Origin of the sequence: Ciceribacter sichuanensis (assembly GCF_024055605.1) — a bacterium.
Classification (GTDB): domain Bacteria; phylum Pseudomonadota; class Alphaproteobacteria; order Rhizobiales; family Rhizobiaceae; genus Allorhizobium; species Allorhizobium sichuanense.
Map to the genome: position 1 here is coordinate 1 of NZ_JAMXLX010000016.1, position 42,780 is coordinate 42,780.

The window sequence follows — 42,780 nt, forward strand, 5'->3', positions numbered from 1 at the left end:
CGCTGATCATCGCCAACTCCGCGCCCACGCCAACACCAACTGGCGTGAGATCGCCTTGTCGATCAAAGCGTGAAATTCACGCCGAAGCAATGATCGCGTGCTGTGCTCGATTAAGGCGACGCCACCGCTCAGCGCATCAGCATCCTGCAATCAGCTGCGCATCAGGTCCACGCTTGCCTTCAGGCCAAGCCGTTCGATGCGGACATAGAGCGTGCTCTTGGCGATACCCAGATCGCGGGCGGCAGAGGTCAGGTTGCCGTGGTGATGGCGGATGGCGGCGAGAATGGCATCGCTTTCGGCCCGCTCCAGCGTTCCACTAGCGGCTACAGGCAACGGAAAAGCCATATTCGACCGGCATTCGGGCCCAAGTTCGCTCGGCAAATGGGAAAGGCCAAGACTCGCGCCGCCACTTTCGAGCAGCATGCTTTCCAGCACGTTGCGCAGTTCGCGGATATTGCCTGGCCAATCATGACGATGAAAGGCTTCCAGAACCTCCGGTTTCATGTCCGGCACCGGGATTTCGTATCGGCGAGCGATCTCGCCAAGGAGATGCTCCGCCAGCGCAGGGAGGTCACCCGCCCGGTCACGCAGGGAGGGTAGCCTCAAACTCGTCACGGCAATTCGGTAGAAAAGATCGGCGCGAAAACGGCCTGCCTCCACCTCCGCCTTCAAATCGCGATTGGTAGCCGCAATCAGCCGCAGCTTGACCTTGCGCGGGTGATTTTCACCGATGCGGTATACCTCTCCGGCTTCCAGCACACGCAGGAGATGCGGCTGGAGATCAAGAGGCATTTCACCAACCTCGTCGAGGAAAAGCGTTCCGCCATCGGCAGCCTCGATCTTGCCCGTCATGCCGCCGCGCCGTGCGCCGGTGAATGCGCCCTCGGCATAGCCGAACAGTTCGCTGGTCAGAAGCTCGCGAGAGAAGCCTCCGCAATTGATGGCGACGAAGGGGCCGGAACCCTGCACGCCACCGGCATGGAGAGCTTGTGCGAAGGCATCCTTGCCGACACCGGTTTCGCCGAGCAGAAGAACCGGCACCGGGCTCTTCGCCAGCAGGCGGGCACGCCGCACCGCCTCCTGATAGGCTGGCGAGCGGCCGGTCAGGCGGCCGAAGGGATCGGCGGAAGCCGGCGCGCTGCGCGGCAAGGCCCGCAGGCCGGCGCGACGCACCACGGCGCTGCGATCTGGCAGGACCAACACCGCCCCCAACCGCTCGCCTTCAAGCAGAACCGGCTCGATCCAGTCGTGGTCGATCCAGTCAGGCATGTTTTCCGGCGCGACGCGCCCCTCTCGCCAGGGCAGCGTCAGATTGCGGATCGCGCTGGCGGGATTGCCCCGCCCCTTGGCCAGTTCCGCCATCAGCGTGGCGGCCCGGTCATTGGTCTTGATCGCCCGACCGGAGCGGTCGAAAACGATCAGACCGTCGCCGCCCGGCGCGCGGAGCCGCTCAAGACAATGGTCGAGAAGCCGATAGCGCAACTTCATTTCCCGCTGTCCCAAACGGTTCTCGATCCGCCCGGCGGCGGCCACGGCCAGCGCAAGGCTGTGACGGCTGTAGCTCTCACTCAGGCCGGAAATATCGATCGCCCCGAGCGTTGCGCCGCTCACCGGATCACGGATGACGCTTGCCGAGCAGGACCAACGCTTGATCCCGGAACAATAATGCTCCGCCGAGTGAATCTGTATCGGCTGGCCGATCTGGAGTGCCGTGCCAATGGCGTTGGTGCCGCAGACGGCCTCGCTCCAGTTCGCGCCCGGCATGAGGCGGATGCGCTCCGTCGGATCGCGCAGCGTGCGATCGCCCTCGACGCTCAGAACCACCCCTTCCGCATCCGTCAGCACCATGACGGTACCGGTTTCGAACAGAAAATCGCGCGCCGACGCCATGACCGGGGTGCTGGCTCTGACAAGGTCTCGATTGTCGCCGAGTATGACGTGCAGCGTCTCTTCGACCACGGGGTCCGGTGCATGCGAGCGCCCCGGATCGACAATGCCATGGCAGCGCCGCCAGGAATCGTCGATCAGCCTTCTGAGCGCATCCGAAGCCGGATCCTGCCCGCCCATGAAGCGCTCCCAGGAAGACATGATCTTGTCGTCGTTTTCCGGACGTGAAAATGTTCGGTGCAAGCCTTTGCCGGTCACAATCGCTCCTCCTCCCTTTTGCGGCAGCCCAAGAAGCACACAAGGACCGGCGTTCCCTCCCCGGAACGGTCTCCAGCCGCCTGCTCTCCCAAACCATGCGCCACCGATGAGAGAGGTTTAACACCAAAAAAGCGCCTATTGCATTCATTTTTCGCGACCTGCACCACCCCGCAAGGCGTCGCCGCACCCGCTATCGGCCGCTCTCCGAACGCCAACCGTCCGGTTTCCGGACGGTCCCGAACGCGGTGCGTCCGCCCTGATTTCGCTAAGCCCTTGTTCCTGCCTCAACCTTTCGGTTGCACAGAACGTGGCAGGAATCCTGCTTCTCTTCCCATTCGGGAGGACCGACAATGACGGACAAAAAAAGCGATTTCTCCGGCGTAAATGCCTGCGGCCGGGTACCGGTGACGATTCTGACGGGCTTTCTCGGGTCCGGCAAGACAACCTTGCTCAATGCCCTCACCGCCCGTCCGGACATGGCGGGCGTTGCCGTATTCATCAACGAGTTCGGCGATGTCGGCATCGACCACCATCTCGTCGAGCGCGTGGATGACACATTGGTCGTTCTCGAATCCGGCTGTCTCTGCTGCACCGTTCAGGGCAATTTGATCGAGGCCTTGATGCGGCTGCATGAACGCATGTCGCGACGGGAGATCGCACCGGTGAGCCGGGTGCTGATCGAGACGTCCGGCCTTGCCGATCCCGCACCCGTGGTGCGGGCCCTTATGGAGGACCGGCTGGTCTCCGCCCGCTTTCGTTGCGACGGCGTGCTGACCGTGGTCGATACGGAGCGCGCCCGCGCTCAGATCGCCCGCCACCGGGAGGCACGGGTGCAGGTGAGCCTCGCCGACCGCCTGCTGCTTTCCAAGTGCGACCTCGCCAGCCGCGCCGAGCGAACCACGTTGGAGCGGGAACTCGAAGCGCTGAACCCGTCGGCGGCGCGTATCGCGCTTCGCCAGGGCGAGGCCGATCCGCAGATTCTCTTCGGCGGCGGGCTTTATGTGTCCGGCCCGACCTCCGTGACCGCGACGGACTGGCTTTCCGGCCAGCGCAATACTGGCCAGCACCATATCGGAAAGAGCCTCTTCCATTGCGCACCGCATTCGGGGCGGGCTTCGAGCTTCGTCGTCACGCTGGACGAAGCGACCGGGTGGCGTGGCTTTGCGGTGACGATGGGTGAAATCCTCTCACGCTGGGCCGGACGACTGCTCAGGGTCAAGGGCCTCGTCTCCATCGCCGGTATCGACCAACCCGTTGCGATACAATGCGTGGACGAGGCCGCCTACGCGCCGGTACGGCTTGCCGCCTGGCCCAGGTCCGGCCCCCTAACGGATCGGCAGGGTCGGCTCGTCTTCATCGGCGAGGATCTCGACATTCACGTCGAGGCGGATATCCGCGCCCGACTGGCGGCTATGCCTGGCGACCGAGAGGCGCTTCGCCGGGCGGCCGTTACGGGATTGCCGACGCGCACCTGGCTTGGCGAACGCATGCCGCTTACGCCCCGGCCCGGCCTCGTCTCGGATGCCTTCATAATCCAGCCGCGCGTTCTCGGCGAAATGCCTGCGCGGATCTGAGGGATGCGCGGCACGAACGCAATGACGCTGGGGCAGACCGCTTCGCTGCGCATGACGCAGGTCATGCAGCGCGCCATGGCGCTGCTGCAGATGGACAATGCGGAACTGGCCGGCGCTCTCGTCCGGGAGGCGGTGGCCAATCCCTGCCTGCAGATCGAACTGCCCTTCCCCGTGCCGAAAACCGGCGGCGGCCCGCCGCGCTGGCGTCCCTCCTCATTCAGCGCGGCGGAAGGGGAAAGCGAACGGGTGGCTGCGCCGGCCGCCAGTCTTTATGGCCACGTCACCACCCAGATCGGGCTTCTGTTCCGCACCCCGCGGGAGCGCGCCATCGCCCTGGTTTTCGCCGAGGCGCTGGAGCCTAGCGGCTGGCTCGGCATGGAGGTGGATACCGTTGCCGCGCGCGCCGGCTGCTCCACCGCCGAGGCGGCGCAGGTGCTGGTTCGCCTTCAGGAGATGGAACCGGCCGGGCTCTTCGCCCGCTCTCTCAGCGAATGCCTCCGTCTGCAAATCGCCGACCAGGGTGCGCTGACGGAACCGATGGGCGTGCTTCTCGACCACCTTCCCCTGCTGGCGCAGAACGAAATGGCAGCGCTTGCCCGCCAATGCGGGGTGAGCGCCGAACAACTCGGCGCGATGGTCGCCCGACTGCGCCGCCTCGACCCCAAGCCCGGCGCGCGCTTCGAGGCGTCACTCGATTTTCGCCGCCCGCCGGATCTCCTAGCCGAGCGCGACAAATGCGGCAGGTGGCAAGTCACGCTCAACCGCGAGAGCCTACCGACGATCACGGTCGACCCCACGGCCGGGCAGCGCGGGCCACGCGCACTTGCGGAAGCGCGCTGGCTGGAGCGCACGGTGGAACGCCGCAACCGCATGATCCTGAAGGTCGCGGCCTTCGCCATCGGCGTTCAGCAAGACTTCCTCGAACACGGCCCGGCTCGGCTTCAGCCACTGACCAACAGCGAGGTGGCCGTAGCCATAGGCTGCCACGAAACGACCGTCAGTCGCATCCGCAGCGGCCTGACGGTCGAAACACCGGCGCGAGTTCTGCCGCTTTCGGCCTTCTTCGCCCGTGGCGGCACGGCCCGCTCCGATGGCGCAGGGGTGCCCGGTCCGGCGATCGCGACATTGATCGCGGAGTTCATCGCGGCGGAACCAAAGGACAACGCGCTGACCGACGCCGACATAGCCAGGGCTCTCGACGCCCGAGGCATTCGCATTTCACGCCGAACCGTTGCCAATCGCCGCCGCGAGGCGGGGCTTCCGGGCGCGGCGGATCGTATGAAGGAGAGGAGAAGGACATGACACGACCCGCAAGCGGGAAGAAAATCCACGGCTCGGCGAGACAGGCGCTCGACGGGCTCCTGTTCGACGGCATGACCATTGCGGCGGGCGGCTTCGGCCTCTGCGGCATTCCGGAATGCCTGATCGACGCACTGGTGGAAAGCAACGTCAAGGATTTGACTATCGCCGCCAACAATTGCGGCGTCGATCATTTCGGTCTCGGCAAGCTGCTCGACACCCGGCAGATCCGCAAGATGATCGCCTCTTATGTGGGTGAGAACGCCGAATTCATGCGGCAATACCTGGCCGGCGAACTGGAGATTGAGTTCAACCCGCAAGGGACGCTTGCCGAACGCATGCGCGCCGGCGGCGCCGGCATTCCCGGCTTCTACACGAAGACGGGCGTCGGCACGGTGATCGCCGAGGGCAAGGAGCACAAACAGTTCGACGGCGAGACTTATATTCTCGAACGCGGTCTTGTCGCCGATCTCGCCATCGTCAAGGCGTGGAAAGCCGACGAGACCGGGAATGCCATCTTCCGCAAGACAGCGCGCAACTTCAACGCGCCGGCGGCGATGTGCGGCAAGGTCTGCGTGATGGAGGTGGAGGAGATCGTGCCGACCGGCAGCCTCGATCCGGATCACATCCACCTGCCCGGCATCTATGTGCACCGGCTCATTCAGGGCCCGCACGAAAAACGCATCGAAAAACGTACGGTTCGTCAAAGGGAGGACGCTTGATGGCCTGGGACCGCAACCAGATGGCGGCGCGCGCCGCGCTCGAACTCGTGGACAGAACCTATGTCAATCTCGGCATCGGTATTCCGACCCTGGTGCCGAACTTCATTCCCGAGGGTGTGTCCGTCACGCTGCAATCGGAAAACGGAATGCTGGGCATCGGGCCGTTCCCCTATGAGGGCGAGGAGGATGCCGACCTCATCAATGCCGGCAAGCAGACGGTTTCGGAAATGCCCGATACGGCCTATTTCGATTCCGCCACGTCCTTCGCCATGATCCGCGGCGGCAAGATCGCCATGGCGATCCTCGGCGCGATGGAGGTGAGCGAAACCGGCGATCTCGCCAACTGGATGATCCCCGGCAAGCTTGCCAAGGGCATGGGTGGGGCGATGGATCTCGTCGCCGGTGTCGGCCGCGTCGTCGTGCTGATGGAACACGCCAACAAGGAAGGCGAATCCAAGGTACTGAAGGCGTGCACTCTGCCGCTCACCGGCACACGGGTCGTGGACCGGATCATCACCAATCTCGGTGTGCTCGACGTGGTCGAGGGCGGCGTGAAGATCGTGGAACTGGCAGACGGCACCAGCGACGCCGAGCTTCGCGCCGCCACCGAGGCGACCATCGTCGACTGACAGCCTGATCGCCGACACAGCAAAGCCGGGACCGAAAGGCCCCGGCTTTGCTGTGCGCGCGACGGAGGAGGAGGAACAACCGTCAGGCGCGCATCCGCACCAGCGCATCGAGCACGGCTTCCGGCGGATGATCGGGCGGAATGCAGGCGTAGCGGAATTGCGTGGTGCCGCTTTCGGGCAGCTCGCTGCCCGCAAACAGCGGAATGCTGACATCCTGGCCCTGCACCCCATCGCCGCCGCCGATCACCGCGTCGAACAGGGTCTCCTGCCCCGGCCGGACGCCGCGCCCGACCACGGCCCAGCGATAATGGCGGGCGGCGTTGAGCACCGGTGCATAGCGGTCCGCCGGACCGGGTGCGGCTTCCGCCTCCTCGATCAGGAGGCCGCCGACCGGACGCGCGGCGACGCAGCGGACGAAATCGGCGATATACATCGCCGCATCCTCCACCGCGTCATCGTCGCGCTCTTCGGGGTCGCGCCCGACCATGCGTTGCGCTTCATCGAGCCAGACGGCTGGCGACGGCATGGCCAGAACCATGGGAACCTGGCCCTGTAGATTAGCCGCGACCGCCTCGGCCACCTCGTCCAGAAGCTTGCGCGGCCCCTCCTCCTCCAGCATCCGGCGCAGCGGAAAGGTCGCGCGTTTCTTGGCCGCCATGTCCACCGCCAGTCCCGGATGGCGCGCGATCCAGGACCGGTAGAGATCGCCGACGGGCACGACGGCAACGTCGGCCTTCAGAAGACCGCGCGCCTGCGAGAAGAAGGAGAGATATTTCGCCGCTCCTTCGCCCCAGGGATCGCCCTCGGGACCGAGAAGGAGCCGCCGGGCATAGCCCGACGACTCCAGCCAGACCCTCAGACGGTTTGCGCCCGGCCCGCCGGGCAGCATCTCCGCGAGGCTTGCGCTCATTGCTTCTCGCCTCCCATCGCGCCCAGGGCCACCAGGCGTTGCTCGAGTTCGGCAATCCGCACATCCTTCGGATGCGTCATGTAGTTCGGCTTCGGCTCATCGCCGCGCCGGGTCTTGTCCGGCGATCCCATGTAGAGCGTGTCCACATCATCGCCCCAGCACCCGAAATATTGCAGGTGGGCCGGCGGCTTGGGCTTGTTCCAGTCCTTGACGAACTCAGAATAGGGCACGGAACGTTCAATACGTGCCTTGCGCTCGTCGGCACGGGCTTTTTCCGTGGCGTCGAAGTCGATGGCGAGCGTCACCGGATCGAAGACCACCTTGTAGAGCCGCGCTGCCACCTCTGGCGACATGAGCCCCTCCTCGATGTCTCGGACAACACCCGCCGGATCGCGCTCCAGAACGTCGCCATAGCCGGCACCCGCCCCTTGCGAAATCATGAATAGCTCGCCGCGTTTCGAAATCTCGAAGCCCATGCCCATGTGGTGGGTGGTGTAGCGCGCGCCCTCGAAGGGCTGCTCGTTCATGATCTCCTCGATGGAGTGGCGGAACTTTTCCGGCTGGTTGAGCAGGATGTCATAGACATCGACGCCCTGCACCTTGGACAGCGGGTAGCAACCGCAGGCATAACCGCCGAACAGGCCCTGGATCGGTGGGACCTTGGCGCCCTGCGCGGTGGTCATGAAGCCCCACTGTTCCGAATCCTTGGTGGCAACCATCATCGTGTAGCCCTGGCCGCCGCGATACTTGCCGGGGGCGATGGCGTCGCGCGTCATCTTCTTGGACACGAGCTGGAGGAAAGGCACTTCCTCCTCGTTCAGTTCCTGTTCGCCAATGTCGGCCATGGTGGCGAAGATCGGCGCCAGCGCGTGTTCGCCATCACGGTCCACCGTGGCACCGGCTCCCATACCGTTCAGGTCGGCGCAAAGATTGCCGAGCGTTTCGCCATGCTGGCTGACCCCACCCCAGATGAAGGTGTTGATCATGTTGAAGGTCGGGGCATGAACCTTGGTGAACTTTTCCGGGCAGGAATAGAGGAATTTCGCGACCGCATGCTGGCCGGCGGTAAAACCAGTGAAAATCGACATCAGCGATTGCGAATTCGGCGCGTCATAGGAGCAATTGACGATCGAATGCGGGTCAGTGATCACTTCGATCGGAGCAAACGCCGCCTGCCCGCGCGGCAAATCCGGCCAGACATAGCACAGGAAGACCTGCGCCAGCATGCCCTTCAGGCCGGCGACGATGGTGTTCGTGGCACGGTTGGTGAATTCCGGCGATGAACCCCGGAAGTCGAAGATCAGCCGGTCGCCGGTCTTGGTCAGCTTGCAATTTATCTTGACCACGCAGTTTTCGCGCAGCGTCGAATCCTGTATGATGTAGGTCCTGACCGTCATGTCCGGCCATTCGGAAACGCGGCGCTTCACTTCGGCGCGGACGTTTTCCATGGTCAGGCGCAGGGTTGCAACGAGCGCTTCCGGACCGTCGGAATTCAGTGTTTCCTCGATGCGTTGCTTGATGCGCAGGCAAGCGAACAGCTTCACCTTCATGTCTTCGTATTGCAGCTTTGGTTCGCGCACCGAGTTCTGCAGGAAGGTCAGAATATCCCGCTTGATCTGGTAGTTCTCGACCACCTTGAAGGGCGACATCTTCAGCCCTTCGTCACTCGGGCTTTCGGCCATGGAGGGCATGCCGCCCGGCTCGATGGCGCCGTTCTCGCCCTCATGCACGGTAGAGGCCACCCAGCAGACCAGCTTTCCCTTGTGGAAGATCGGCAAGATCATCGACTGGTCGGTGTTGTGGACATTGCCGTAACGGCTGTCGTTATGGATGAAGCCGTCGCCTTCCTTCACGCCCACCGTCGGGTCGTTCATCCAGTTCTTGATGATGAACTTGATGGGGTGGTGCACGAGCGCGGAGAAGATCAGCACCCCGCCCGCCGAGGCGATGGCAAGGTCGCCCGACGCCGAATAGACGCCGGTAATGACGTCGCCCCACTTGGCACCGGGGGCCGCCCCCATCTGCTCGACCATTTCATAGCCTTCGTCGCAGCCCGCCTGGATGCGGTCGCGGATCTTGGCAACGATGTGGCTGTCGGAAACCCTTGTGACGGCCTCGTTTTCCTCTACCGTGCGCGGCATCAGGTCATGGTTCTGCATGATCTCCGGGTCGGGTCCGAGGAACAGCGTGGTGTCGTCGAGAAACTTCTTGATGAGGTTCATCTCTTCGAGCGAGGGCATTTTCGCCCGGATATCGATCTTGTTCATGGAATTCTCCTCCAGTCGGGTTGGGCGTGAGACCCGGCGCTCCTCCAGCGCCGGGCTCGCCGTTTTCAGTGGCGGGTGACGGGATTTTCGTTGCGCAGGAACCAGGAGGCTCCCTGCTTCGCCGTCACATAGGTCCAGCCGGGATTGACGAGGAAGGTCGTGACCTCCGAGGCGACAATGGCCGGTCCGGCGATCTCGATGCCTGGTTCCAGATCTTTGCGTGCCCAGACCGGCGTTTCGAACGCCCCGTCGTGACCGACGAAATGGCAGGTGCGGTGGCTGGAAGGCTCAGGCGCCGCCTTGCGCTCCGGTTTCGGCGCGGGCTTGATATCCTCGAATTTCACGGTCTCGTGCCGGGCGTAAGACGCGACGCGGATCGTGTTGATGCGGATGCCCGCTTCCGGCGCCTGCGAGCCCTCGCCGAAACGCTTGCCGTAGTCGGCCGAGAACTGCGAGATGATCGACAGCACCTCGCCCGGCCCGTGCACCTCGTGATTGGGAATGACCGCCGTCGTCTGCACGAGCTGGTTGCCGTAGCGCATGTCCAGTTCCAGATCGTGACGGATGTCTTCCAGCGGCACGCCCTGGCGCAGGAGGTCCTGCCGGCCCTTTTCCTTCAGTTCGGCGACGATGGCGTTGAAGCGGTCGTAATCGTCGAAGATGTGGCGGGTGTTGCTGTCGTAGAGCACCATGTAGAGTGACTGCTCATGGATGTGGAGCTGGTGCATGTTGCCAGCACCGACCGCCGAGAACACCGACGAGAGCGGCGGCGCCAGAATGCGGTCGATATTGAGGTTCTGGGCAATGCCGCAGCAATGTAGCGGCCCGTTGCCGCCATAGGCCAGCATGGTGAAGTCCTTAGGATCGTACCCCCTGGCGCGCAGCTCGGTGAAGAGGCCGTTGGCCATGTTATCGTCCACCTTCTCGCGGATGAGCTTTGCTGCCTCGATGACCGAACAATCAAGTTCGTCGCACAGCGCATCCTCGATAGCTGCCTTGGCCCGGCGCGGATTGAGCGGGATCGAGCCGCCGGCATAGTTGGCCGCGTCGAGATAGCCGAGCAGCAGGTCGGCATCCGTCACAGTCGGGCGCAGGCCACCACGGTCATAGCAGGCCGGACCGGGATCGGAGCCGGCGCTTTCCGGACCGCATTTCACCGTCTTGTACATTCGGTCATAGGACGCGATAGACCCACCGCCGGCCCCGAGCGTGACGAGGTGGACCATCGGCACCGATACCAGCCAGCGGTCGATGACCGGGTTGAAGTCGTAATGCTTCACCCCGCCTTCCACGACGATGCCGATATCGTAAGAGGTGCCGCCCATATCGGTGGCGACAACATTACCGAGGCTCGCCTGCATGGCGAGATGCTCGGAGGCGCCGATGCCCGAAACCGGACCGGAATGGATGGTCTGCAGAGCGTCGGTGGAGTTGAGCTGGGCCATGCCGCCCGAATTGTGGATGACCAGCATCGGCTTGTCATACTTGTGGGCGCGCAGGTTCTGCTCCAGCGCCGAAAGCGCGTGATACATGGTCGAGTGCAGATAGCCATCGACGATGGCCGAGGTGGCGCGCACATATTCGCCCTTCCGGCCAGCCACCTGATGCGACAGGATCACCGGGATCGCGCCGAGCAGATGCGAGGGGTATTCCTCGAGGACGATTTCCTCGATGCGCTGTTCGTGCTCAGGGTTCACCACGGCATTGACCAGCGCGACAACGATGATCTGGGCGCCGCGATCCACCAGTTCGCGAAGCTGGCGGCGCACGTCCTCCTCATCCAGCGGCATGACGAGCTCGCCCTGGAAATCGAGCCGCTCGCGGATGCCGCGGATCATATGCGGCTGGACCAGCGGTTCGGGGCGATGCGCGTTCGGCATGTCCTGCTGGCCGAGATTGTCGAGGCCCTCGCCATACCCACGGGCACGGCTGAGCGGCACTGTTGCCTCATAGCCGGCCGTGACCAGCATGCCGATCTTCGGCCCCTTGTGCTCGATCAGCGCATTGGTGCCGAGCGTGGTGGCATAGCGCACGCTGTCGACGGATTGCAGGATCTGCTCCAGCTCCAGCCCAAGCACGGCGCAAGCCTTGCCGAGGGCCTCGTTGAAGCCCATCGCCAGGTTGTGATGCGTCGTCAGCGCCTTGGTTTCGATATATTGCTGGCCCCAGACGACAAAGCAGTCGGTAAAGGTGCCGCCGATATCAACGGATACGCGTTTCATTCTCGCTCCCTATCTTTCGCAAGGGGATCGCGCCGCCCTCCCCGGCAAGCGCGTCCCTGTGAATGGTCAGATCCCCGCGCCCCATTGCGCGGGGCGCCGGCATCAGTGGCTGTGGCCGCGACCGGGCACCACGGCGGGGCCGGCATCCGGCAGCATGTCCGGGCCGCGCTTGGCCCACTGGGCCTTCAGCGCGGGCACATCGACCTGCATGTCCTGCAACGGCGGATGGCCGGGAACGGCGTATTCCGTCTCCACCTGCGTGCCGCAGTTCGGGCAGCAGAATTCGAGAATGCGCACCCATTCCGGGTCCGGGCTGAAGGTGAAGCGGTAGCGCTCCGGATCGAGGATCGGCGGATGGATCTCGCGCGGATCACGGTTGTGAACCAGCAGTCCTTCCTTGTAATTGCCCGCGGCGGGCGCGATCTCGTGGTCGCATACCCGGCATTCCCATGTCTCCTTGTTGAGATCGATGCGGAGATATTCGGTCATCGGAATTTTCATGTGGTCAGTCCTCCCGTTCCAGAATGATGTCGCCCGCCTCCGAGACGACGAAGCTCCAGCCCGCCGGCACGCGGGCCGTGAAGTAGTCTTCCTCGATGATCGCCGGTCCGCTGGCATGATCGCCATCCGCCATCGATGCGAGGCGATAGACGGGCAAGTCGATGCGCCCCTTGCCGGCCATCAGAACGTTGCGCTTTCCCTCGGCCTTCGCCTCAGCCCTGCGCGTGAAACCGATATGGCTGGTCTCGTCGTGACGCAGGCTCTTCACCGCGCTCAGTTCCAGTTCGACTGTGGAAGCCTGCACCAGTTCAGGCGGGAAGTCGGGCGTGTCGCCCAGCGGCACGATCTTCTCCCCATCCGCCGTGTCGGCAACGAGGCGGGCGGAGACCGCGTAGCTGCCTTCCTCGAAGCCCTCGGCGAACATGTCGCGGGCGGCCTTGCGCTTCAGCGCATTGAGGGCAGTTGCGAGCCCCGTCGTCGAGCGCTCCTCGAGCGTGACGGAATAGCCCTGCGACACATCGCAGGAACCGATGCCATAAGCGGAAAACACCGCCGCCATGGCCGGTACGGCGACCCGGCGGATGCCCGCCTTGTCGGCCACACCGCAGGCGTTCAGCGGCCCGGCCCCGCCAAAGGCCAGCATCACCGTGTCCGATCCAATCTTCGTGAAGCGGTGCAGTTCATCGGCAATCTTCGCCTCATAGGCGTCCGACATGGCGAGGATCGCCGTATCAAGATCGATGCCTAGCGGTTCAGCGATATTGCCGCGCACGGCCGCTTCGGCGCGGCTCACATCGAGCCCCATGCCGCCGCCGAAATAGGAGGCGGGATCGAACAGGCCGGCCAGCAGGCTGGCATCGGTGATCGTCGCTTCCTTGCCGCCGCGACCGAAGCAGGCCGGCCCCGGCAGGGCGCCGACACTTTCCGGACCAATGGCGATATGGCCGTCCTTCACCTTGAAGATGGAGCTGCCACCAGCCCCCGCACTCATGATTTCGCACAGCGGAAAGGACACGCTGATGCCTTCGACATGGCCGCGCCGGATTTCGGCAACCTTGCCATCCGTGCACTGGCCGATATCGGTGGTCGTGCCGCCGACATCGATGGAAACGGCATCGCGAAAACCGTAAAGCGCCGAAAACGCCTTCACGCCTTCCATGCCACCACGCGGGCCGGAGGAATAGGTCTTGATCGCCACCGTCTTCGCCACGCGCGAGGCATCGCCATCATTGCGGAAAATCAGCAGCGGGTTCTTGGTGCGAAACGCCCTCAGCCGGTTTTCGGCATTGTAGAGGAAGGCCTCCATCGAAGGATGCAGGAAGGAGTTGATGAGTGCCGACCAGGCGCGGCGATCCGGATTGCGGTCGGAGGTGAGATCCGACGTATAGAGAACCGGCACGGCGCCCAGAAGATGGCGCGGATACTTGCGCAGCACGATCTTCTTGACCCGCTCTTCGGCCTCAAGGAAGCCGGCGCCGCCAAGCGCGATGACCAGACGGTTCGCACCCCGGGCGGCGAGTTGGTTGATGACCTTGACGACCTCCACCTCCGCTTCGGGAGCGTCGAGCATGGCAAGATCGATGAAGCCGACGCGGTCGCCCACCAGCGCCTCGAACACCTCGGGATCGTGTGCCTTCAACGATTCGGGAAGCGTCGCCGAACCGGTGTCGAGAATGAGACCGAGTTTCGGCCCCTTGCGCTCGCAGATGGCATTGGTGCCCTGCGTCGTGGAATAGCGGATGAGGTCGACCTCTTCGAGAAGCCGCTTCACGTCCGCCGTGCCGTAGACCACTTCGGAGGCCTTCTGTAGTCCTTCGAAGAAGCACTTCGAAAGATCGTAAGGGGTGGTCAGAACCTTGGTTTTCTTCACTCCGTCATCCGACATGATGCACACGTCGGTCAGCGTGCCGCCATTATCGATGTTGATTTGCAATGCCATCGCGCATTTCTCCTCCCGTTCCTGTCAGGCGGACCTTTCGGCCCGTTCGGCGCGTTCTTCGCGCCGGGCTTTGCGGTTGCGGCGCGCGGCAGGCTCCTCCCCGCGGCACCGGACCGTCTATCCCGAGAAACAAGTGAAGCAGGTTTCCTTCCACGCAGCGGCACTGCTGGAGACGCTCCGTCAAGCAATTGAAAAAATTTCATTATTTTTGACGTCCGCTGACTGCGGCACCGCATACCCAGATTAGGGCGTCCGGTTTCCGGACGGTTGAGTGGCATCTACGTCCGAAAGAAGGAAGGTCAACGTTCGACGATCATCCGCGCAACCAGTTCTGCGGCATTACCGACGCTGAGTTTCTTCATGATCGCGCCGCGACGGATCTCGACGGTGCGCGGAGAAATGCCGAGCGACTGGGCGATTTCCTTGCTGGTATGGCCGTCGACGATATAGCGCGCCACCTCACGCTCCTTTGCGGTCAGCACCGCCGAACTCGGCGGACGGTCCCGCAAATGCTCGAAGGTCCAGACCATCAGGTGAAAAGGGTCGGCGGGCGTCAACGTGCGCCGGCGCGCCCGTGTCCAGATGATCTCGCCACTACCGTGGACTAATTTTGCACCGCCGCTCTCAGCGGATTGAATAGCCCCTAGATTTGTAGACGCCTTCTCCCCTTAAATTTGAGGCAGGAGGCCTAGATGGGCAAAGGCAATTTCAGCGACGATTTTAAGCGTGACGCGGTGCGGCAGATCACGGAACGAGGCTATCCGGTTGCAGAGGTTTCACAGCGGCTCGGCGTGAGCCAGCATTCTCTTTACGAATGGAAGAAGAAGTTCGGCACGACGAATGCCAAGGGCAGCGACGAGGCCGATGAGATCAGGCGGCTCAAGAAGGAACTGGCTCGCGTCACCGAGGAGCGCGACATCTTAAAAAAAGCGGCCGCGTACTTCGCCAAGGATGCAAAGTGAAGTACGCCTTCGTCGCCGAGCATCGACGGCAATTCTCGGTGCCATTGCCTGCATATTCATCCCAGCGGCTTCTATGCATGGCTCAAAGCTCCGCTGAGCAGGCGAGGCATCGAGGATAGGCGACAGACCGACCTTTTGCGGAAGTCATGGGAGGAGAGCGGCAAGGTCTACGGCTATCGGAAGCTTCAAGACGACCTTCTCGACCAGGGCGAGATATGCTGCCCGAACCGGGTTGCGCGTCTGACCCGCCTTGCCGGGATCAAGGCTGAGATCGGCTACAAGCGCCGTCCCGGCATCTACGGCGGCAGGCCTTCCGTTGTGGTGGACAACACACTCGACCGGCAGTTCGACGTCGAGGCTGCGGACAGAGCCTGGGTCACGGATATTACCTATATCCGGACCTGTGAGGGCTTCGCCTATCTCGCAGTCGTCATTGATCTCTATTCTCGCCGGGTGATCGGTTGGGCACTGCAGAGCCGCCAGACCACGGACGTCGTGTTGCAGGCCCTGCTCATGGCCGTGTGGCGGCGCAAGCCAAGGGATCAGGTGCTGATCCATTCGGACCAGGGCTCGCAGTTCACCAGCATGGACTGGGCTTCATTCCTCAAGCACCACAATCTGGCTCATTCGATGAGCCGACGAGGCAATTGCCACGACAACGCCGTGGCCGAGAGCTTCTTCAATCTTCTGAAGCGAGAGCGGATACGCCGCAATGTCTATCGCTCACGCGATGAAGCCCGCGCGGACGTGTTCGACTACATCGAAATGTTCTATAACCCAAAACGCAAGCACGTCAGGAACGGGATGCTGTCGCCCGTTGAGTTCGAGAAGCAGCAGAAAATCTAACCCGAGGGTGTCTACGAAACTCGGGGCTATTCAACGGTTCTGAATAACAGACCACGGAAAAACGCTCGCTGGGGGAACTTTGAACGTTGAATCTCAAACATTCAGGACACAAGCGGCACTCTTTCTAAGCCTGGCGGTCTTTACCACCGGGCAATCCTTCCTGCTTGTCGTCCTTCCTCCGCTGGGCCGGCGTCTGGGCTTCGCGGACCTCCATATCGGTGGCATACTCAGCCTGTCTGCTTTGCTGATAATGGTATCAGCACCTGCATGGGGCTACCTCAGTGAACGTGTCGGACGCCGTCCAGTTCTGTTGACGGCTCTTGCTGGCGCCACGTTGGGCTCCATGGGATTTGGAGTAATAGTTTATTTTCGACTGTCAGGTGTTTTGAGCGGTTTCGTGGCACTTATATTGATAGCCCTCGTCCGCGCAACTCAAACCTTGGTCACCAGCGGCATCTTGCCCGCAGCGCAAGCCTACATGGCCGACATTACCACTCCAGCGCAACGTGCAGGTGGCATGGGCACCCTCGGAGCAGCTATTGGTGTTGGCGCTATCGCCGGGGCAGCGCTCGCCTGGCGAGTTGCAGCAGGCAATCCGGCTCTGGCTTTCGCCGTCATCGCGATGCTGGCCGCCATTGCACTGTTGAGCATGCTCCTAGTCAAGGAACCTGTCCGCACGGCGTCAATGACGATTTCAGATGCCCGCCTGCCGCTTGGCCAGATATGGCCGTTCCTGGCGATCACGCTTGCGTCGATTTCTGCCTACAGCATCCTGCAACAGGTGACGGCGCTCCGCTTGCAGGATTCGCTAGGCTTCAAGGTTGAGGAGTCGATCGCCCGCGGAGGCGCAGCGCTGATGGCGACGGCGCTTGCCATGATCGTGGTGCAGGCATGCGCGGTTCGCGTCTTCCGTTGGAAGGCCACTCGATTGCTGGGGGTCGGAGCGATCACGGCGGTCATTGCTATGCTGATCTGCACCTTCGTGACCACCTATTCTGCGATTTTCGCCACGTTGATCCTGCTCGGCATCGGTCTGGGTCTGATGCTGACCGGCAATCTCGCTTCGCTCAGCTTGCGGGCCGGAGTTGGCACCCAAGGCAAAGTTGCCGGTGTCAACGTCTTGGCACAAGGGCTGGGGCAGGCAATCGGGCCAATCGCCGGCGCTGGCCTCCACCGCGTATCGCCCCAGGTTCCGTTTCTGGCAGCAACAACCCTGCTTGCAATAGTGTGTTTGGTTGCGGTTCTTGCATGGAGATCTGCCGCGACAAACCCGTGATAGAGCAGCGTCGCCGGCAATGTTGGAACTATAAACTACAGGCGCCGCAAACTGGAATGTTCACGGTTCGTTCGACCTTGGCGTGTCTGGGGGAACAGTTCTTGTTCTGGCCCCTTCCACAAGCAGTGCAAGGCAAAGCCAAGCATTAGATCCCAAGAGGCCAAACGAAAATAGTGTCGGCGTTTTGCCGCTGGACACCGCTATTCTAAGCTCAGAACACGGCCATCCTGAAGAGGCGGCCTCCTTGGCCGCTGTCATCAAGACGAAGGATGATCTCGTCGTCGGCAAATGCAACCACACCACCCTTATCCTCAAAAGACGAGCCACCAGTAATTCACCGAAAGCTATTCTTCTTCTGAATCGCCTTGAGGCTGAGCTTCCACGGCGACTTCCCTTCGGCTCAGCAAACCCGCGTCCTCAAGCGCTTCGATGTTTGGCAGGTCGCGTAGCGTCTCCATGCCGAATGACGAGAGAAAGTGTGGTGTTGTCACATAGGTATAGGGCGCGCCCGGTGTTGGGCTGCGCGGCCCGGATGCAATGAAGCCGGCGCCGCGTAGCGTAGCGATCACATCGCGGCTGACTTCTTTGCCGAAGATCTTGGACGGGCCTGTCGCAAATTTCGTAATTGGTGGCCTGTTGACCATCAGTGGAGAAATTCCTGCTCCCGAATTATGGAGCGTACCGATGATTCTGAATGCCATTGCCGAGAAGTTGCAGCGCCAATCGAAGGACGACTTCAAGGGACGGCATTTCGAGGCGTGGCTCATTGTTCAGGCCGTTGCCTGGTACTTGCGTTATCCGCTGAGCTATCGCAACTTGGAAGAGATGTTCCGAGAGCGCGGCTTCGAGGTGGATCACAGCACGATCAACGACCTGTGAAGAAATCGCGCCGATCAGCTTGGACAGGCTGAGGATGACCTCGACGGCCCGCTTCAACGTCGGGAAAGAGCCGAATGTCAATTTGAATGGTTTTGGGGAGCTTTGCAGACGGCCTATGGCCTGGATTTCCCCCCCTACATTGCCAGACTTGGCTTCCAGCGGAGCCTGATCCATTGCCGAACGTTATAGGCGAGGATGGCCCATAGGGCTTCCGTCCGCGTCCTTTGAAGGACCCGTACACGGAAACGCCGCAGGCCAAGCTTGTCCTTCAGCCAGGCATTCACGAATTCTCCCACCCTTGCCCGTTCACGCATCAGACCACGTGCCTCGGCCGTCGTCTGACGTTCTCGGAAAGAACTGACGACTGGGTCTTCCTGCGTGACGACGATTGATCGTCCATATCGCTTGTTACTCGAGCAGCATTGTTGCCTGCTGGGGCAGGACCAGCAATCGTTTTGGTTTGCTTGGTAGCGCGTCATCTTTCTGCCTGGACGTGCAGAATGGCTGTGGCGGGCCGTAAGGTATTTTCCTTCCGGACAAACATAAACGTCGGAGCTCGGATCGTACCGGAACTGCTCGGGCAAGAAGGCTTCTGTAACGCCGGCGCGCTGGAACCGCTGCTTCACCCGACCATCGGTTTGAACCCAAGGTCCGGCAAGCTCCACATTCATGTCGTGCGCCATCAGAACGTTCTGTCGACTTGTATAACCTGCATCCACCAACAATCTGTCAGGCAATTCGCCCAAGCGCTCTTCAATCTGCCGCATTGCAGCCGGCAGATATCCGTAGTCGGGCGCTGTTTGCCCAATGTCCACGCCAATGGCAATTCCGTGGCTGGTGTCAGTCACTATCTGGACATTGTAGCTCAAGGCATAGTGACCATCGCCGTGCCGCATGATCCGCGATTGCGGATCGCTCGAACTGGCGCCGATCTGGCGCTTATGTGAGTTCCCGTAGCCTGCAGGCTTATCAGCGCTAATCTGTCGAACGTTATCGAGTGCCTGCTCCAACCGTTCCACCCGCTCCCGGCGGGCTCGCGCCTGGGCGGCTTCGTGACGAGAGGTCGCCCCGCCTTCTCTTGGATCCCCCATTGAGGAAAGATGTTCCTTTGCGAACGCTAGATGTTTAACGAGTTGATCCTCCTTCCGGAACGTACCTGATCCCGCCTGCGCTGCGATCTTGGTTCCGTCCAGTGTGGCGGCCTCCAATGAAATCAATCCCTCAGCACTCAATGCGGCAAGCAATTGTGTGAACAGGAGATCCAGGGCCGAATGATGCGCAACCCGAAAATCCGACAAGGTGTGATGATTGATGATCATTAGCCCTGCGAGCCACCGAAACCCAGGATCAAACGCCAAGCGCCGTTCGATCTCTCGAGCAGAGCCGATCCCACGACTATAAGCGTAGATCCATAGCGAAACCAGGAGCGCGGGGTCATAGGCCGGGCGACCAGCGGTGCCTTCAAACGACCCGACACGCGATGCGAACGCCGAAAGATCGAGGCGGCCGACTAGTTCCCAGATCGCGCGAACGGAATCATCGGGCCCAACCAGAAGCTCAACATCCAGCATCGTCTAGCACAACTGTCGACGATCGGCGTAGATCAGTCGAAGGGCCGGGTCGCCTGCAGGGGTATCAAAAACTCCACCGGATAGCCGGGCGTCAGGGGTGTCATTCATGCCAAAACCTCCCCAAATCACACTCCCAAACATAGCACGAAAGGGGGCTAAAGGCGATTTCTTCACAGGTCGTCAACCGATGGGTCCTTGCCTGCGCGCCGATGATCGAGAAACGGTAGCGCCAGTTCCGCAGCCCCCATTGCGGTTCGGTTCGCACTGACGAAACCTACGTCAAGATCCGCGGCAAGTGGCGCTACCTGTACCGCGCCATAGATAAGCATGGAAATCCGGTGGATTTCCTTCTGACCGCAAAACGTGACCTGGATGCCGCCAAGAGGTTCTTCCGCAAGATGCTCAAGCACGAGCCCCTGCTGTCGCCGGGCAAGATCGGTACCGACGGCGCAAATACCTTCCCCTCAACGATCAAAACAGCCGTCGATGATTGGCTCTTGCGTCCCGACCCAGTGCACTACGTTACCAAGCATCTCCAGCAAGGCATCGAAAGCGACCACTTTCGAGTAAAGAAGAACATGCCGAAGATCGGCGGCTTCCAATCGTTCAAGACGGCCCGGCGAAGCATTGCCGGTTTCGAAGCAATGCTCTGGTTGCGGAAAGGTTTTGGCTTTTCCGGCAATTGGAGCGTCAACCACCAGAATGAACTCCTCGCGTACCTCTTCGGACTTCAAAAGGTTAACAAAGCGTGAAAATCATGACGATCACAGGCTAGGTTCAACCTACTGAAGGGTTTGCGACAGGCCCCTCCTGGCTGACCATGCGAACAGGGGGGGACTGATGCGCTTTGTGGGCCTCAATCGAAGAAGGTTCGACAGGGGCGCAGCAATGCCAGTGACGCTCAACGCGTTACGATAGCCTTTCGCACCTTTGCCGGGGTCAATGGCATGTCAGTGAAACGTATGCCGGTGGCATCCGCCAGAGCGTTGGCGAGAGCAGCGGAGGTCGGCCCCTGCCCGCACTCCGCGACACCAAGGAACGGTTTTCCCGGCTGCGGGATGACGGCGACATCAACCCGCTGTGGAACTTCGAGGAACCTCAGAATGGGGTAAGCGCTCCAATCGAAGGTTGTCCGGATTTTTCCGTCGTTCAACGAAGCTTCATGCACGCACCAGCTGAGTGATTGCAGGATCGCACCCTCGGCTTGGTTGATCACGCCGTTCGGCGAAACCACCTCGCCACAATCGATTGCGGCATTCACTCTTTCCACGGCGATCATGCCGGTATCCCGATTGACACTGATCTCCATGAACACCGCGCAATACGCGCCGAGGTTCTTGTATCTTGCAAACGCCATCCCGAACCCGTGCAGGGGCTTGGATTTCTCGCGCTCCTTCCAGCCGAACTTGTCCGCTGCGGTTTGCATCACACCGCGAGCGCGATCGTCGCGCATGTGGTTCAGCCGCAATTCGAGCGGATCGATTTTGCCGGCAGACGCCAGTTCATCAAAGGTGCTTTCGATCGAGAAGACGTTGAGATGCGCGCCAAGAGAGCGCAATGCCGAAACGCGGATGGGCATGTCCTTTATGAAGTGATAGATCACGTTCATGTTGGGAAGGTCGTAGAGCGGGTTCGAATTGCGACTGCCGTCGCCTTCCGGCATCGGGATAGGCTTGCCCTCGGGCATTTCGAATGGCGGCACCACCTCGTTTCCAACCAGGACGCCTCCCGCGCCAACCGGCCTGTTGTTGTGCGGGTTGCTCCACACCCCGTAATTCCACCGGACGATGCGGTTGGTGTCATCGAGAGCGGCGTCCACCTCCGTCACCATGCCCGGGCCCAGCGGCTCCCAGCCAAACTCCTGCTCTCTCATCCACTGCAGGCGCACCGGTCGCCCCGGTACGGCCATGGCCAGGAAAGCGGCTTCGGCCGCGACGTCATCGGCACCGTTTTGCCCGTAACATCCCGCACCTTCCACATGGATTGCACGGATCTTGTCGATTGGCCGGTTGAGAAGCTGCGCGGCCACGCGGCGGACATCGTAGGTCCCCTGGCTATGCGTCCAGATCGTCAGCAGGTCATCCTTGAGCCACGCAACGGCGCATGAGGGTCCAATCGAGCCATGACTGATCCAGTGGCGGGAATAGCTTTGTCTGACCGCCCTGACCGGATTGGCCACCGCATTGGCCGTATCGAGAATGACGATGTCCCTTGCGGGAAGCGATTTCAGCGTGTCCGAGACTGAACCGTTTGGAAATGGTTTTGCCGACGGTTCGAATTCGGAGGCCTGCAATTTGCGCATCAGCTTGATCGCATCCCATTCCTTCTCGGCAAGAATGGCGGCGAAATCTCCGTTCTGGACGAATTTGGCGACACCGGTCATCGCCTCGATTTCATGGGCTGGCGGGAGTCGAAGGCGCGTGCCCTCGCTTGGCCCCCGCAGCACTCTCGCATGAAGCATGCCCGGCAACCGCATGTCGTGAATGAAGGCGGCCCCTCCCGTCGTTTTGGCCGGGATATCGAGGCGTGGCAGATTGCGTCCCATCGTCCTGAATTCGGATGTCTGCCGAAGCGGCGCGTTCGCGATCGCTTCAACATGGAGGTCCAGGGCCCCCGCAATTTCGCCATAACCGACGCGGCGCCCCTCCTTCGTGAGGATCGAACCCTTGCCATCGGTTTCCAACTCCTCAAGCGGCGTTCCAAGCCTGATCGAGGCTTGCTGCAAAAGCAGCATTCGCACGTTTGCGGCGGCGTTTCGAATTGCGGTTCCACTGTCCTGCATCGAGTGGCTGCCTGCCGTCAGACCTTCGTCGGGCGTTCGCAGGGTGTCCACCGTCACAAGGTGAAGGTCGGATGGGCTGAGATCGAGTTCCTCCGCTGCCACCTGTGTCAGCGCGGTTCGTATCCCTTGGCCCAGTTCTGCCTTGCCGGTATAGACGGTCGCCCTGCCCTGCTCATCGATCTGGATCCAGGAATCGAGGAACGGCGAGGATTTCAGGCTCCCGGGCAGGTCGGGCGCGAGGGCGGTCGGTCCGGGGCCGCCCTCTCCGCCTCCAGTCAGTTGCGCCAAGGCGGGACGGGTGATCGAGAACGCCACCGCGATCCCGCTTGCAGCAAGGAACGAGCGCCTTGTAAGTCGATTGTTCATGACATCACCCCTGCTTCACCAATTCGTCGCTCGCGCGCCGGACTGCGCGCAGGATCCGCACATGGGTTCCGCATCGGCAGAGATTGGGCTGCATATGCGTTCGAATTTCCTCATCGGTCGGCCGCGGATTCCTATCCAGCAGCGATTGTGCGCGCATGATCATGCCCGCGATACAGTAGCCGCACTGGGCAGCCTGCTCGTCTTGAAACGCCTTCTGCAGCACGCCGGGCGCGTCGATCGTTCCCAGCCCTTCGAGGGTGCGCACCGGCCGGTCCCCGATCGCGCCGACAGGCGTCAGACAGGAAAAGACCGCAGTGCCGTTAATATGTACGGTGCAGGCGCCGCATTGGCCCAATCCGCAACCATACTTCGCGCCGTTGAGTTCCAACTCATCGCGCAGGACGTAGAGCAACGGCGTGTCCGGGCTCGACTCGATCTTGCGTGGCTGCCCGTTTACGACAATGGATAGGGTCATTCCTGGTTCTCCTTCCTGATCTCACGCACGCTCTTCTCGAGGTCCTGCCATGGAGCCTTCGACGTGAAACGAGAGCGGGTGTAGGCCAATAGATCAGCGACCTGGGTGTCGGTGAGGTTGTCCGTGAACGCGGGCATGTAGGGCGCGTTGCTCCCCACCGGCGCCTTGATACCCTGCAAGACGGCCTGAATTGAATTGCGGGGGTCGTCGGAATTCAGGTCCGAGGTCGCGGACAACAGCGGTCTTCCCCGGATAGCCATGGGACTTTTCGGCTCGTGACAGCCTGCGCAGGCACCGCGAAAGAATTCATCCGCCCCGCCGTGCCGTGATGAGGCGTCGGCATTGTCGATCGCCATGTCCTGCGACGGCGCGGGTCGAACCCCGGCTGGATGCATGATCGCATCGATATAGGTCGCAATCGCTGTGACATCCTGTTCGTTCAGTCTCGACAGGCCCTCGGTTACAGGGCCCATCGGCCCAGCCGCAGTGCTGTGAGCCGAACTCGTTCCGGTCGCAAGGTATTCGGTCAGCGTGTCGACGTTCCACCGTGCGGCGGAGGGATTGCTTGCATTCAGGGGCGCGGCATTCCAGCCCTCGGCGATACCTCCGGCAAACAGCTGGTTCCATCTCTCGCCGCCGAGAAGATTGCGAGGCGTATGGCAGGCGCCGCAATGCGCCAGCCCGTCAACGAGATATCTGCCCCGGTTCCAGGCCGGCGATTGAGCCGCATCTTCCTGCGGCGGACCACCATGCAGGAACAGCAGCTTCCAGCCAGCGAGCGATTGGCGAAAGCCGAGACCCGGGAGAAGCCGGTTTTCCGGTGCCACTTCCGCAACGGCCTCGCGCGACATCAGGAAGGCGTAGATCGCATCGACGTCATCGTCCTTCACCTTGATGAAGTGTTCATAGGGCAGAGCGGGATAGAGATGAGTGCCGTCGCGGCCGACACCTTGCTTGACAGCTCGCCGAAACGCTTCGGCCGACCAATTACCGATGCCTGTCTTTTCATCGGGGGTGATGTTGGTGGAGTACAGGGTGCCGAATGGCGTCGGCAGAGGCCGCGACCCGGCGAATGGTTGCCCCTTATCGGCCGTGTGGCAGACAATGCAATCTCCAACGGTCGCCAACTGCTCGCCCCGCTGGATCTGTTCCGGAGAGAACGAGGAGGCCACGGGGCGTGGGATTGCGGGGATTTCCGGCTCATAAACCAGCCATGCGGCGAAACCGAGACCCAGGGCGCCGGCGGCACAGAGCACGGCCGCTCCACCCCAAAGAAGTCGTTTGCTCGGATGCATCTCTTCGCCTCGCGTGACGTGGAAATGACCTCGGCATACGCACAACTTTCAGGCGCGTATTGCACAACGTCGTGAGTTTTGGACATTCTTCCTGCAAAGCGCAGCCATGCATTCGGATAGACGTGATTTCCATTTTCATCATGTCTAGCGGGAGGCGCCGAACACCTCCTGCGATGGTGGCGTCGCCTTAAGGAATTTTGCTGATCGAGTTGCTATTTGGTGGGCATGACCAGAGAGCCGCCGCCCCGTTATCATCGCCACCGCTTCCCCGGCGAGATCATCTCATCGCCATGCGGTCTGGCTGTACTACCGGTTTCCGCTCAGCTTTCGCGATGTCGAAGACTTGTTGGCCGAACGCGGCATTGAGGTTTCCTTCCAGACGGTCTCGGAATGGGCAGCCAAGTTCGGCCTCAAATTCGCTCATCAGCTCCGGCGGCGCTCGCAAGGCAACTTTGCCGACAAGTGGCAGTTTGATGAGATGGCTGTCTCCATCAAGGGCAAAAAATACTGCCTCTGGCAGGCCGTTGATGCCAATGGCTACGTCCTCGATGCCCTGCTGCAAAGCCGAAGAAACAAGCGAGCAGCCTTACGGCTGATGAGAAAGCTGCTGAAAGGCCAGGGTATCGCCCCGCGCGTGATGGTCACCGACAAGCTGCGGTCCTATTCTGCGGCAAAGACCGAACTGATGCCGGGTGTCGAGCATCGATCGCACAAAGGCTTGAACAACCGTGCTGAGAATTCGCATCTTCCCGTACGAAGACGAGAGAGGCGTATGATGCGCTTCAAGTCGGCGCGACAATGCCAGCGGTTCGTCTCAACTCACAGCCAGATTGCCAATCTCTTCCTTCTTCACCGCAAACAGCTGAATGCCGCAGATCACCGCCAGCTTCGCTCCCTCGCCTGCGCAACATCGCGCCAGATCACCATGTCCGTCAGCCCATGACGTCTGAGTAGGAAGGCAACAGCGCGCCCACAGATCGGTTAAGGCGACGCAACCATCGCCTGGTATCGGTTAGACCCAGGCCAGCGTCAAACCGTGACCTGGGAACATCGCTTACGAAAGATAACATCCCCCGCGGCCTGGATTTGGTTGCAAGGTAAAGCGATGCCGCCAATCGGGCATCGAGCGTCAAACCTGCGCTTCCGGGGCGCAAGGCTTTCGAAACCCTAACTATCGAATATTTTTCCAGTGGGGGACGCAAGTTTTTTGATCAGTTGTTCGATCAATACAATTCGACGGTGCGCCTCGTCCCAATCCAGCCCTAATATGTCGGGTACCGTCGCCAGACAGTCGAGGGTCTCCATCAGCCCGAATTGATCGAGGTAGATCTCAACGGGTTCGGGCGCAGACCCTTTCAGGAGGTTCTCGATTTCCAAAACGCGGTTTGCCTTCCCGTCAGACTTCCCCGTAGCCTGCTGCTCCATCAGCAGGGCAACGGCTCTCATCAGTGCAATTGGGTCCGCTCTGAATGGCAACGGGTCTCGCCTCCTTGTCGATGGCCCAAGGTAGCGAGGATGATGGGAAGCGTATTGTAAAAATCGATTGCGTGGTGGAGCTTCGTCTTTTAGCGACCGGACACGGAAATTCATGCCTGCGGGCTATGGGCGATCTTTCGACAATCGCTCGATCGCAAGATCAACGAATGCCCGTAGCCGGGCCGATCTGCGAATATCGCGATGATAGCCCATCCAGATGTCTCGGGCGGGAGGATCCTCTCCCAGATCGATGCGCTGAAGGTTCGCCTGTTGATCTCCCACCGGCCTGGGCAGCACAGCGATGCCGACCCCCGCACAGCTCATCTGGGCCTGAACGTTTCGGTTGTTCGACCTTACGATCACCTTGGCTTGTGGCAACTTCGATTTCAGCCAGTCGATATCCGGAAAGGCGCCGAGTGAGGTGTCCATGGTCACGAGGCCGCATCCCTGCCCGTCGCCCGCCCGAGGCGGTGGCCTGCTGGCGGCGGCATAAACGCCGTAGGGCATTTCGATGAGTTTGCGCTGGACGACGTCGGCTTCGGTAAACGGCGAGATGCGAAACGCGACGTCGGCTTCCCTTTGTGCAAGGCTGAATAGCCGTGTTCCGGTGAGGATCTCCATTTCGACGTGGGTGTGCACCCTCGCGAACTCGGCGATGACTGGGGGCAGAACCCAGGCTCCGAACCAATCGGGCGAGGAGATCCGAAGCATGCCTTCGAGTTTCTGAACGTTTCCGGCCAGCCGCCTTTCGATGGCCAGCGCACTCTCTTCCATGTGCTCGGCGATGGAAAGAACCGCCGACCCCTCTTCCGTGAGGACATAGCCCTCGCTGGTGCGCTGGAACAATGTCTGGCCGGTTGCTTCTTCCAGGGCTCTCAGGCGGCGGCTGATGGTGGGATGGCTAAGGCGCAAAGATCGACCGGCCGCACCCAGCGTGCCCTGTCTCGCCACCGCGAGGAAAATTCTGACGTCGCTCCATTCCATGATCAGCCCCGTTCAAAAACGTACGGACACTGTGCATTGTCTTCGATTGCGGGACAAGGACGTCAGCCCGATATTCTCGACAATCAATCATCAAGGACGTCGAAATGACCATCCACTATCAAACAACGGCGCTGCCGAGAATGACGACGCCACTGACCCTCGTCATGGCGCTCGGCGCCGGCGCGGCGGTCGCCAACATCTATTACAATCAGCCGATGCTGACGTTGATTGGGAAAGATCTCCCGATTGCATCAAGCCTCATCTCGCCTGTGACCCAGCTTGGATATGCCTTGGGCCTGTTCCTCCTGGTTCCCCTCGGAGACGTTGTCGAGCGCAAGCTCCTGATTGTCGGCCAGTTCGTCGCGCTGGCCATCGCTCTTCTCGGTGTCGCCTACGCCAGCAGCACGGCCGTGATCGTCGCAGCCTCGGCTCTTGTCGGCATCTCCTCGACCGTGGCGCAGCAAATCGTTCCGTTCGCCGCGCATCTTGCAACGCCCGAGAAACGTGGCGCGACCGTGGGCACCTTGCTGTCCGGTGTGTTGGGCGGCATTCTGCTCAGTCGAACCGTTGCGGGTTATGTCGGCACCAGCCTTGGCTGGCGCGAGATGTACGTGATCGCCGTCCCGGTTGCGCTTGTCGGTGCCATTGGGATGTGGAGTATCCTGCCCCCCGTGCCGCCGACCGTGTCGATGCCTTACCGGAAGCTGATTTCATCGATTGGCTCGCTCTGGATGGAGCTTCCGGAACTGCGCCGGGCTGCGGTGACGCAAGCGCTGATCTTCGCGGGCTTTTCTGCGTTCTGGACAGCTCTGCCGTTCCGTCTCGCCCAGCCTGATCTCGGTCTTGGCGCGGAGACTGCCGGATTGTTCGGTATTGTCGGTGCGGTCGGCGTGATCGCGGCCCCGATCGCCGGACGCGTGTCGGACAGGAGGGGACCTGCGGTCGTGGTCCGGCTCGGAGCCATCATTTCCCTGTTGTCATGGGTGCTCTTTGCCGTATCGCCCACTCTTGCCGGCCTCGTTATCGGGGTGATCGTGCTGGACTTCGGAATGCAGAGCGCATTGGTATCCAATCAGGCCCTGGTCTACTCTCTGAAACCTGAGGCGCGGGCTCGTCTCAACACCGTCCTTATGGGGTCTATGTTCTTTGGCGGTGCCATTGGATCGGCTGCGGCGATAACAGTCTGGACCCATGCGGGCTGGATCGCACTTGCCGCTTCTGGCGGGCTTTCAAGCGCGATCGCTGTCGTACTTCAGATCCGCCCATATCGCGATTGATTGCAGCCTTGCCGATCATTCGCGCATGTGTTTTCGCCGCCCATCCAGAGGAAGGGCGGCGGAAGGAAGCCCGGCCCGACGGCCGTCATGCTTCATGCAGGGCTTCATGACTGACACTGAATCTGCGCCAGGCGCTGGGGGTCGTTCCGGTAGCCCGGCGGAAAATGCGGGACAGGTGAGCCTGGTCGGAAAGGCCGCAATCCAGTGCGATCTCGCTTAGAGAGGCGTTGCTGTTCGCCATTCTGTACTTGGCGTGTTCAACGCGGCGGCTGAGAATGTAATTGTGGGGCGACATCTCAAAGCTCACCTTGAAGGCTGCCGAGAAATAGCTGGTGCTCAGACGGACCAACTGCGCGAGTTCATCGAGCGATATCGGCTCCGACAGGTTCTCCTCGATGTGCTTCCTGACGCGGTTCACCTGCCACGGCGCAAGACCTCCTGTCGTCGAGCGCCGGCGCACGTCGTTTGCGGCGCCTGCGTGCGGCCGAAGCAGGATTGACGCCTTCCGGATCAAATCAATTGCGATCGACTCATCGCTGTCGACCAGGGTGATCGCGTGCATGACAAGATGAGAAACTTCAGTCGAAACCTCGACGGTGAGATTGCTAAAATTAACCAATGGGTCGCGGGGGGAAAAAACGGTGGCACTGAGAGGCATCATCCATCTCCTAATGACCTGAAAAAGCGATTGCTGATGGGGTCATTCTCGCCAGATCGATGCTCCTTCGAAATCGTACAATCATTGTATTTTCCAACACATCAGTCGTAGTCGATCATATCTTGGTATTATTGCCGGCCGAGACGGACTGGCCGGGAGAACTCGGTGAATCCACAAGAAGACGCATTCGCTTCGCTGAAAAATCGCTGCATTAACAATGCTTTGGCAGAATTTGTCCGGTTTCTTCGAAAGGCTTCTGGCGGTAAAGGCAGCGGATTTGGATGCGCAGCGCACCCATGGCCAACCGCCGGAGCAGCCTTCCAACAACCGGCCGGAAAAGCTACAGTCCGAAAACGGCTTCCGGACGTGTTGGGGGCTCAAGAAACCAAGTTCATATTATCCTTCGCGCTCTCGCGATACGCAGTTCTTCAGCACAATTTGTTCGGCGATGGATCACAAAACCGTCGCCATCGTACTTCCCGGGATTTGGAGATGAAGAGTAGAATTCTGTCGCATGGAGCTTTCTCCCTGGCTCCGCTGGCAATGATCGAGCTGGACCTTCGAAAGACGAGAGCGCTGGCCGCCGACAGACATATCGCGGTGAATGGAGAGCGCTCTTACGACAACGCGTCCGTCTGTGCCTTGACCAACAGCGTGGATATCCTTGGCGTCAATAATGCGGCTCGGTCGATCCTTGCCCTTGAGGGAAAGGGAATGCCGGAGCGCGTGTCCCATATCATTCCCGAGAAGTTGCAGAAGCCCTTTGCAAAAGGGCTCGTTTCGCTTCTCCATGGCGAGAGCTTCGTGATCGAGGGCATCCTCAAGACCGCTGACGGAGAGGATTTCCCAGCCCATATCGCCGGATGGAACGACACCGACGCTACCGGGGAGGACCAGGTGATGATCGGCATAACGAAGCTCGAGCATAACCGTGGCAGGGAGAAAGCGAACGGGGATATTCAGGGCGATCCGGTCCATGCGGCAAGGATATCGATACTGGGTGAGATGACCGCTTCCATCGCTCATGAGGTAAACCAGCCACTGGGATCAATCGTCACGAGTGCTGAAGCGGGTCTTCGCTGGCTCAATCATGCGCAACCTGATCTGGACGAAGTGCGGACGATTCTTGAACGCATCATAAACAGCGGCCGGAGAGCGGGAAACATCATATCGGCATTGATGGGGTTGGCGAGCAATTCCGCATCGGAACGCACCGCGGTCGAAGTTGCGGCGCTGATCGACGAAACCGTCTTGATCCTCCGTTCGGATCTGAACCGCAGGCAGAGCGGCCTGCGTCTAGAAATATCGCCTGACCTGCCCCGCGTCTGGATCGACCGGACACAGATCCTTCAGGTTATCGTCAATCTGGTAACCAATGCAGCCCAGGCAATGTCGGATGGCCAGGCCTGGAATAGAACGCTTTCCATCCGGGCCCGTGAAAACCAGGATCGCGTGACAATCGAAGTGGAAGACAGCGGCCCGGGGGTGGATCCGAAGGTGCGGGAACGATTGTTCGAGAGCTTCTACACGACCAAGACAACCGGCATCGGAATGGGGCTGGCTATCTGCCGCTCTATCGTCGAGGCCCACGGCAGTGAGATCGAATTGCAATCGTCGCAATATCTCGGCGCCCGGTTCAGCTTCACGCTACCTGTTGCCCCGGACGCTCCGTCGACCGTGGCGACATCCGGCTCAGTCGTGGGGTGACGGGTTACAAGTTGCCGCGACGATGATTGCCAGCCTTATCGAGATTGATGCAGAGCTCCTCGAACGAAAACGGCTTGGCCACGACCGAGATCGCGCCGCCTGCATAGGCCTTCTGTTCCAGATCCGGCTCCGTTCGGCCGGTCATGAGGATCACGGGAAGATCGCGGTCAAGGTCGCCAAGGGCGTTCATCAGTGCGATTCCGTCCATCGACGGCATATGGATGTCACTAATTATACAAAAAAAGTCGTCAAGGTTGGAGCGCTCAAGGAGCTGCTCCGCAGAATGGAAGCATTCCGCCCTGTAGTCTGGCGATCTGACAAGACTGCTTATGGCGAGGGGAATGTCCGCGTCATCATCCACAATTCCGATGAGTGAATTCGAAGGCACCGGCGTCTCCAATTGCACCGATCAACTGATGCCTGGAGACGAAATTTAGAGTTTCGGCAGCGAACGTCAATCATCCCTACGTATTGCCGTATTGGCCCCGGACCGAACGGCTTGCCAATCAGCGGATTTCGCGATGGTTACGGCGGCGGGGGATGCCGCCGTGACGGGTCACCGCTGCTGCCGATGCCGAGACCGCAAAGGTCCGGTTTTTTGTCTTACCAGATCCAGAAGCAGCGTTACCGCCGCAAGCACGGCGATCGTTCCAACGCCGATATCAACCGCGGTCGAGAGACCATAGACGGTTGCGATCCTGCCAAGGGACAGGGCCACGACCGCCTGGGCGAGGTAGGCGACCAGAAAAAGGGCGGAGAGCGTTGCCGCCCTGTGTGTGATGGGCAAATGTGCGTTGATCAGCGAAAGCCCTCCCAGCAGCAGCCAGCTATACGCGATCCCGGCGCCAGCCTGGGCCACCATATAAAGGCCGAGCGAATGTTCCACTGCCGCCAGCGCAAGCAGCGCGGATGACGCGATCGCCGCCAACCCGCCCGAAAGAATGACCCTGCTGGCGGCGAGCTTCCGGGCCGGAATGGTTGCCAGCGTGGAAGCCAGGGCAAACAGCGCAATCGTTCCGCCGTTGACCAATGCATTGGAGGATGCAACGACGTCGCGCGCCACTTGAGCACCGAGCGACAGCGTCATTGCACCGAGAACATATGACCCGGTCACGGCGGCAGTCGATGCGACGAAGACCGCGAAAACACCATTCGGGATCGCCGGCAGTCGCGGTCTCCAGTGTCCTGCTGCCCTTGACGCTGTGTGATTGGGCAGAAACCAGGTCAACACGATCAGGGCCGCAAGGACGACGGTCAACACTGCGAAGTTGAGCCTGAGCGGCAGCGGAGCATACTGGATGAGTGCACCGCCGATCAGCGCGGCTCCCACCATGCCAAGCCCCTGAGCCGCCGCAGTCACGCTGCCGGCCTGCCCGACCCTGTGCGGTGGACTGAACTCGACCACGGCTGCCGCTGAAGGACCGGCAGAGAGCCCCACGCCGACACCCATGAAGGCGCGGCCGAAGAAGATCCAGTCGACGTCGGGCGCGACGGCGAATATCAACGATCCCAACGCCGAGAACGTAAGTCCCGCCACCATGGCTTCCCGACGGCCGATATAATCGGAGAGATTTCCGAACAGCACCAGGACGAGGACGACGAAAACAGGATAGACCGCGAATATCGCCGTCGTTGTAAACGTGGTCAGATGCCATTGCTGGGCATACAGCGGATAGCTCAAGGCGGGAGCAGCGCTTGTCCAGATGGTATGGGCGACGATCGCGGCGGCGGCCAGGAAGCTCGCCTGACGGCCTAAAACCCTGCGTGTCATGATTTTTCTCCAGCCGCGCTGATGAAATCATATGCTGCGCCGGCTTTTTTGATGCGGCCGACACCCGGGTAGCTCCAATGGAACCCGAGGAGTTTCGCATCTTGTGCAGCCGCCCGATCCAGCAGGGTACGGCGCGTCATTTTTGCCCGGGCGGGATCCATGTCGAATCCAAAGCTCCAATCCGGATGTTCAAACGAGACGATTTCGCTTGAGGCAGCGTCCACGGTGATGATTAGCGGAATGTCCCCCTCGATCACGGCGGACAAATGGCCGGGGGTGTGGCCGGGAGTGGCCAGAACATGCATGCCAGGAACGATCTCGGCGCCGTCTTCGATCAGGTTCACGCAATCTTGTACCGCAGACAGATCGCGGCGAGCGCCTTCGACGAAGGGCTGTACTTCGGCAGGCAGAGCCGAGGCTGCCTCACCCATCCAGAACTCCCACTCCGCTTTCCCGACGAAGTATTTCGCCTTCGGGAAGCGAAGGCTGCCATCGTCTCGCAGAAGGCCCCAGATATGGTCCGGATGAGCGTGCGATATCAGCACGATCGTCACGTCTTCCGCGCGAACGCCGACGCGTTCCAGATTCTCCTCGAGCATCCCCTCGGTGGGCTGGAAGCGCCTTCCGGCCCCGACGTCCACCAGAATGACCTGCTCGTTATAAACGATCAGGGGAATGTTCGATTGCGCATGGGCGCTGTTGTCCTGGCCCTTCAGCCGGGAGACGATATCAGCCCTCTCATCCTCATTGGCCTCGGGCGCGAATAGTTCTCCGTTCAAAACGATGGGACCATCCGAAAGCACGGTGATGTCAAATTCGCCGTGACGGAAACTATGAAACTCAGACTGGGTCATTTGCCAACTCCGTTTGTTTGATGGAAGACATGTCGGCCTATCGAAGATGTTTTGGAACTGACATAAATGAAAAATATCCGTTCATTTTTAAACGGGTGTTCCGGTGGGATTTTACTCAATAATTTCAATTCATTATCGGGAAAATAGGGAGCGATATCCATTCCCGGCAGCGCCGCCGTCAGGTCGGCACCGTCCCAGGGGGCGTGCTTCGCCAGCAGGCGGAGCAGTGGACAGCTGACTGTTTGGGAGGATGCGGAGCCGGTCGGCCGCATCCTCCAGGGAGACGGTTTAGTTCTTTCCCGGCGAAGCTTCGTAATTCGCCGGTATCCAATAGAATTGTCCCTGCGACGCGCTGACGTGTCCAACACCAGGGAAGGAAATGTGCGCTGCACCTATCCAGTAGCCCTTGCGAGCAGCATCGGAGAATATGGCCTCTCTTTCGTTCTCGGCCATTTCAGCGTCGCTGTCGTAAGCCAGGGTTACGGATGGGTTTGGAAACTGAACCGCGGCGACGTGAACGACATCGCCCCACATCAGCATCTGCTGGCCCCGGCTCTCGACCATGAAGAAGCTATGGCCGGGGGTGTGGCCGGGGCTTGCGATGGGCGTGATGCCAGGGAAGAGTTGCTGGCCATAGGCGAAGGGCTTGAACCTGCCGGCGTCGATGTAAGGTTTGAGTGACGCCTTGTCCCCCTCGAACATCGAGTTCAGCAGCTTGGGGGCCGCCTGTTCGTTCTTGTCGTTCAGCCAATAATCCGCATCGACCTGGCTGACCCGGATGATGGCATTCCTGAACGCCATGGCGCCGTTGGGGGCGATCCCACCGACATGGTCGGCATGCAGATGGGTCAGATAGATCTCATCGACCTGATCGGGCTCATAGCCGGCGCTTTTGAGATTATCGATGAGATGTCCGCAGCAATCTCCATACAGAGAGCCCGCCCCACTATCGATCAGGATAAGCTTCGAACCGGTATTGATCAGGAAGGCGTTGATCGATCCGGCGACCGGAACGGCGAGCTTGCTTTCGGCCAGCAGCGCGTCGGCCTCGCCGGGTGAAGCCTGATCCAGTGGGATTGCGCCTTTATCGCCGACCACTTTGGTGAGAACCTTATGGACGGGAAACGGATGTGTTCCATCCGACAATACGGTAATTTCGAAGGCGCCGAGGATCATTCGGTGGAAGCCGGGAGCCTGGGTGCCGACCATGGGTGCGGCGGCCGATGCCGGTGACGGGGCGAGATCGATGACGATGGCAGCGGCCAGCGACAGGGCTGCGGCTATTGCCGTAAGGCGTTGTCGTGACGGGCGTCTTGATTTTGAAGACATGTGCTCTCTCCATGCTTGGGAGACAAGCGTTACCCGTCCGTCGGTCTCAACTCTTGCACGTCAGTCTGATGTTTGGCCCAAACGACGGTGAAAGACTGGCCGGGCAATGGCCCCGGCGATCGCAATCGGCCCTTCCGCATGAACTGGCGACTGGTGCGAACCAGCGGGTATGGGTGTCCGCGCGACTTCAACCCCATACAGGCAATGCGACGCGAGAGGGAGACGATCCCGCTCGCGTCGTCGAAATCAAAATCAAGGTTTCAGGTGTCGGTCTTGCCCGCCTTGGACGGCAAATCGGCATGATCGGCACCACCGGGAAGATGGCCGAACACATGCGGCTTGATTTGATAGAGCCAGGAAACGGCAGCCGGCTCCTTGCTCCACAGCGTGCGGGCCAATGGAATGATCTGTTCACCGACCAGGATGCCAAGGAGCCCGACGAGCGCGACGACAGGCGGCGCAGGAGAGCGCACATTCAGGAGGCTGTAGACGATGCCGACGAGCAGGCCTGCACCAAGAGACAGCGGGTATATTTTCATGGGCTTACCCCCTTCCGATCCGGAAGCACGCTCCATTCATTCGAACGGAGCGACGCGCCGACTTGACCTCAGTGGCTTTCGGAGGCGTTGAACATCGTCTTGGCGTAGATGATGCCGAGGCCATAGGCCCCGCCAAACTTCTTCGCGACACCGGTCGTCATGTCATAGGTCTCGGTACGCGCCCAATCGCGCTGCAGTTCGAGCATGTATTGGAGCGATGTCATGGGCTGGGCGCCGGCCTGGACCATGCGATCCATCGCGCGGTTGTGGGCCTCGTCGCTGACGTCGCCGCAGGCATCTGCCAGAACGTACACTTCAAAACCCTGCTCGATAGCCGAGAGGGCAGGACCAACGATGCATACGCCCGTCCACAGGCCGCTGAGCACGATGCGCTTCTTGCCGATGCGGTTGACCTCGTCGATGACCGCGGCGTCCTCCCAGGTGTTCATCGACGTGCGATCGAAGAGCGTCTGGCCCGGAAAGGCATCCGTGATCTCGTTGAACATCGGACCGGAGAAGCTTTTTTCCGCCACGGTCGTCAGGATCGTGGATACGCCGAATCCCTTGGCAGCGTTTGCCACGAGAGCGGCATTGTTTCGCAGGTTGATTGCATCGATGCTCTTGGTCGCAAAAGCCATCTGCGACTGGAAATCGATCATGATTAGCGTGTGGTCCTTCGGCGTCAGAAGCTTCGAGCCGGGCGTCGGCGTTGCATGTACGGTCATGGATGTTGCCCCTCTAGTTGATGCGCAGTTGATGGGGACAGCATGTTTCAGAACGGCAGAGCCTTCTTGTCGCATACAGGGGTGGTTTGGATGATCCTATGGCGAGCTTGACCATGATTGCGCCGGCGGCGAGAAATGAGGGGCGTGTTGCCCATTCCCCGCCTGTCACTTCACATGATCGGCCGATCGTATGGGTGGCTCATCAGATGATACCGCCGACCGCTTTTTTGTACATTTGTGCCGCGATTTGAAGATTGCTCCTGCGAAAATTCGGGGCCTCTAGCGGTTCGCGAAAACAGCTGTTAAACTCAAGTAAATCCTCCGAAAACAACACTTCGAGGCTCTCTGATGCCGATGCTCACCATGCGTGACAACACTCGTCTTTATTACAAAGATTGGGGGAGTGGTCCGCCTGTGCTTTTCAGTCACGGCTGGCCCTTGAGCTCGGACATGTGGGAAAACCAGATGATGCATCTGGCATCGGAGGGATATCGCGTAATTGCCCATGACCGGAGAGGTTTCGGCAGATCCGATCAGCCGTGGCATGGATATGATCACGATACGTTTTCGGACGATCTTTCAGAGATTATTACTGCGCTCGATCTGAAAGATGTCACCTTGGTTGGCTACGCGATGGGCGGCGGCGAGATCACCCGCTATATCGGTCGCCACGGGACGGACAGGATTTCGCGCATCGTCCTCATCGGGGCGACCACCCCGAAACTGGCGTGGAGCGAGGATTACCCGAACGGCGTTCCCGAAGCGGTATTCGAAGGCGTCAGAGCCGGATTGAAATCGGACCGGGCGGAATTCATTCGTGGTTTCTCGCGACTGTTCTTCGGTGCCGACCGCGATGGCGCAACCGTGTCCGAAGGGAGCATGATGCAATTGCATCAGATCGCGATGCAGTCCTCATTGAAGGCCGCGCATGATTCCATAACCGCCTGCGCGATGACCGACTATCGAGCGGATATCATGAAATTCGATATCCCTGTCCTGATTATCCACGGTGAGGACGACGCCTTCGTTCCCTATGGCGCGACGGCGCGTCAGGCAGCCGAATTGATGCCGGACGCTGAACTGAAGGTGTATGAGGGCGCTCCGCACGGCCTGCTTTTTACCCATAAAGATCGGCTGAATAGCGATCTGTTGAGCTTTATCCGGCAATGAACGTCGTGGCGACGGAGGGCCCGATCGTATTCATCATCGAGGACGATGATGAATTGCGACTGTCTCTCGACAGCCTTTTCAGGTCGGTAGGCCTGAAGACCAGCATGTTTGCCAATGCCAGGGAATTTCGCGCTTCGAAGCTGCCGGATGTAACCGGATGCTTGGTGGTCGACGTTCGCCTGCCGGGCCTGAGCGGTCTGGACTTCCACGATCAACTGACCAGGGCGGGATCCGCCATACCCGTTATCTTCATGACCGGCCACGGGGACATCCCGATGACGGTCAGAGCCATGAAGGCCGGCGCCATCGATTTTCTTCCCAAACCCTTTCGCGATCAGGACATGCTCGATGCGGTCGCCTCGGCACTTGAGGTGGATCGCAAGAGGAGAGAAGGCGAAGTCGAGCTTATGGCCTTGCGAAAGCGTTATTCGGAACTGAGCCTGCGGGAACGACAGGTGATGACACTCGTTACGACCGGCCTGATGAACAAGCAGGTCGCGGGCAAGCTTTCGTTAAGCGAGGTCACGGTGAAAATTCACCGGGGCTCCGCGATGCGGAAGATGGATGCAAGGACCCTCGCCGATCTGATAAAGATGGCCGAACTCCTGGAGCTTCACCGGGACCTCGAAAACTCCTGATCTACGGGTGAATTGCCAGGCGTATCGTTTCCAGCAGGTCCTGCAGGCCGAATGGCTTGGTTACGAATGCGACTGCTCCGGTCTGCAGGGCCTTCTCGCGAAGCCCCTGCTCAAGTCGTCCCGTCATCAGGATGACGGGTAAGTCGGGACGTAACGCCTTGAGGAGCGAAACAAGCTCGATACCCGATATGTTCGGCATGTGGATATCGCTGACGATACATGAGAACCGGTTCAGTTCGCTCGAAGCCAGCAGATCCTCCGGCGACCTGAAGCATGATGTATTATAACCCAGCGAGCGTATGAGGCTGGAAAGCGCGGCAGGAATGTCCGGATCGTCGTCAACGATACCAATCAGCGGAGTTTCCGGCATTCCATTCCCCAGTCTGCATCTGAACGATGCGCAAACCCTAGTGCGCCCGATTATTCAATGCTTTCGTTCCTATCGTTCGGCAACTGAAACATCCGGCCGGTCGGATGGTCCGGCGAACTCGCGGTGCCACGTTCCATCCTCGGCCTGGTAGACGATTTCGGCCGACTGACCGCTCCGCTGCTGGCGCCTGGCGGCCTGGTGCGCAGCGGCGTGTGCGGCTGCGTGGGTTGGAAAGGGCTCGGACCAGACGTTGTCCAGGTGATACGCCCACCCGCCGTCATGGCGGCCGACATGATAGGTGAGATGATTTGGAACAGTAGTCATAGCGTCCTTCCTGGGTCCGTCCGCCGATCGCCGTGCTTCGACAGGTCAGCGTGTCGAGCCGTCATCCCGAAATTCGCCGGGATGGGCCGACCACGAAGCGCAACGGTTAGGCCGAAAGTATCGTCGCGTATTGAATTATTCGACTTTACGTGGACGAATGGATTGCTACTTGCGATGGCCGAAAATTTCCCCACGCACATGTATAGCGGAACTATCCGTAGGTATGATTTTTTACTGGCCCGGCTCTGGTATCGTGTTCCTCGCTGCCTCGTACAGAGGCGGTAGCGTGCCTCCCAAGCTACCGACATGCTTCGGCTTCCCCTCACCGAAGCGGCGGATCCAGGATCCGCATGGCCGCTCAGTTCCGCCCCTGAGCGGCCATTTTTTATCCAGCGTGCCGAAACGCACCAACGCGAATTCGGACGTGGTTTCACCAAATCCAGAACATCCGTTCAAGCCAGTGGGCCGCCGTTGCATTTACCCTCGTCCATCCATGTAACAGGCAGCCAGGAGCGACAACATGACCAATCTGCCCCTACTCAATCCGTCCGAAGCCGTACTGTTGATGGTCGATCAACAGGCAGGTCTGGCGTTCGGCGTTGGATCGATCGATCGCCAGCTCCTCATCAGCAACACGGTCGCTTTGGCGAAGACCGCAAATACATTTCAGATTCCGGTGATCGTCTCCACATCCGCTTCCAAGGTCTACAGCGGTCCGCTGATGCCTTCGATCCGAAGCGTTCTCGGCGATGCGCCCTCGTTTGAGCGGCGAAACATGAATGCATGGGAAGATCAGGCGGTCCGCGAAGCCGTCGAAAAGACGGGACGTCGAAAACTGATTGTTTCGGGCCTTTTGACCGAGGCCTGCGTATCGTTTCCCGTTCTGTCCGCATTGGCTGATGGCTATGAGGTATCCGTGGTCGCCGACACCTGTGGCGGCATCACGCCCGACAGTCACTCCCTCGCTCTGCGCCGAATGGAGGCGGCAGGGGCAACCATGACCTCCTGGCTTCAGGTTCTACTCGAACTTCAGCGCGATTGGACACGCAAGGAGACCTACGACGGAGCCCGGGCAATCGTGGAAGGCCATGCTGGCGGCTATGGCATTGGGCTGGCCTATGCGCGCGACATGATCCACCCGGTATGACGCCGAACCGGCGAACCGCATCCTTCCGCTTGGGCATGCCTGAAATCGCAAAACAGGGCTCCGGTTGCGGTTTGGCGTCGCTTCCTCGAAGAGACGGCCGGTCTGGACGCCGATGCGAGCCTGCCGGAGAACGGGATTGACGATAGCGGGGGGACGGATCCGGTTCCTGTTCGAAATTCTTCGGGATGGCCGTCCGTAAATCCCCTCCAAATCCGAACGTATTTGAAGCCACGCGGCCGACCGGCCGCGTGGCTTCTCCAATTCACAACGCGCCTTTTCCTGCCACGGGCAATGCCTTGGCATTGTTCAAAAATCATCGGAACCAACAAGATCGGACCGGCGGATACTTCTACAACGCTTCACACGGCGATCATCTGCCGCCAAGCCACCAAGGGGCCAACGATGGCAAACGACTTCGATTTCTCACTGTCCCGCCGCCAGACACTCATTGCAGGCGCAGCCTTTTCAGCTGCGATGGCGGTCCCGGACCTTGCATTCCCAAAATCGACAACTCAGACCTCGAAAGGAAACTTCGAAATGACCGACGGCTTCGTAAAAACCAAGGACGGCGTGAACATCTATTATAAGGATTGGGGTCCGAAGGACGCGCAACCGATCCATTTTCATCACGGCTGGCCGCTGTCGTCGGACGACTGGGACACCCAGATGATCTTCTTCCTTCAGAACGGTTTCCGTGTTGTCGCCCACGACCGTCGTGGTCATGGTCGCTCTTCGCAGGTCGCTGACGGTCACGACATGGACCACTATGCAGCGGATGCATCGGCTGTCGTCGAACACCTCGATCTGAAGAACGCTGTTCACATCGGCCACTCCACCGGTGGCGGCGAAGTTGCACGTTATGTAGCGAAGTATGGCGAGCCGCAGGGTCGTGTTGCCAAGGCCGTCCTCGTCAGCGCCGTTCCGCCGATCATGCTCAAAACCGATTCGAATCCGGGTGGTCTGCCGATGGAAGTCTTCGATGGCATTCGCAAGGGTGTCGCGGAGAACCGCGCGCAGCTCTTCATGGATTTCCCGACAGGCCCGTTCTACGGTTTCAACCGTGAAGGCGCAAAGATCTATCCCGGCGTAATCCAGAATTGGTGGCGCCAGGGAATGATGGGCGGCGTGAAGGCCCATTACGACGGCATCAAGGCCTTCTCCGAAACCGACCAGACCGAGGACCTGAAGAAGATCACCGTTCCGACCCTCGTTCTGCATGGTGATGACGATCAGGTGGTGCCGATCGCCGACTCTGCCGAGCTTTCCGTCAAGCTCGTCAAGAACGGCACGCTCAAGGTCTATAAGGGTTACCCCCACGGCATGCTGACAACCCATGCGGACGTCATCAACCCGGACCTTCTCGCCTTCATCAAGGCTTAAATCGGTATACCGACAACCGTCCCGCTCGCGAGAAATTGCGAGCGGGACGTTTTGGTTTTTCGAGGGTGAGGATGCCGTTGTCTTGCGCGGATGTTGCCAGACCGGAGCTCCGGCGGATGGACGAATGGCTTGGAGTAGAACAGTTCAAGGGGAGATGCCGGCCCGCCGTCAGGGCAGACAAAGGCGCCACTTCCGCCCGAGGCCGGACGGCAGGACTTTCATTCTTACACGCAGGCGTCAGGACGTTTTGGACGCCAGAGTTTCCGGTGAGCACGAGATCGCCGAAAATGCGCTATCTCTTTGTTTTCCTGCAGTGCCAGACGCGAAAGCGGCTCCCACTTCTGCTGGAATTGCTCTAATCGCGCGACTTGAAGAGATGTCTGTACTGGCGAGGCTGACACCGGAGATACTGGTCGGCGGCATCTACGGTCTCGCCAAAATGTGCTGCGGCGTGCCAGGGCCAGCGGGGGTCGTAAAGGATGGCGCGCGCGATTGCGATGCAATCGGCATCCCCCGTGCCGATGATTGCCTCGGCCTGTTCGAATTCGGTTATGAGACCGACCGCGATGACGGGGATTTTCACGGTTGCTTTCACGGCCCGTGCGAACGGGACCTGATAATTCGGTCCGACAGGAATGCTCTGGTCATGCGCAAGTCCGCCGCTCGAAACGTGGATGGCGCTACAATCGTGCGCTTCCAGTTCGGATGCGAAGGAGAGAGTGGACTCCAGATTCCAGCCGCCATCGACCCAATCGGTTGCCGATACCCGGACCGTTACCGGCCGATCGCCCGGAAACGCATCCCGGATGACATCGAAGACCTCCAGCGGAAATCTCATCCGGTTCTGCAGCGATCCGCCATATTCGTCCGTTCGGGTGTTGGAAAGCGGCGACAGGAACTGGTGGAGCAGATAACCGTGAGCGGCATGGATCTGAATCGCCGAAAGGCCGAGCCGGGCGGCGCGGCGCGCGGCGCTCTTGAAGCTGTCCCGAAGCAAGGTCAGGTCGGAACGATCCAGGGCAGCCGGCGCATCGTAGCTGGAGCGAAACGGGACTTCGCTTGCACCGACCGTCTGCCACCCCAGAGGCTCGGTCGGCGCGATTTGCCCACCCCCCTTCCACGGGACCTGGCTGGAGGCCTTTCGTCCGGCATGACTGAGCTGGATCGCGATCGGCATGTCCGAGTAACGTCGTACGCTTTCCAGGGTTCTGGCCATCGCTGCTTCGGTCTCATCGGAGTAGAGCCCGACGTCGCCATAGGAAATTCGCCCTTCGGGCGAGACGGCGGTCGCCTCGATCGTGAGCAAGGCGGCACCGGAATTTGCGAGCATGCCCAGATGCATCAGGTGCCAATCGGTCATCTTTCCATCGTCCGCAGTATACTGGCACATAGGCGCGATCACGATGCGGTTTTTCAGCTCGAGATCGCCGACTTTCAGCGGGGAAAACAATCGGCTGTGTGTCATCTAAAGCTCCGCAGGTAGGTGTTGGCGCCGGATACTGTCAGTCTCATCTTAATGTCGCGTCGGTACCCGGACTTGTACAATACCCTTGTCAACGCATCGGCGTCCCTGTGCATCGCGATGATTTTGAGTCGAATTCTTCAACCGGGAGGCCGGATGCATGAAAGGCTGACACTTCAGGCGGAGGCGTCGCCTTAACCGGCTGGTGCGGATCGAGGCAATAGTCTATCGGCATGACTAAAGATGCGTCCGCCCAATACAAACGCCACCGCTTTCCCGCCGCGATCATCGCGCACGCGGTATGGCTCT

At 60.5% G+C, this 42,780-nt stretch carries 34 protein-coding genes and 6 pseudogenes; 16 read left to right on the forward strand and 24 right to left on the reverse strand.

Features of this window, described 5'->3' with window-relative positions; translation table 11 throughout:
- Positions 1 to 150 precede the first annotated feature (150 nt).
- Positions 151 to 2,088: a sigma-54-dependent Fis family transcriptional regulator gene (locus NBH21_RS25370; RefSeq protein WP_250914825.1), complete on the reverse strand. Its 1,938-nt coding sequence runs from the start codon at positions 2,086 to 2,088 to the stop codon at positions 151 to 153.
- 407 nt (positions 2,089 to 2,495) lie between these two features.
- On the opposite strand from NBH21_RS25370, the gene NBH21_RS25375 reads away from it, so the two are divergent.
- Genes NBH21_RS25375 through NBH21_RS25390 form a run of 4 tightly spaced genes read left to right on the forward strand, consistent with a single transcriptional unit; the run spans position 2,496 to position 6,369 of the window.
- Complete coding sequence (locus NBH21_RS25375) at positions 2,496 to 3,719, forward strand: CobW family GTP-binding protein (protein WP_250914824.1); 1,224 nt, start codon at positions 2,496 to 2,498, stop codon at positions 3,717 to 3,719.
- A gap of 3 nt (positions 3,720 to 3,722) precedes the next feature.
- Positions 3,723 to 5,021, forward strand: coding sequence for an RNA polymerase factor sigma-54 (locus tag NBH21_RS25380; protein WP_250914823.1), 1,299 nt, complete (start codon positions 3,723 to 3,725; stop codon positions 5,019 to 5,021).
- Positions 5,018 to 5,740 carry a CoA transferase subunit A gene (locus tag NBH21_RS25385; RefSeq protein WP_250914822.1) on the forward strand — a complete coding sequence of 241 codons (723 nt, stop codon included), beginning with the start codon at positions 5,018 to 5,020 and terminating at the stop codon, positions 5,738 to 5,740. Before NBH21_RS25380 ends, NBH21_RS25385 begins: the two co-directional genes overlap by 4 nt.
- A complete protein-coding gene (locus NBH21_RS25390) occupies positions 5,740 to 6,369 on the forward strand; it encodes a 3-oxoacid CoA-transferase subunit B (RefSeq protein ID WP_250914821.1) in 630 nt (209 codons plus the stop codon). The genes NBH21_RS25385 and NBH21_RS25390 overlap by 1 nt, the downstream gene beginning before the upstream one ends.
- Before the next feature lie 82 nt (positions 6,370 to 6,451).
- Here the strand turns inward: NBH21_RS25390 and NBH21_RS25395 are convergent, their stop codons facing one another.
- The 6 genes from NBH21_RS25395 to NBH21_RS25420 form a co-directional block, all read right to left on the reverse strand.
- Entirely contained in the window at positions 6,452 to 7,279 is an 828-nt protein-coding gene (locus NBH21_RS25395) for a hypothetical protein (RefSeq protein ID WP_250914820.1), read from the reverse strand.
- Complete coding sequence (locus NBH21_RS25400; protein WP_250914819.1) at positions 7,276 to 9,546, reverse strand: hydantoinase B/oxoprolinase family protein; 2,271 nt, start codon at positions 9,544 to 9,546, stop codon at positions 7,276 to 7,278. Before NBH21_RS25400 ends, NBH21_RS25395 begins: the two co-directional genes overlap by 4 nt.
- A 65-nt stretch (positions 9,547 to 9,611) precedes the next feature.
- On the reverse strand, positions 9,612 to 11,768 hold the full coding sequence (locus tag NBH21_RS25405; protein WP_250914818.1) for a hydantoinase/oxoprolinase family protein: 2,157 nt from the start codon (positions 11,766 to 11,768) through the stop codon (positions 9,612 to 9,614).
- Between the two features lie 102 nt (positions 11,769 to 11,870).
- A complete protein-coding gene (locus tag NBH21_RS25410; RefSeq protein ID WP_280924979.1) occupies positions 11,871 to 12,269 on the reverse strand; it encodes an acetone carboxylase subunit gamma in 399 nt (132 codons plus the stop codon).
- Positions 12,270 to 12,273: 4 nt separating this feature from the next.
- Positions 12,274 to 14,208, reverse strand: a complete 1,935-nt coding sequence (locus NBH21_RS25415) for a hydantoinase/oxoprolinase family protein (protein WP_250914816.1) — start codon at positions 14,206 to 14,208, stop codon at positions 12,274 to 12,276.
- 299 nt (positions 14,209 to 14,507) lie between these two features.
- Positions 14,508 to 14,765, reverse strand: a complete 258-nt coding sequence (locus NBH21_RS25420; protein WP_250914815.1) for a LuxR C-terminal-related transcriptional regulator — start codon at positions 14,763 to 14,765, stop codon at positions 14,508 to 14,510.
- A 135-nt stretch (positions 14,766 to 14,900) separates the two neighbouring features.
- Between NBH21_RS25420 and NBH21_RS25425 the strand changes: the two are divergent.
- A pseudogene (locus NBH21_RS25425) lies at positions 14,901 to 16,016 on the forward strand (IS3 family transposase).
- 79 nt (positions 16,017 to 16,095) lie between these two features.
- Positions 16,096 to 17,292, forward strand: coding sequence for an MFS transporter (locus NBH21_RS25430; RefSeq protein WP_250914814.1), 1,197 nt, complete (start codon positions 16,096 to 16,098; stop codon positions 17,290 to 17,292).
- A 344-nt stretch (positions 17,293 to 17,636) separates the two neighbouring features.
- Here the strand turns inward: NBH21_RS25430 and NBH21_RS25435 are convergent.
- A pseudogene (locus tag NBH21_RS25435) lies at positions 17,637 to 17,894 on the reverse strand (SMC-Scp complex subunit ScpB); the annotation flags it as partial.
- Between the two features lie 82 nt (positions 17,895 to 17,976).
- Between NBH21_RS25435 and NBH21_RS25440 the strand changes: the two are divergent.
- A pseudogene (locus NBH21_RS25440) lies at positions 17,977 to 18,162 on the forward strand (IS6 family transposase); the annotation flags it as partial.
- A 143-nt stretch (positions 18,163 to 18,305) separates the two neighbouring features.
- Here NBH21_RS25440 and NBH21_RS25445 read toward each other — a convergent pair.
- On the reverse strand, positions 18,306 to 19,742 hold the full coding sequence (locus NBH21_RS25445) for an IS1182 family transposase (RefSeq protein WP_250914813.1): 1,437 nt from the start codon (positions 19,740 to 19,742) through the stop codon (positions 18,306 to 18,308).
- Positions 19,743 to 19,918: 176 nt separating this feature from the next.
- Between NBH21_RS25445 and NBH21_RS25450 the strand changes: the two are divergent.
- Positions 19,919 to 20,494: pseudogene (locus tag NBH21_RS25450) on the forward strand (IS6 family transposase); the annotation flags it as partial.
- A gap of 149 nt (positions 20,495 to 20,643) precedes the next feature.
- On the opposite strand, the gene NBH21_RS25455 reads toward NBH21_RS25450, so the two are convergent.
- Genes NBH21_RS25455 through NBH21_RS25465 form a run of 3 tightly spaced genes read right to left on the reverse strand, consistent with a single transcriptional unit; the run spans position 20,644 to position 24,660 of the window.
- Positions 20,644 to 22,890, reverse strand: a complete 2,247-nt coding sequence (locus NBH21_RS25455; protein WP_250914812.1) for a molybdopterin cofactor-binding domain-containing protein — start codon at positions 22,888 to 22,890, stop codon at positions 20,644 to 20,646.
- A gap of 4 nt (positions 22,891 to 22,894) precedes the next feature.
- Entirely contained in the window at positions 22,895 to 23,365 is a 471-nt protein-coding gene (locus tag NBH21_RS25460; protein ID WP_250914811.1) for a (2Fe-2S)-binding protein, read from the reverse strand.
- The gene (locus NBH21_RS25465; RefSeq protein WP_250914810.1) at positions 23,362 to 24,660 is read right to left on the reverse strand and encodes a c-type cytochrome; all 1,299 of its coding nucleotides are present in this window, start codon (positions 24,658 to 24,660) and stop codon (positions 23,362 to 23,364) included. The genes NBH21_RS25460 and NBH21_RS25465 overlap by 4 nt, the downstream gene beginning before the upstream one ends.
- A 225-nt stretch (positions 24,661 to 24,885) precedes the next feature.
- On the opposite strand from NBH21_RS25465, the pseudogene NBH21_RS25470 reads away from it, so the two are divergent.
- A pseudogene (locus tag NBH21_RS25470) lies at positions 24,886 to 25,603 on the forward strand (IS6 family transposase).
- Between the two features lie 224 nt (positions 25,604 to 25,827).
- Here the strand turns inward: NBH21_RS25470 and NBH21_RS25475 are convergent.
- Both NBH21_RS25475 and NBH21_RS25480 read right to left on the reverse strand, forming a co-directional pair.
- Positions 25,828 to 26,106, reverse strand: coding sequence for a hypothetical protein (locus tag NBH21_RS25475; protein WP_250914809.1), 279 nt, complete (start codon positions 26,104 to 26,106; stop codon positions 25,828 to 25,830).
- A gap of 153 nt (positions 26,107 to 26,259) precedes the next feature.
- Positions 26,260 to 27,120, reverse strand: a complete 861-nt coding sequence (locus tag NBH21_RS25480; protein WP_250914808.1) for a LysR family transcriptional regulator — start codon at positions 27,118 to 27,120, stop codon at positions 26,260 to 26,262.
- A gap of 104 nt (positions 27,121 to 27,224) precedes the next feature.
- Between NBH21_RS25480 and NBH21_RS25485 the strand changes: the two genes are divergently transcribed.
- Positions 27,225 to 28,397 (forward strand): MFS transporter, encoded by a 1,173-nt coding sequence (locus NBH21_RS25485; protein ID WP_250914807.1) that lies wholly within the window; start codon positions 27,225 to 27,227, stop codon positions 28,395 to 28,397.
- 85 nt (positions 28,398 to 28,482) lie between these two features.
- On the opposite strand, the gene NBH21_RS25490 is transcribed toward NBH21_RS25485, so the two are convergent.
- Positions 28,483 to 29,055, reverse strand: coding sequence for an AraC family transcriptional regulator (locus NBH21_RS25490; RefSeq protein ID WP_250914806.1), 573 nt, complete (start codon positions 29,053 to 29,055; stop codon positions 28,483 to 28,485).
- 165 nt (positions 29,056 to 29,220) lie between these two features.
- Between NBH21_RS25490 and NBH21_RS26200 the strand changes: the two genes are divergently transcribed.
- Complete coding sequence (locus NBH21_RS26200; RefSeq protein ID WP_250914805.1) at positions 29,221 to 30,762, forward strand: sensor histidine kinase; 1,542 nt, start codon at positions 29,221 to 29,223, stop codon at positions 30,760 to 30,762.
- Between the two features lie 4 nt (positions 30,763 to 30,766).
- Here the strand turns inward: NBH21_RS26200 and NBH21_RS25500 are convergent, their stop codons facing one another.
- From NBH21_RS25500 to NBH21_RS25525, 6 genes are all read right to left on the reverse strand, one after another.
- Complete coding sequence (locus NBH21_RS25500; protein WP_342452038.1) at positions 30,767 to 31,168, reverse strand: response regulator; 402 nt, start codon at positions 31,166 to 31,168, stop codon at positions 30,767 to 30,769.
- A gap of 150 nt (positions 31,169 to 31,318) precedes the next feature.
- Positions 31,319 to 32,533 (reverse strand): MFS transporter, encoded by a 1,215-nt coding sequence (locus tag NBH21_RS25505; RefSeq protein ID WP_250914804.1) that lies wholly within the window; start codon positions 32,531 to 32,533, stop codon positions 31,319 to 31,321.
- Positions 32,530 to 33,387: an MBL fold metallo-hydrolase gene (locus NBH21_RS25510; RefSeq protein ID WP_250914803.1), complete on the reverse strand. Its 858-nt coding sequence runs from the start codon at positions 33,385 to 33,387 to the stop codon at positions 32,530 to 32,532. The genes NBH21_RS25505 and NBH21_RS25510 overlap by 4 nt, the downstream gene beginning before the upstream one ends.
- A 288-nt stretch (positions 33,388 to 33,675) precedes the next feature.
- Entirely contained in the window at positions 33,676 to 34,716 is a 1,041-nt protein-coding gene (locus NBH21_RS25515; RefSeq protein ID WP_250914802.1) for an MBL fold metallo-hydrolase, read from the reverse strand.
- A gap of 260 nt (positions 34,717 to 34,976) precedes the next feature.
- Positions 34,977 to 35,255, reverse strand: coding sequence for a XapX domain-containing protein (locus tag NBH21_RS25520; protein WP_250914801.1), 279 nt, complete (start codon positions 35,253 to 35,255; stop codon positions 34,977 to 34,979).
- A gap of 68 nt (positions 35,256 to 35,323) precedes the next feature.
- Positions 35,324 to 35,980 carry a hydrolase gene (locus NBH21_RS25525; protein WP_250914800.1) on the reverse strand — a complete coding sequence of 219 codons (657 nt, stop codon included), beginning with the start codon at positions 35,978 to 35,980 and terminating at the stop codon, positions 35,324 to 35,326.
- A 348-nt stretch (positions 35,981 to 36,328) separates the two neighbouring features.
- Between NBH21_RS25525 and NBH21_RS25530 the strand changes: the two genes are divergently transcribed.
- Positions 36,329 to 37,150, forward strand: coding sequence for an alpha/beta fold hydrolase (locus NBH21_RS25530; RefSeq protein ID WP_250914799.1), 822 nt, complete (start codon positions 36,329 to 36,331; stop codon positions 37,148 to 37,150).
- Entirely contained in the window at positions 37,147 to 37,788 is a 642-nt protein-coding gene (locus tag NBH21_RS25535) for a response regulator transcription factor (protein ID WP_250914798.1), read from the forward strand. Before NBH21_RS25530 ends, NBH21_RS25535 begins: the two co-directional genes overlap by 4 nt.
- A 1-nt stretch (position 37,789) precedes the next feature.
- Here NBH21_RS25535 and NBH21_RS25540 read toward each other — a convergent pair whose 3' ends face one another.
- Positions 37,790 to 38,158, reverse strand: coding sequence for a response regulator transcription factor (locus tag NBH21_RS25540; protein WP_250914797.1), 369 nt, complete (start codon positions 38,156 to 38,158; stop codon positions 37,790 to 37,792).
- 69 nt (positions 38,159 to 38,227) lie between these two features.
- Positions 38,228 to 38,482, reverse strand: coding sequence for a DUF2188 domain-containing protein (locus NBH21_RS25545; RefSeq protein WP_250914796.1), 255 nt, complete (start codon positions 38,480 to 38,482; stop codon positions 38,228 to 38,230).
- Positions 38,483 to 39,002: 520 nt separating this feature from the next.
- On the opposite strand from NBH21_RS25545, the gene NBH21_RS25550 reads away from it, so the two are divergent.
- Positions 39,003 to 39,629 (forward strand): hydrolase, encoded by a 627-nt coding sequence (locus tag NBH21_RS25550; RefSeq protein WP_250914795.1) that lies wholly within the window; start codon positions 39,003 to 39,005, stop codon positions 39,627 to 39,629.
- 402 nt (positions 39,630 to 40,031) lie between these two features.
- Positions 40,032 to 41,009, forward strand: coding sequence for an alpha/beta fold hydrolase (locus tag NBH21_RS25555; protein WP_250914794.1), 978 nt, complete (start codon positions 40,032 to 40,034; stop codon positions 41,007 to 41,009).
- A 355-nt stretch (positions 41,010 to 41,364) separates the two neighbouring features.
- On the opposite strand, the gene NBH21_RS25560 is transcribed toward NBH21_RS25555, so the two are convergent.
- On the reverse strand, positions 41,365 to 42,474 hold the full coding sequence (locus NBH21_RS25560; RefSeq protein ID WP_250914793.1) for an NADH:flavin oxidoreductase/NADH oxidase: 1,110 nt from the start codon (positions 42,472 to 42,474) through the stop codon (positions 41,365 to 41,367).
- Positions 42,475 to 42,704: 230 nt separating this feature from the next.
- Here NBH21_RS25560 and NBH21_RS25565 point away from each other — a divergent pair.
- Positions 42,705 to 42,780: pseudogene (locus tag NBH21_RS25565) on the forward strand (IS6 family transposase); the annotation flags it as partial.

Coding starts and splice junctions, on each gene's coding strand:
- NBH21_RS25370 (WP_250914825.1), bottom strand. CDS start 2,088: ATGTCTTCCTGGGAGCGCTTCATGGGCGGGCAGGATCCGGCTTCGGAT.
- NBH21_RS25375 (WP_250914824.1), top strand. CDS start 2,496: ATGACGGACAAAAAAAGCGATTTCTCCGGCGTAAATGCCTGCGGCCGG.
- NBH21_RS25380 (WP_250914823.1), top strand. CDS start 3,723: ATGCGCGGCACGAACGCAATGACGCTGGGGCAGACCGCTTCGCTGCGC.
- NBH21_RS25385 (WP_250914822.1), top strand. CDS start 5,018: ATGACACGACCCGCAAGCGGGAAGAAAATCCACGGCTCGGCGAGACAG.
- NBH21_RS25390 (WP_250914821.1), top strand. CDS start 5,740: ATGGCCTGGGACCGCAACCAGATGGCGGCGCGCGCCGCGCTCGAACTC.
- NBH21_RS25395 (WP_250914820.1), bottom strand. CDS start 7,279: ATGAGCGCAAGCCTCGCGGAGATGCTGCCCGGCGGGCCGGGCGCAAAC.
- NBH21_RS25400 (WP_250914819.1), bottom strand. CDS start 9,546: ATGAACAAGATCGATATCCGGGCGAAAATGCCCTCGCTCGAAGAGATG.
- NBH21_RS25405 (WP_250914818.1), bottom strand. CDS start 11,768: ATGAAACGCGTATCCGTTGATATCGGCGGCACCTTTACCGACTGCTTT.
- NBH21_RS25410 (WP_280924979.1), bottom strand. CDS start 12,269: ATGAAAATTCCGATGACCGAATATCTCCGCATCGATCTCAACAAGGAG.
- NBH21_RS25415 (WP_250914816.1), bottom strand. CDS start 14,208: ATGGCATTGCAAATCAACATCGATAATGGCGGCACGCTGACCGACGTG.
- NBH21_RS25445 (WP_250914813.1), bottom strand. CDS start 19,742: ATGCTGGATGTTGAGCTTCTGGTTGGGCCCGATGATTCCGTTCGCGCG.
- NBH21_RS25455 (WP_250914812.1), bottom strand. CDS start 22,890: ATGAACAATCGACTTACAAGGCGCTCGTTCCTTGCTGCAAGCGGGATC.
- NBH21_RS25460 (WP_250914811.1), bottom strand. CDS start 23,365: ATGACCCTATCCATTGTCGTAAACGGGCAGCCACGCAAGATCGAGTCG.
- NBH21_RS25465 (WP_250914810.1), bottom strand. CDS start 24,660: ATGCATCCGAGCAAACGACTTCTTTGGGGTGGAGCGGCCGTGCTCTGT.
- NBH21_RS25475 (WP_250914809.1), bottom strand. CDS start 26,106: ATGAGAGCCGTTGCCCTGCTGATGGAGCAGCAGGCTACGGGGAAGTCT.
- NBH21_RS25480 (WP_250914808.1), bottom strand. CDS start 27,120: ATGGAATGGAGCGACGTCAGAATTTTCCTCGCGGTGGCGAGACAGGGC.
- NBH21_RS25485 (WP_250914807.1), top strand. CDS start 27,225: ATGACCATCCACTATCAAACAACGGCGCTGCCGAGAATGACGACGCCA.
- NBH21_RS25490 (WP_250914806.1), bottom strand. CDS start 29,055: ATGCCTCTCAGTGCCACCGTTTTTTCCCCCCGCGACCCATTGGTTAAT.
- NBH21_RS25505 (WP_250914804.1), bottom strand. CDS start 32,533: ATGACACGCAGGGTTTTAGGCCGTCAGGCGAGCTTCCTGGCCGCCGCC.
- NBH21_RS25510 (WP_250914803.1), bottom strand. CDS start 33,387: ATGACCCAGTCTGAGTTTCATAGTTTCCGTCACGGCGAATTTGACATC.
- NBH21_RS25515 (WP_250914802.1), bottom strand. CDS start 34,716: ATGTCTTCAAAATCAAGACGCCCGTCACGACAACGCCTTACGGCAATA.
- NBH21_RS25520 (WP_250914801.1), bottom strand. CDS start 35,255: ATGAAAATATACCCGCTGTCTCTTGGTGCAGGCCTGCTCGTCGGCATC.
- NBH21_RS25525 (WP_250914800.1), bottom strand. CDS start 35,980: ATGACCGTACATGCAACGCCGACGCCCGGCTCGAAGCTTCTGACGCCG.
- NBH21_RS25530 (WP_250914799.1), top strand. CDS start 36,329: ATGCCGATGCTCACCATGCGTGACAACACTCGTCTTTATTACAAAGAT.
- NBH21_RS25535 (WP_250914798.1), top strand. CDS start 37,147: ATGAACGTCGTGGCGACGGAGGGCCCGATCGTATTCATCATCGAGGAC.
- NBH21_RS25540 (WP_250914797.1), bottom strand. CDS start 38,158: ATGCCGGAAACTCCGCTGATTGGTATCGTTGACGACGATCCGGACATT.
- NBH21_RS25545 (WP_250914796.1), bottom strand. CDS start 38,482: ATGACTACTGTTCCAAATCATCTCACCTATCATGTCGGCCGCCATGAC.
- NBH21_RS25550 (WP_250914795.1), top strand. CDS start 39,003: ATGACCAATCTGCCCCTACTCAATCCGTCCGAAGCCGTACTGTTGATG.
- NBH21_RS25555 (WP_250914794.1), top strand. CDS start 40,032: ATGGCAAACGACTTCGATTTCTCACTGTCCCGCCGCCAGACACTCATT.
- NBH21_RS25560 (WP_250914793.1), bottom strand. CDS start 42,474: ATGACACACAGCCGATTGTTTTCCCCGCTGAAAGTCGGCGATCTCGAG.